The following is a 57,671-nucleotide window of genomic DNA, read 5'->3' on the forward strand; positions in this document are numbered from 1 at the left end:
GACTGCGACTGCGACTGCGACTGCGACTGCGACTGCGACTGCGACTGCGACTGCGACTGCGACTGCGACTGCGACTGAATACTAAACTACTGTGGCAAAACAGGTGGTCTCATTCTATAAGCTCCACTTGACAAACTCATGATAAAATCTTCTAAAGCGATTAGTTCTGATTGGCTTAAATCTAATTTTTTGATCAGTTTTGATGTTGTTGGAAACAAAGTGTCGTTTAGTTGATTTTCTTTTCTTTTCGGCTGAGGCATTCCAGCGTTGTAAATATTTAGGACGCCTCGCAAATTTGGAAATAAACCGTTGTGCATATAAGGTGCATTTTGAGAAACGCCTCGTAAAGATTGTGTTTTAAATTCGCCAACATTTTCGGCTTTTCCAGTAACATTGTATCTTCCTAAATCTTCATATTGTCTGCCGTAATAGGTTAAACCTACATTGTGAAATTTATTATCTGCAAAATTGGCTGTGTTATGACAATTAATGCAACGTGCTTTGGTACGAAATAAATGTAATCCCTGAACTTGTCTGTTGGTTAATTGAGTAGAATCTCCTTCAATGAATCTATCAAATTTACTTTTTGGACTAATTAATGTTCTTTCGAAAGTGGCAATCGCTTTTAAAATTTCTTCTTGTGTTAGTTTCTCTTTTCCGAAAGCCTTTTTAAAATACGGTTTATAGCCTTTTATTTTATTTAAACGTTTTGTTGCTAAATCGATATGAAAGTTCATTTCTTTAGCATCTTGAATTGGAAAACTTACTTGATCTTCTAAAGTTGCGGCTCTTCCATCCCAAAAGAAGACTTTAGAATAGGCAATGTTCATTAAACTTGGTGCATTTCGGTTCCCTTGTTGTCTGCCTTCTCCGTATGAAACTCTTCTGGCATCGCCCCAATTTAGTTCGGGATCATGGCAATTGGCACACGAAATCTGACCAGATTTGGATAATCTCGGATCAAAGAAGAGCACTTTACCCAATTCGGCTTTTTCTTCGCTATACGGATTGTCTTTGGGAAATTCAGGTTTGCCTAAAAGCCCGATGTCTTCAAAACCTTGGGTGTAAACTATAGAGTCAACTTCAGGCTTTGGCCATTTTTGATAATCGCCACTGCTGTAAAGTGCTTTTAATTCTGAAATTGAAAACTCAGGTTCAATTTTAGAATAGGATAAAAGTAATATTGAAAATAACATTGCTAAAACAGCAATCAATTTTGTTTTCATTTTAATAATTTAATTGTACACCCATTTGAATCCAATAGGTGGTATTCGTGTTAATGCTGACTGGATAATCAGTTTGTTTTTTAAGTGCGATTTTCTCTTTTAAATTGGTAAAGAAAACCACTGTTTTGTTGTTTTTTGTCGGATAGCTGTATTGTAAACGCAATGCTGGAGCAAAATAATTGGTGGTGTTTACGGCGTAATCGTAAATAATCACTTCATCAAAAAATCTAATATTGGTTCCGCCAGAAGTATCGTAATATTCCAGTTTTGATGGAAGTGGGAAGTACATATTGAAACTTGTAGTTACATTTAATTTACTTTTAGTGAAAGCAAAATCCTTACTTCCAAATATTCCCGTATTCAACGAATTTAATTCGATATGCGATGTGGCCAAAACATCCTCATATTCATTTTGCTGATAAAGTAAATCTAAACCAACTAAGTAATCGATTTTAGAACCTGTTTTTTTGGAAAGTGATGTTGTCCAGTTTATTTTATTTAATGAACTGGTATAGTTGTAACCATTGCTTTGTTTGTCAAAATTTTTTGCATCACTTTGATCGAATTTTAAAGTGGATTGTATTTCTTTTTTATTCCATTTATGAAAGGCAAACAATTCTGCGTGATTGCTTTTTGTTTTAATTTTCATTCTTTCACTTGCTGATAAATCAATATTGTTGGTATAAAAAATATTATTGGAATTCTTAGAGTAATATAGGGCAGTAAAAATTGAATTTTTGCTTTTAATCGTATAGCCTAACCCAATTTTATCTACAATATCTTGGTATAAATACCCAGCCCCAGAAGATTTAAAATAATTCAATATTCTGCCGTAGCCAGCATTAAAACGTAAAAAGGTTTCTGGATATGCTTCGTAGTTTAAACTGGTGTTATTGTAAGTGTAATTAAAATCTTTTTGGTTTTCGGCATAACTACCTAAAACAAATGCTTTGTGATTTTGTGAAATTTGATAACCAATTTGTATTTCTCCACCCAAATTTCTGTTGGTGATTTGAGATCTTGCGTCTAATGTTCTACTAAATTTTTCTGCACCATAATTGGCCTTCACAGCAACAGATAAATGATTGGTGATCTCTTTGGAGAAACCGCCGCTCAAGGCATAAACCTGATTGTCCCAATTGGCGTTTCTGGGAACATAAAAATAATGTGGACTAATAACTTCTTGTTCTTCGGAGCGATCATCAGTAAGCACCCATCCAAGATTTTTTTCTAATACTTTTTTAATGGCTAGATCACCAAATAATTTCCATTTGGATTTTGTTGTAAAATAGCCTTGTGCAGAAAATTGATACGTATTGACTTCGCTAGCAATCTGTTTTCTTGCGAATTCATTTTGCTGATGTTCATACGAAACTTCATTAAATGTAAAATCTTTAATGGTAGAATTTGTATAAGCAATAGGATATTTAAAAATTTGATTTTTGATCTGATTGTCAATAAGATGATTTTGCACTTTTATAGTATCTTGTGCATTCGTATTAAGAACGAAAAAAAACAACAAAAGAAGTAATGCCCAGGATTTCCAGGCATTACTTTTAATGTGATTTATTTTAATTTTATTGATTTTCATTAAAGAAAATTTTAGTTAAATCCTCTTGGATTTGCTGTTACTTCTACGAAATCATTTGTAGAATTGTTAGTGTCCTGAAGAATAATTCTTCCTGCAACTGTAGTTTTAGTTTTTCTCATTACCGATTTTGAAGAATACGCTCCAGAAGGAAGGTATGTATTTCCTCCATCAATTTGAGAAGGTAATTTTTTAGGAACTAGACTTGAGCCTAAGTCTTTTGTAGTATCAACACCATCAATAATAACACTAATTGGAATTTGAAGCGCTAGGTTGGCATCTCCTTTAGGGTTTTTATATTTTTTCAATGCTGCAAACTCAGCATTAGTCATTTTGAAAATAACGTAGCCATGTCTTCCGTTTGAGTCTAATATCATATCATTGTTGCTATTTCCCCAATAAGCGATATCTACATCTGGAACAGCAGGATTTTGAATATCATATTGGTAAAGATCACCAGAATAAGTTCCTAAAAAGGACTCGAAGTCAGCAGTACTTAAATCTACAGTTAATTCTGGGTTTAGAATACTAACAGATTTACCTTTATTGTCAACATAGTTTGCTTGATGATTAAGAGCATTTTGTGCTATCACAATGCTTTTACCAGGTTGTACTGGATATTCTGTGCCACTTCCTGGAATTTTGATAATGTTTAAGGCATAAACAAAATTTGTGTTGGCTTCGCTGCCCATTGTCATACCTTCAGATTTGCTCCAATCGAATTGTCCGTTTGGTAAAGAATAAGCTAAAACAGTAGTTGCAGTAGATCCAGTTAATAATGCCATATATAAACCATCTGCATACTGAACTGTGTTTGAGTTATTATAAATTTCGATAAACTGATCTCTAAAAATAGCTCCTTTTTTAGTGTCAGATCCGCCGTAGTAAATTTGTTTAATGACAAAGTCACCCACTTTAGAAGTTTTCATTTCTACATTTAGAGTAGTTGCAGTAGCATTTACAACAACACTACTTTCGGCACCATTAAAATTAATTTCAGTTTCTGTTGGAGTATATCCAAAAGTCTCAGTAAATTCAGCGGATTGAATCACTTTAGTAGCCGTAACAGAATAAGTCCCAGGCAAAATTTGTTTAAAAAGCGCAACACCATTTTCATCAGATTCTACAGTATATTTATTTGCTGTTTCTGTGTTAATAATAGTTACACTTGCTTTCTTTACAACCAGACTGTTGAAAGTAGCATCATATTTAAGTGAAATGCTGAAGTCGATTGGTTTTAATGCTTCACTTTCGTTATCATCATTGCTACAGGATTGAATTATTAATGCAAAAAGCAATATAAAAATAGAGAGTGTTTTTTTCATAGTATATAGATTTAAAATTGATAATTAAGTCGGGTTCCAAATGAGAAGTCTGCGATGTCATACATACTTCTAATATTGTCTTTGTAGTAATAAGGTTTTAGATTTAAAAAATTGGTAGAATAGAATGACACACTAAATCCGTTTAAGAAATCTTTTGAAAGACGCAGATGAAAATTATGCAGCATATCTTCAAGTTTAGTTTGCGTACCTGTGAGAGTTCGAATAATGTGACCGTATTTTTGCGAATCTGTACGATCTGCTTCTGGAATTTCATGATAAACCAATTGAGAATCTAAGTAACCATTCGGAAATTTACTCGTAGCACTATATGAAGTTCGTAATAGAGTATGCTCGCTTCTTAAAGACAATAACAAACCTACTTTCGGAATATGATAACTGAAGTTAAAGCTCGCAGTAAAATTTTCATTTGTTGTAGGCATTGAAGGATATACTCCATATTTTTCTACCATTAGCAAATTGGTAGAACCGTAATAATTTATGGTTTTACTATCATCTTTAGATTTCACATAAGATGCATTCATACTAATGTCAAGATTTAATGCCTTGATTTTTTGGAAATTGATCATAGTTTCAATACCCATATCACTAGAATTAGTTTTGTTTTGAATGCTGTTTGTTATATAATATAAATTTTCAGTCCCAACAACTTCATAAGTAGGCATTTCTGTTCCGTTTGTAATAATATTCACTTTTGGAATTTCTTTAGATACAGGAATCTGTTGGCCAAAAAAGCCATTAGTCAGTTTGTTGTAATATCCAGTTAAGTTTACATTGGCAAAAGGAAGATTGATATCTACACCACCTTCTGTTTTGTACGATTTGGAAGGTTTTAAATTCAAGTTATCTCCAGAAGTTACTACAGTTAAAATCCAAGCTTTTTGATAAACACCAGGATTTACATAAATTCCGTTGCCTAACAATCTGTCTAAGTAGCGGTCTCCTGTATATAATTGATTCAGAGAAGGCGCTTTAGATGATAATCCAAATCCACCTCTAACTCTAAAGGTTTTGTTGAAAGAATAAGACGAGTTGATACGCGGTTGTAATGATATGTTCCCAGATTGGTTTTCATATCGAACTCCATAATCAATATTTAAAATTTCGTCTTCTTTAAATTTTTTATATACGCGGTCTTCTAGATAAGCTGAAAACTGAGTTTCAGTTCTCGTTCTATTAAAGTCATAATCTCTATAGCCTAGTTTAGTGTCGCCTCCATCATCAAGGACATAATAATTTAATAAACCTACTGCGCTGCTTTTTCTTCCTTCTCCTTTGTTGGAACTTGATCTTCCAGATAATCCAAATGACAAACTGTGAATCCAATTGGCTTTACTGGTAATTGTTTTTGTGGTTTCGAGATTCACAAAAGTTGAAATCGGAATTCCCTCAACCGTACTGATACTAGTATATTGCGATGGTAGAATGAAAGCGTCATGTATTCCTTCTTCTCTAGAATCAGTAGCAGCGGTTAAAGATCTATTGACCCATCTTTCTCTTCTGGAGAATTGTCTGTCATAAGAGAAACCACTATTTATATTGATACCATCCAACCAAAGATTCGAAGGTTTCCACATCAAATTATTAGAAATAGAAATCCCTTGCTTTTCATTTTTTACGACGTCCGCAGAAATTTTATCAGGATCATGTTTTGCATCATCAAGATTAGATCTTAAAGATAGATTTAGTGTGTTTTTTATTTTAGAATGTTTATCTGTAGTTTTCCATGCCAAACTTCCGCTAACCCGTTGATAATTCAGTAAATTATCTCTTGGATCTGCTTTTGAATCCAGAAAATTGAATCCAAAATTCATAGAGTTATTTTCGTTTAGTTTAACTCCTTTTGTTAAATTCACTTCGCTTGTTGCATCTCTTATAGAAGCCGAAACTCTATACGGACTATTTCCAACTTTAGTAGTGATCAAGACAAGTCCTGAAGTCAAATCTCCATATTTTGCAGAAGGAATTCCTTGAATAACTTTTATCTCTTCAATGTTATTGGTTGAAATTTCCCTAAGATCCACACCCAAATTTGGATTGTTGAATCTGTTTCCATCTTTTCCAAAATCATTGGCTGCTCCAGAAGGTGTATTCGGACTTAAGGCCTGCATATTTTCATTGTTTGAAATCGGAATATCATTTATCATGAATGAAGTTCCAAAAGCCTTGGCATCTTTAAAGGTTGAGGCAGTTCTGAAAGTAATGTTTTTATACGCGTTTAGACTAAAATCTGCGGTAGTCTGCCCTGGAAGTTGTTGCAAAACATCATCTAAAGAAAAGGCCTGAACGTTATTAATAGCATTTATACCTAAAGTTAATTCAGAATATTTACGCTCTTTATTGGCTGTAACTGTTACTTCTTTAAGGTGCAGTGTGTTATCTTCCAAATAAACGGTAACGGTGTTCTGCCCGTTTTGTAAAGTTTGATTAATTTCTTTTTTACCAAGAATGGAAAAATTTAATTCAATATCCTGAAAATAGGGAATGGTTATGCTGAAATTCCCATCTTTATCAGAAATAGTCCAGTTTTCGGTTTTGGTGTCACGAACAAAAACACCTGACAATGAAGTACCTGTTTCCTTCGATAAAACCTTACCGGAAATTGTTTTTTGAGAAAAAATTACTTGAGTAAATAAGAGAAGAATTGTAATAAAACGCATCTGTATTTAATTAGAACGAATAAAAATAGTGATGCAAAAATATCAATAATTCTTTGTGAAGCAATACAAAATAAGGGATTTGTAAAATTGTGAAAGTACTCTTTTGTGAGAAAATCAAATGAAATGACTTTCTAAATTAGGAAGTTAGTCCTTTGAAAAGCAAGGGAATACTCTTTTTTTGTTTTTGTAAGAATAAAGAACAAGACTTTTTAACATGCGATGTAGGTTTGATGTATTGCAAAACAAACTATTTCTTGTTAATTTCGAAGCATTTTTTGGGTTTACGGTAGTTTTTCTGAGTTGTTTCCATAAAAAAAGAGCCAGAAAAATTTTCCAGCTCTTTAAAATATTTAAGATAAATCTATTCTCTTTATTCTATTTTCTATGCTCTAAAAAGAAATTAATCCAAAGATTCAGTCAATTTTCTGAAAACAGATTTCGCATCTTTTCCTTCGTATAAAACTGCATAAACCGCATCGATAATTGGCGTTTTGGCACCATAACCTTGATTTAATTTATAGGCACTTTTCGTGGCATAATAACCTTCAGCAACCATACTCATTTCCATCATAGCACTTTTTACAGTATATCCTTTTCCAATCATATTTCCGAACATTCTATTTCTTGAGAAAACAGAATATCCCGTAACCAATAAATCGCCTAAATAAGCCGAATCATTAATGTTACGTTTCATTTTATGTACTTTACGAATGAATTTCTTCATTTCGCGAATCGCATTACTCATCAAAACCGACTGGAAGTTGTCGCCATAACCTAAACCATGTGCAATTCCGGCAGCAATAGAATAGATGTTTTTCAACATGGCAGCATATTCTGTTCCGATAATATCATCTGAAATTTTGGCTTTGATGTAATTTCCAGAAAGTGATTTTGCGACCGTTTTCGCTTTATCAGGATCACCACAAGCAATCGTTAAGTACGAAAGTCTTTCTAAAGCTACTTCTTCGGCATGACAAGGACCTGTAATTACTCCGATGTTGTAGTATGGAATATCGTATTGAATATGAAAATGCTCACCAACAATCAAACTTGTTTCTGGAACAATTCCTTTAATGGCAGAAAAAATAATTTTATTAGATAAAGAAACCGTCATGTTTTGCAATTCGGCATCTAAGAAAGCAGAAGGAATAGCAAAAATGATATAATCTGCGTATTCGATTGCTTCGTTTATATTGCTGGTCAATTTAAGTTTGTTGATGTCAAATTCAACAGAGCTTAAATAATTCGGATTGTGTTTGTATTTCTGTATATGTTCGATTGCAGATTCATTACGCATGTACCACGCAATTTCGGAAAGATTAACGCATAACATTTTTGCAATTGCCGTTGCCCAGCTTCCTCCTCCAATTACTGCAAATTTTAACTTTTCGCTCATTATTTTATTAATTTGAAACAAAAGTACTTAATAATGTGCTAATAAAGCAAAATCTGTTTTAAGAAATTTGTCAAAGCCTCTCTGGATCGTTTTCTTTTAAAATAAATGCGGTTGAATTTCAGAATACATTTTAGCTTTAAAGTTAAAAAAATAGTATTTTTGAGAAATTTCGTTCAATTATGATGAGTAAATATTTGACCCTTATTTTAGTTTTTTCAACATTCTATTCTTCTTCCCAAACTATGGAACCACTTTATTTCGATGCCAATTGGAAAAATACCACCAAAGAAAATGCTTCTTTCTACAGAATGCAACCTTCAAAAAAATCAGATAATTTAGTTTTAATAGAAGATTTCTACAGCAATAAAAAACCTCAGTTTCAGGCATATGCTTTTCAGGATAATGAAGATGATTATGTAGGTGATGCGGTTTGGTTTGATGAGAATGGTTTCGATTCTTCTTCATATCAGTTTTATAACTTCTCTGCTGTTCCCAATTTGGTTTATTATTATCCGAATGGTAAAAAGTTTAAGTCTGTTCAATACAAAAACGGACGAAAAGATGGTGAAACTATTATTTACCATGAAGATGGAACCGTATTGATGAAGGGAAAATATGAAGCTGGAAAACCTATAAACGGCGATTTTGAAGAAGTTGTAAATTGGGATAATTATAAATTTAACAGAACAGATTCTAAAACAGAAAAAGAAGAACCTCTGAGAACTATCGAAGGCATAATTCTTCGTGAAGAAACTTCAGAAGAAAAAAGAAAAATTGTAAAAAAGAAGATATTTTGGATAAACTCCAAACAAATTGCGCAGGAAATTTGGTACGATATTGCAAACAGTTATACAGAATCTTTCAAGCAGATCAATTACGACAAGTCTGGAAAAATTTTGCAGATGATTGATGAGAAAGATTATGTACAATACAGTCGTGAGATTTCGAATGGGATTGTTTTCGATTATTATGTTCAGAATAAATTTGCTGTTGCGATCAAGTCGAAAACCAATTATAAAAACGGACAAAAAAACGGCGAAGTAATTCACTATTATCCAAATGGGAAAGTTCTGGAAGTTGGTCAATATTCTGAGGGAGAATTAGATGGAGATCAAATCGAATACAATGCTGACGGAAGTATAAGAGTCAAAAGAACTTATAAAAAAGGACAGCCTTTTGCAGGTAATTTTGATGAGAAATTTGCAAGCGATTTAAGTATTAATCAAAATTATGTGAATGGCGTAAAAGAAGGCGAATCGATTGTAAAAGACGAGTCTGGAAATGTTGTTGCAAAAGGAATTTATAAAGATGATAAACCGTTTAACGGAACATTTGTCATCAAAAATGAAAAGGAACAAAACGAATTAATCAATGTTTCTGACTACAAGAAAAATGGCGTACAGAAAATCTTTAATTACTATCTAGATGATCCTGTTAGAACCTACACTATGGTAAACGACATTAAAAATGGTGAAACTGTTTTTTACGATAATAGAGAAGTGATTGGAAAACTCGAATACAAAAATGATCTACCGTATGAAGGGAATTTAGTGGAAGCTAAACAGAATACCATCTACAAAAAAGGAAACGTTGTAGAAGAGATTTACTATAGAAGTGAATACGATAAAAAAGAAGAAAGTAATGTTGTAAAAACAATATATTTTGAAAACGGAAAAAGGTCAAAAATCGTCGATAAATCTTTTTTAATTACTTCAGATAAACAAGAATTCTACACTGGAATTTATAAAAATGACCAGCCTTTTTCAGGTTATTTTGCTACAGATTTTAATGAATTTAATTATGTTGATTATTATGAAAATGGAATTATCAAATACCAATATTCCAATAACTATTTAGAAAATCTTGAAAAGTATGAATATCCAAATTATAATATCAAATCGACTTATAAAGACGGAAAAATAATCGACGGTCCAGAATACATAAAACTAGACCGTCAGTTTATTACCAAAAATTGGAAAAATGGAGTACTGAAAAGTTTTGACTTTGATGTTTTTGCCGTGCATTATTTTAATCGATATCATTTTGAATTGAAAAATAATGCGATTGAATTGGAAGAATTTAGCAAAAAAATAAAAGGAAAAATTGTTTTAGAAAAAGTAAATAATAAAAACGTAGGCAAGTTTAGTATTAGTGGAAAATTACTTGCAACAAGCTCATCAGTAGAAGTTGACGAGACAATCCCATCAGAAACGGGAAGTATTTTGTACTATCAAACAGCAAATAAAATTGAAGCCAAGTTGTTTAAATCAACAGAAGAAAATGATGAACAAAGAAGATACGCCGAAATTTTTAGTACTGTATTTAGTTCGTACTTAGATCATAACAAAACAATTGAAGAAAACTTTTATTTGTTTGCTGCAAAAATGTCTTCAGAAAAAGATGTTGAATTATTATTTGGAAATGAACTCAAAGGAAATCTTATTGCAGGTTTAAGAATTGATGAAAACAAAAAAACAGAAATTGGAACTCTGATTCTTAAAAATAAAAGCAATTCGTATGATTTAAAACTGTTTTACAAAGAAAAAGTTTTAGAAGAAAAAAAGAATGTGGATTTGAAAAATGTCAAAAGAGAAATTGAAAATCTGAATGAAATATTGAATGCAAAAATGAACTAAAACTTTAAATAAAAAGCGGTTTTACGATTGCAATTTAAATCTTAAAAAATATTTTTATTTCCATACAATAAAACACAAAACAGAACGTTGTAAGTCTTTATAAATTAGAATTTTAATGAATTTAAAAAGATTTGAGTTAGTTAGTTTTGTTTTAGTATTTTAAAAAGGCGTTCCTATTTACATAAGAACGCCTTTTTTTAATTTTCAGTCGCAGTCACAGTTTTCAGTGATCTGCTAAACTGCAAACTGGCACTGAACACTGCGACTAGTAAGAAAGTTCTACAATAGATTTTACTTTATCTAAAGTCACTAATTGATTTTCTCCTAAACCTTTCCAACCTCTTTCATCAAAACGTTTTACGATGAAATCTGCTGTATTTGAATAGTCGTTTGTGTATTGAGAAAGTTTCGTATCCATCCCCATAGTATGGAAAAACTCAACGGTTTTGTTGATTGATTCTTTTGCTACTTCGTCATCAGAACCCGTTAAATTGAAGATTCTTCTTCCGTATTGGGCTAGTTTTGCTTTTTTAGTTTCAAACATTACGGTGTACAAACTCGGACCGATAATCGCCAAAGTTCTAGCATGATCAATTTCGTAAAGAGCAGTCAATTCGTGACCAATCATGTGCGTTGCCCAATCGCTTGGAACACCTTTCTGGATTAATCCGTTTAAAGCCATTGTACAGCTCCACATAAAGTTGGAAGCCAAAGTATAATCGGTTGGATTTTTTACTACGCCTGGACCAACTTCAATTAAAGTTTGCAAAATTCCTTCGGCAATTCTATCCTGAAGAAAAGCATCTGTAGGATAAGTCAAGTATTGCTCCATCACGTGCGTGAAGGCATCTACAACACCGTTTTCTAATTGTCTTTTCGGTAAAGAAGCAATTACAGTTGGATCACAAATAGAGAATTGAGGAAACAAAGCGCTTCCGCCAGAAGATAATTTTTCCTGAGTTGCTTCAATCGTTACGACATAACCAGAATTCATTTCGCTTCCGGTTGCAGGAAGGGTCAAAACAGTTCCGAAAGGCATGGCGTTTTCTTTAATTAAAATTCTCTTTTGTAGAATATCTAATGGATTTCCATCAAAATTAACGGCAGCCGAAATAAATTTCACACCATCAATTACAGATCCACCACCAACAGCCAGAATAAAATCGATTTTTTCTGCTTTAATCACATCAACCGCTTTCATCAAAGTTTCAAATCTCGGATTCGGCTCAATTCCGCCAAATTCTACAATTTCAAAACCTTTCAGATTGTTGATTACTTGGTCGTAAATTCCGTTTTTAAAGATACTTCCACCGCCATAAGCCAAAAGTATTTTAGCATTTTTTGGAACTAAAGTCGAAAGTTTTTCAATTTGTCCTTTTCCGAAAACTAAATTCGTCGGATTGTATAATTCAAAGTTTAGCATTTTTTTTTTAAGGTTCTAAGATGCTAAGCTACTAAGGAACTAAGTTTTCCTCTTTAACTTAGCATCATTAATTATTTAATTTTTTTATTAGTGAATAAGGTTTAGGTTTCAAGTTTCTAAGAGAAAACCTTAGAATCTTAGCGCCTAAGTTCCTCAGCACCTTGTTTTAATTCAATTTTTGTAATAATTTGCCAGCAACCAATTTAGACGATGCAGGATTTTGACCTGTAATTAAAAGTCCGTCAGCTACTGCGTAAGGTTGCCAGTTTGGTCCTTTAGAGAAAATTCCTCCGTTTGAAGCTAAAGCATCTTCCAATAAAAATGGAACTACTTTTGTTAAACCAACTGCTTCTTCTTCCTCGTTTGTAAAACCCGTTATTTTTTTACCTTTTACTAAATATTGTCCATCCACTTTTACGTTTTTCAAAACGGCTGGAGCGTGACAAACAAAAGCTACAGGTTTATCATTTTTATAAAAAGATTCAATCAAAGCAATCGAACTTCTGTCTTCCACTAAATCCCAAAGCGGACCATGACCACCTGGATAAAAAACAGCATCGTAATCTTTTTGGTTAATTGTTGAAAGTTTCAAAGTGGTTTTTAATTTTTCCTGTAAAACGGTATCAGCATCAAAACGTTTAGTGTCTTCTGTTGCCGAGGCTGGATCGGCACTTTTTGGATCAATTGGTGGTTGTCCTCCTTTTGGAGATGCAATTGTAATTTCAACTCCCTGATCTAATAATTCATAATATGGTGCAGCAAATTCTTCTGACCAGAATCCTGTTTTTTCTCCTGTATTGCCCAGTTTATCATTGCTGGTCACAACAAATAATACTTTTTTCATTTTCTTTTTATTTGATTTTTGAGCCTCAGCAGAAAAGCTTATGGCTGTAAATGCAGTTATTGCGAATAGTGCTATTTTCTTCATAAGATTAAATTTTCAACAAATTTACGGCTTATGTGATATCAGTAAAAATAAAATAAACTATGTTTGTTATAAAATAATTTATATCATGGTAAATCTAGAATGGTACAGAACATTTAAGGCGGTTTATAAAAATGGTAATTTTTCGGTCGCCGCAAAAGAGTTATTTATGAGTCAGCCGGCGGTGAGTCAGCAGATTTCTATGTTAGAAGCGCATGTTGGTAATAAATTGTTTAACCGAAAATCGAAAGGGGTTGAACCAACAGAATACGCTAAGTTACTGAATAATTTGATTATAGACGCGCTCGACAGGCTCGAAAGTGTTGAAACTAGTTTTAGATCCAAAGCCGAAGATGCGAATCGGTTAATTTCTGTTGGTATTTCAAAACATCTTTTTGGTTGTGTCGGCGATCTCCTCATTGCAAAGTTTGATTTAATTGATTTTACTTTTGCAGAAAACGATGAACTTTTCGCTTTGGTAGATGCTAAAAAACTGGATTTTGCCATTACCACCAAAAGATTTGACACTTTTGATACCACTTATGAAATCGTCGGAAAAATTAAACTGATATTGGTTGCACCGACTAGTTTAGATATAAGCGAATTTCGTCAGAAATTAAAATCAGATAATTTTACCGAAATAGAGCAATGGCTTAATGCACAGAAATGGTACAGCCATGATGCTCGTATTCCGCACATAAAGCTGTTTTGGTTGCATGCTTTTAATAAAAAGAGGCCATCAATGGTACCCAATTATATTATTCCTTCTGAATTTGAAATGTTAAGACTTTTATCTAAACATGATGGAATTGCTGCAACATGGAATTGTAATGCGAGAAATTTCATTAAAAAAAATAAGCTTCAATTAGTATGGAATAGTTTTCATGTCCCAGAAGAATTTGTGTACTTACTAACTCCAAAAAATAATAACGTAAACTCGTTTTTTGAGATTATTGCTAAAGAATTAAAACTGTTTTTCGGTAACAGATTATAGATTTTTACCCTTATTAAAACATCTGAAAATTCTTCTTTTTTTGCTTTGACCTTATTTTTTAAAAGAATATTTTTGAGTAATAAACCACTAAAATTTCCATTATGAAAAAGATTACAGCAGTTTTAATGTTTACAATGGCATTTTTCATCAGTATTTCTTGCAGTAAAAGTGAGGAAGAAAATATAGTAGATTGTTTTGGAGATTCTATTTTTACTGAATTAAAGCATCCTGCAGATGCTGCCAATTCAAAAAAGATTAATTTTTCAATTGAGTATTCTGGAGACGAAAGAACACTAAGCAATGTAAAATGGACTTTTGGAGATGGGCAAACTGCGACTGGTATAGCTGTATCACACACTTATAGTGCAGCAGGTTCTTATACAGTTAAAGCTGAAGTTACGACCAAGAAAGGAAATTCTTCAGAATGTTCACATGAGAAAAATAAAACGATAACGGTGAATTAGAAAACCGACAATATATTTTTTGAGAGTCAATTCTGTGATTTATGCTTGAGCATTCAATTACAGAATTGACTCTCATTCGTTATATTTGTTTGATATGATTTACGATTATGGAAAAATTACAAAATATTAGAATTGCGGTAGATGCTATTGTTTTTGGTTATAAAAACAACGGTTTATATGTGTTATTGATCGAACAAAAGTTTGGTTCTGCTGATAAATACTGGGCATTACCAGGAGGTTTGGTTCAGAATGAGGAATCGTTGAGCGATGCAGTAATTCGAGAATTGCATGAAGAAACCAATGTTCAGCTGAATTTCATGGAACAATTATACACTTTTGGAGATGATATTTTTAGAGATTCCAGAAATCGTGTAATTTCAGTAGCGTATTACGCTTTGGTCGATGCTTCAAACTTAGAAATTAAAGCCGATACCGATGCAGAAAGAGTACAATGGTTTAAAATTGATGAAATTCCGTCTTTGGCATTTGATCATAATTTAATTCTCAAAAAAGCCATTGCACGATTAAAATCAAAACTAACTTACGAGCCTATTGGTTTCGATTTGCTTCCAGATGAATTTTTATTTTCGGATTTGGAAAATCTTTATTGTACCATTTTAGAAAAGGAAATCGATCGAAGAAACTTCAGAAAAAAAATATTGAGTTACGGAATCTTGGAACAAACCGATAAAATTGCTCCTGTAAAAAACGGAAGGCCTGCCAAACTTTTTAAGTTTAATAAATTGAAATACAGTTCGTTAGTTAAAGAAGGCTTTCACTTCGAAATAAAGTTTGCGTAATTTTTACACAAAATATATTGTTTATTTAAAATTAAATTCTACATTTGCGTATAATTAACGCAAACTAAAAAGCTATGATACTAAATCTCGACCCAAAATTCGCTCCATTTCAAAATCAGGAAGAAATTAAATTTCAAAGTTTTACTTTCTCTGGAGGAGAACCACACATCAAAATCGTTCCAGATTTTGATGTAAATAGAAAAGTGACCATTACACATAGATTAAATTCATTCAACGATTTAGGTTTGTTGTGTATTACAGTAGATGCTTTGCGCAGAATGGACATTAAGATTATTGATCTTTTTATTCCGTATTTTCCAGCTGCGAGACAAGATCGTGTTATGATTCCTGGTGAGCCGTTATCTGTAAAAGTGTATGCAGGTATCATCAACGCCATGCAATTGAACAAAGTGTTTGTTTTTGATGCGCATTCTGAAGTTACGCCAGCTTTGTTGAATAATAGTACTGTAATTCCGAATTACAGTTTTATTCAAGAAGTGATAAAAAGAGTAGGCGAAAACGTAAAACTGATTTCTCCAGACGGAGGCGCTTTGAAAAAAATCTACAAAGTATCTGAATTTTTAGGTGGTGTTGAGGTTGTAGAATGCAGTAAAAGCCGTGATGTAAAAACTGGAAAATTATCTGGGTTTAAAGTTTACAATGATGATTTAGAAGGAATGGATTGTTTAATTGTAGATGATATCTGCGATGGAGGAGGAACTTTCGTAGGATTAGCAGAAGAATTAAAAAAGAAAAACGCAGGGAAATTATACTTGGCAGTAAGCCACGGAATTTTCAATAAAGGATTTGAAGTTTTAGATTGTTTCGACAAAATATTTACTACGAATTCTTTTAAAGACTTTGACGGCGAGAACGTTGAAGTCATAAAATTTGAATTATGAATAAAAATGCAAGAACAGAAATAGCAAATAAAACCTTAGAAATCATACAGAAAGGTTTTTATGATTATAAAGGGAAAAAGATTCCCGTAGAAAAAGAACTTAAAGAATCTATAAAAAATACGTTCACCATTGCACCAAACGATTGGGATGCAATTTTGAAAACACCAATTGAAAATAAGTTTGAAACAGAAATAATTACGAAAAACTGTTCGACAATTGAAGCAATTATTCAAGAAGAAAATGGTAAAATCTGTGTTCTGAATTTCGCTTCAGCGAAGAATCCAGGTGGTGGATTTCTAGGAGGCGCTTCGGCTCAGGAAGAAAGTTTGGCAAGATCATCCAATCTTTATGATACGCAGATTAAAGACAAAACGATGTATGATTTTAACAGAAATCAATCTTCGTTTTTGTATTCAGAATATATGATTTACAGTCCAAATGTTTTGTTTTGGAATGATGATAATGGGAATTATTTTGAAAAACCATTTGTTGCAGATGTAATCACGGCGCCGGCACCAAACAAAGGCGCGATGTTGCAGCACAACAGGAAAGATGAAATTGCTAAAACAGATGAAGTTTTCAAAAGGAGGATGGATAAAGTATTAGCAATTGCAGCAAAACAAAATATTGAAACATTGATTTTGGGAGCTTGGGGATGTGGTGTTTTTAGAAATGAACCTAAAGATGTAGCGCAATTATTTAAAGAAATTATTGCAGAAAAATATGCTGGTGCTTTCAAAAAGATAGTCTTTGCCATATTTAGCAATTCTGATAAAAAACCAACTCTTAAGATTTTTGAAGATACATTCAATTGATATGAAAGTCATTTATCCAGTAAACGAAATTGAGAATCAAGGAATTAAAATCTTTCTTGCCGGAACAATAGAAATGGGCAATTCGGAAGACTGGCAGCAAAAAGTAGTCAGCGATTTTCAAGATTTCTATAAAGAAAAAGAAGTCGTAATTTTTAATCCAAGACGTTTTGATTGGGATTCGAGCTGGGAACAATCAATCGAAAATAAACAATTCAGTGATCAGGTAAACTGGGAGTTAAATGCTTTAGAAGCATCAGATTTCATTATTATGTTTTTTGATAAAAACTCTAAATCTCCCATTTCAATGCTCGAATTAGGATTGTTTGCAGATTCAAAAAAGATGCTGGTATGTTGTGAAGAGGTTTTTTGGAGAAAAGGAAATATCGACATTGTTTGCAAACGCAAAGGAATTCCAACTTTTGAAAGCTTAGAAGATTTAATTAAAGCACTAAAGAGTTTGATCAAATTATAAAAAGATAATCTATTAACCGTTTCAAGTTTAATATTCCAAATTTCAAGTTAAATATACAACCTGAAACAAGAAAAACCTGAAACAAAAACAACCAATAAAGTTATGAGCGACGATTTAAAACCAAGATTTATTGAATCTTTAAAAAGAAACAATGATCAGATTAGAGAAGACAGAGCCAAAGTAATTGGTGAAGATTCTGAATTAATTTACAGACGAAGAGTCGAAGACATCGAATTAAAAATCAAAAGACTCGAAAGAGAGCAAGAAGGATTAATTGATATTAGTCCGCTGGATAAAAACAGTTTGACATTTGCTGATTTTCAGCCAGAAGCCTTTGTGCAGAAAGACATGGAACTTTCGTTGACCATCAGAAATTTAAACATACAGTTTGAGGTTACAAAAAAGAGATTTGAATATTTATTTGGTAAAAAATTCTAGTTATGGGAGGTACAAGATACGATATAGGCGCTCGTTTGAGCAGAGCAGAAGCAGCAGGTTACGGAAAGAAATCAGCTAGTGAGATATTTACACAGAACGCATTACATAAGGCTCATGAATCTATGAATCCGAATGGAGTGATTTTTAGAGAAGCAAGAGATTCTGATGTGCATCCAAACACCGTTCCAATCATTTTAGGATTGGACGTTACAGGAAGTATGGGACATATTCCACACGAATTGATTAAAGACGGACTTCCAAAATTAATGGGCGGAATTATTCAAGGAGGCGTTCCAGATCCAGCACTTTTATTCTTAGGAATTGGAGATCACGAATGCGACAGATATCCGCTTCAAGTTGGTCAGTTTGAATCTGGTGACGAAGAATTGGATATGTGGTTAACAAGAACCTACATCGAAGGCGGAGGCGGAGGAAACGCTGGAGAAAGTTATCTTTTAGCTTGGTATTTTGCAGCTTTTCACACCAAAACCGATGCTTTCGAAAAAAGAGGACAAAAAGGATTGTTGTTTACAGTAGGTGATGAACCAGGTTTAAAAACGCTTCCAGCTTCAGCAATTAAAGAAATAATGGGTCAGGGACAACAGACTTATACGCATCTTGAATTATTAGCAGAAGCGCAAAAAAGGTACGACGTATATCACATTAGTGTTTTGCATTCAGGACAAGCAATCAACGCTGATGTTGAATGGAAAGAATTGTTGGGACAAAACTGTTTGTCTATCGAAGATCACAGAGAAATTCCAAACGTAATCAAAAAAATAATCTGTGATAAACATAAAAGTTCAGGTTTAGGAACAACACCAGTTTCTGATACAATAAACACAGGTTTAGATAATATAGAAATGCTTTAAATCTTAGCGTCTCTGCGCCTTTGCGAGATTAAAATATAAAGTTTTTTTCTTAGCAATGAGAAATTTGCTCGCAAAGACGCGAAGTCGCAAAGATTTCTTAATTGAAAAGTTAGGTTTAAAAAACTTAGCGTCTCTGCGCCTTTGCGAGATTAAAAAATAAAAAAATGAAAACAGCGAAAATAGTTATAGGTTTAGGATTTGGTGATGAAGGGAAAGGCATAACAACAGATTTTCTGGCAAAACAAAACCCTGAATCTATAGTTATTCGCTTTTCGGGAGGACAGCAAGCCGCGCATACCGTTATGATAGGTGACAGAAAACACGTGCATTCAAGTTTTGCTAGCGGAGCACTTCGCGGACTTCCGTCTTATTATAGTGAGCATTGTACGATTCATCCACTTTTTCTTTATAACGAAAGAGAAGAATTAAAAGAAAAAAAAGCTAATCTGGATTTGTACATTCACCCTTTAGCAAAAGTTACCACTCCTTTTGATGTCTGGCACAACAGAGGAAATGTACGAAACATTGAAAACGGAACCTGCGGAAAAGGCATTGGTTCAACCATGAAAAGAAACGAAGGTCCGTACAAATTGTTTGCTATCGATTTGATTGCGCCTCGCGAAATGCTTTTAGAAAAACTAAACCAAATCGCCTATTATTATGGTTTTTCAAACGAAAGTGACATCGACGATGAAGTAGAGCGATATCTGGAAGCTATCGATAAAATACAATGGAATATTGTCGATTACACATTCCTTTCAAAATATGAAAATCTGATTTTTGAAGGTAGTCAGGGAATTCTGCTCGACATGGATCATGGGGTTTTCCCCAATGTAACGTATGCTAATACTACTTCAAAAAATGCCATTGAAATTTGTAATAAACTAAAGATTGAAGATGTAGTGGTTTATTACATAACCCGAAGTTATTCAACCCGCCACGGACACGGCTGGATGGCGAATGAAGGAGAAATTAAATTAAAAAACAACGAAGAAGAAACCTGTGTTTTTAACGAATACCAAAAACATTTACGTTTTGGAACTCTGAATTACGAACTTCTGAATTATGCTCTAAAACTCGATACAGCCTACAGCCCAATGGCAAAACGAAATTTGGTTGTAACCTGTATGGATCAGCTGGAGCAGGATTACGAGTTTGAAAATCTCACAACAGAATTCAATGAAATTTATGGATCATTTTCACCCGATTCAAAAGATTTCAAAAACATAACTTCTTTGTATCAATAAAATAGAAAAAATGAAATACAATATAGAAAACATAGATCCAGAAAGTAAATTTTTATTTTTCTGGGGACATCAGCCAAGTAAAGACGGAACGATTATTAAAACTTGTTTCAGTCAATGGTGGTTGAGTTCTTTTGAAGTGGAAGGAATAACGTATAAAACTGCCGAACACTGGATGATGGCTAAGAAAGCGGAATTATTTGAGGATCAGGAAATTTTAGAAAAAATCCTGGAATGCAAATCTCCAGCGGAAGCTAAAAAATTAGGTCGAAAGGTTAGAAATTATGATGATAAAATCTGGTTAGAAAACCGATATGAAATCGTAAAACAAGGAAACTTCCACAAATTCAGTCAAAATGCTGATTTGAAAACCTTCTTATTAAATACGAACGAACGAGTTATTGTCGAAGCAAGTCCAGTCGATCCAATTTGGGGAATCGGAATGGCGGAAGATCACAAAGATGCTTTAAATCCTGAAAAATGGAAAGGACTGAATCTTTTAGGTTTTGCTTTGATGGAAGTTAGAGATGAATTGAAATAATTATCATGAAAATTGAATTGCTAAAAGCAGACATAACAGAAATTCAGGTTGATGCAATAGTAAATGCCGCGAACACTTCTTTGCTTGGAGGCGGTGGTGTTGATGGAGCGATTCATCGAAAAGGAGGAAAAGCAATTTTAGATGAATGTGTCCACATTAGAAATAAGCAAGGAGGGTGCAAAACAGGTGAAGCTGTAATTACAACGGCTGGAAATCTTCCTTGTAAATATGTTATTCATACTGTTGGACCAGTTTGGAATGGTGATAAGGAAGAAAAATCAAGATTGCTGGCAAATTGTTACAATAACAGCTTAAATCTTGCTGTAGAAAACGGAATTAAAACGATTGCTTTTCCAAATATCAGTACGGGAATTTATCATTTTCCCAAAGATAAAGCTGCTGAAATCGCGGTAAAAGCTGTGAAAGATTTTAACAAGATTTCGGAAATAGACAAAGTACTCTTTGTTTGCTTTGATGATGAAAATTATCAGATTTATAAAAGCATTCTGTAGTTGTTCCGTTAGGAACATTTCGTTGGTAGAAAAAAATATCGATAAATTGAATTTACGTTCCGTAGGAACGTTTGATTAAAAACAGAAAAAATGGAAGATATTCAATATATAAAAGGCGATGCAACATCACCACAAGGACCAGAAAACAAAATAATCGTTCACGTTTGCAATGATATTGGCGGATGGGGAAAAGGATTTGTAATGGCAATTTCAAAAAGATGGAAAACGCCAGAAAAACAATATCGTGAATGGTTCAAATCTAAAAATGATTTCGAATTAGGGAAAGTACAGTTTGTTCAAGTTGAAGAAGATTTATGGGTGGCGAATTTAATAGGTCAGCACAAAATCAATAAAGATGAAAATGGTGGTGCTCCAATTCGATACAATGCTATTGAAGAAGGATTAAAAGCAGTTTCTGATTTTGCAAAAACAAACAATGCATCAGTTCATATGCCAAGAATTGGATGCGGATTAGCAGGAGGAAAATGGGAAATGATTGAACCTATCATTCTTAAAACGCTGTCTGATCAGGATATAAAAGTCGTGGTTTATGATTTTTAAATCCATAATAAAAAATATTAAAGATGAATGAAAAAATAGCAAAAAGCGTCAGCAAATTTTTGAGTCTGGTGCTTAGACATTCGCCTGAAACTATCGGATTAAAATTAGACGAAAATGGATGGGCAGATGTACAAGAATTAATTATAAAATGTAATAAAAAAGGACAACGTTTAGATGCGGAACTTTTAGATTACGTTGTAGAAAATAACGATAAAAAGCGTTTTGCTTACAATGAGGATAAAACCAAAATTCGTGCAAGTCAGGGACATTCGATTTCGGTTGAATTAAATCTGGCAGAAACAGAACCTTCAGAATATTTGTATCACGGAACAGTTGGCAAATTCATGGAAAACATTCGTAAAGAAGGTTTGAAAAAAATGAGCCGTCAGCACGTGCATTTAAGCAAAGACAAAGAAACAGCAACAAAAGTTGGAAGTAGAAGAGGAGTGCCGCAGATTTTAACCATTAGAAGTGGAGCCATGTACAGAGACGGATTTAAATTTTATTTATCTGAAAACAATGTTTGGTTGACTGATGAGGTTCCTGCAAAATACATTGAATTTTAAAAATGAAAAGAACACTAGTTTTTGGAGATATTCACGGAGGATTAAAAGCCTTGATTCAGTTATTGGAGCGAGTTACAATATCTGAAAATGACCGATTGATTTTCTTGGGAGATTATGTGGATGGTTGGAGCGAATCGGCGCAGGTTATTGATTTTCTGATTGATTTATCTCAAAAACACGAATGTATTTTTATAAAAGGAAATCACGATGCTTGGTGTCAGGAATGGTTAGAAAAAGATGTCATAAATGATATCTGGTTTTTGCATGGAGGAAAATCGACTATAGAAAGTTATCAAGATATTGATCTTTCGGAAAGGCAGAAGCATGTAAAATTCTTTGATCAAATGAAAGATTATTTCGTAGATGAAAATAACAATCTTTTCATTCACGCCGGATTCTCATCGATGCACGGACCAGAAAAAGAACATTACCAAACCAATTTTTCGTGGGATCGAACGTTATGGGAAATGGCAGTGACAATGGACAAACGAATCAAAAAAGATTCACTTTTATACCCAAAAAGGTTATTGCTTTTTAATGAAATTTATATCGGACACACGCCAACACTTCATTACGATGTAGACATTCCAATGCAAGGTTGTAATGTTTGGAATATTGATACGGGAGCATGTTTTTATGGAAAACTTTCCTGTCTAGATATTCAAACAAAAGAATTTTGGCAAAGCGATGTCGTACAGACATTTTATACCAACGAAAAAGGAAGAAATAAATAATGAAAAGTAAAATAGAAGCGGGTTTGTTTGGTGTTGCAGTTGGTGATGCGTTAGGTGTTCCGTTTGAATTTCTTTCGAGAAATCAGATGAAAGAATCTCCAGCTGTTGACATGATTGGATATGGAACACACAATCAACCTGCAGGTACTTGGAGTGATGACAGTTCATTGACTTTTTGCCTTGCAGAAACATTAGCAGAAGAATACAATTTGCAAAAACTAGCCAATTGCTTTGTAAACTGGAAAGAACACAGCTATTGGACACCGCATGGTGAAGTTTTCGATATCGGGATTGCAACATCAATTGCCATTCATGAATTGCATTGTGGAAAAGATCCTTTACTTGCAGGAGGCGATACAGAAGACAGCAATGGAAATGGTTCTTTAATGCGTATTCTTCCATTGCTTTTTTATATCAAAGATATGCCGATAGACCAGCGATTTCAGCATGTTAAAGAAGTTTCGTCACTTACGCATCGTCATATTCGTTCCGTAATGGCTTGTTTTATTTATCTTGAATATTCTCTACAGTTATTCAATGGCAAAAGTAAAGACGATGCCTTAAAAGAAATGCAGGAAATTGTAAAATTGTTTTTTGAGAATGCTAATATGCCTCAGTCAGAAATTGAATGTTTTCATCGAATACTTTCTATTAAAGTTGGTGATTATGATGTTCAGCCCATTGAATCTGTTTCCGAATCGGAAGTGTTTTCTTCTGGTTATGTATTGAATACATTGGAAGCTGCTATTTGGTGTTTTCTTCAAAGTGATAATTATAAAGACGCAGTATTGAAAGCTGTCAATCTAGGAAGTGATACGGATACAACTGCGGCAGTCGCAGGCGGATTGGCTGGAATTTATTACGGAATCGAAAATATACCAGCAAAATGGATCGATAGTTTGGCGAGATCTAATGATATAAAAGATTTAGCAAATAGATTGTCAAAGAAATTAGAAAAATAACTGAATTTAGGAATATTTGAATATGTCTTTGAAATTTGATAATTTGTACGAAAATTTAAAATAATACCATAAAATATATGAACCCACTACTATTAACCGACGGTTACAAAGTTGACCACAGAAGACAATATCCAGACGGAACCACAATTGTATATTCTAACTGGACACCAAGAAAATCAAGAATTGAAACGGTTGATGAAGTCATCTTTTTCGGATTGCAGTATTTCATCAAAAAATATATCATTCATGACTTTGAAGAGGAATTCTTCAAAAAGCCAAAAGAAGAAGTGATTAAAAAGTATTCTCGAAGAATCAATAATTATTTAGGCGAAAATCTTGTCGGAATTAAACATATTGAAGACCTACATGATTTAGGATATATTCCAATGGTTTTTAAAGCATTGCCAGAAGGAGCAAGCGTTCCGTTGCGAGTTCCAATGTTTACGATGTACAATACGATTCCAGAATTTTTCTGGCTGACGAATTATTTCGAAACGTTACTTTCTGCAGTAGTTTGGTTGCCTTGTAACTCAGCAACAATTGCAAAAGAGTATAGAAAAGTATTAGACAAATATGCAGCAGAAACCTCTTCTGTTCCAGAATTCGTAGATTGGCAAGCGCACGATTTCTCCATGAGAGGAATGGGAGGGATAGAAGCGGCATTAACTTCTGCAGCCGGACATTTATTAAGTTTCACAGGATCTGATACGATTCCAGCAATTGATTTCTTAGAAGAATATTACAAAGCTAATTCAGATCAGGAATTGGTTGCAGGTTCAGTTGCAGCGACAGAACATTCTGTGATGTGTATGGGAACAACTGAAGGCGAGTATGAAACTTTTAAAAGATTAATTACAGAAGTGTATCCAAAAGGAATTGTTTCTATCGTTTCTGATACTTGGGATTTATGGAAAGTTCTAACAGATTATCTTCCAAGATTAAAAGAAGAAATCGTTTCAAGAGAAGGCAAAGTCGTAATTCGTCCTGACAGCGGTGATCCAGTTGATATTATCTGCGGAAATTCAAATGGAAAAACAGAACAAGAGAAAAAAGGCGTTATCGAATTGCTTTGGGATGTTTTCGGTGGAACGACAAATGCTAAAGGATTCAAAGAATTGGTTCCACAAATCGGAGCGATTTATGGAGACAGTATTACCGTGGCAAGAGCAACTCAAATCTGCGAAAGATTAAAAGAAAAAGGATTTGCTTCTACAAATGTTGTTTTAGGAATCGGATCTTTTACATATCAATACAATACCAGAGATACTTTCGGGTTTGCAATGAAAGCAACTTACGGAGAAGTAAACGGAGAGGGAAGAGCCATCTTCAAAGATCCGATTACAGATGACGGAACTAAAAAATCAGCTAAAGGATTGATGAAAATCGATTTAATCGACGGTAAGTATCATTTAACGGATAATGTTTCTTGGGAAGAAGAAAAACAAGGCGAATTGAAGGAAGTTTTTAGAGATGGAAAACTTTTGATTGATCAATCGCTAAGTGAAATTAGAACAAGAGTAAAAAGTGAAGTGAACGTTGAAGCATAATATCAAAGTTTAGAACGCATTTATAATCAAGTCCCAGAGGGACGAAATATTTATAGCATCATTTTTAAAGTATCACAATAAAAGCCTTGTAGGGGTGATATATTTCGCTCCGCTGGAGCTTTGAATTGTGTGCCGCTGTTTTTGCTATAAATATTTAGCTCCGCTGGAGCTTTCAGAATAAGATATTAAATCACTAAGACCTTTGTCAAAGTTTCAAACTTTGACAAAGGTTTTTTCGTTGTTGTTGTTCAATTGCCTCCAGTTTTAACTGGGGGAAAAATATTGATGTTTTTAATTGGCTTTAGCCAAACATTGCAATTTTGGCTAAAGCCTTGTACTGTTGAAAATAAAAAAAACTCCAGTTAAAACTGGAGGCAATTCAGTGTTTATTAATTGCAATATTTTGTTTTAAATTCCTGAGCCTCTTTATTTGAATTAAATTTTATCAAGCGAAATCCTTCATTGAATTCAATTTTTTTCTCTGTAATCAATTTTCCAATCAAGAATTCGAAAAGAATATACGATCGATGTTCTTCATTGATGAAATTTAGATATTCTCTTTTAAAAGGAATTTTTTCTTCAGAAATAATGTGAATCAAAGTGTTCTGTAACTCATCTAGATGACGTTCTGAATTTAACTGAAAATGTTTTTCAATTTTAGTTTCGTTATGATTAAATGAAATTAGATTTTCGATTCCATTTCCATACATAGGACCATATCTGTAATTCTTCGTTTTTTCTCCAGAAAATGAATTTCCATAAACTACTAGATTTTCTAATTCTGCATATTTATATCCAATCTCATTGATGATTAAGGAATCTTCTTTAAATGAGATTGTTCCCTCAAAATGGCCATTTAAATTTTCAAATTCTTTTAATCTAATAGTAGCACTTATTATCTGTACTGCTAAAGGAATAGTTACAGGATAATAAAAATATTGGGGTAATTTATGATCTAACAAATGTTCTATTAAAAACAGTGCAAGTCCATATAATAATATTGCTCCAAAAGAAAAATAAGATAATTTTTCGGATCGAGTTAAATTGAAAAATTTAGGTTTTTCAGGAATAAAAATCGAAGCAGAAAAAAGCATTTACTTCTTATAAAAATTATTATGATCAATATATTCCCAAACTTTCGGAGGAAGCAACGGCTGAATATTTTTTCCTTCTTTAATATTATTTCGAATAAAAGTCGAAGAGATTTCTACAATCGGCGCATCGATAACATGAATTTTGGGATGCGATTTTAATTCCACATTTTCAGGTTCGTCAGAAATTCTTGGATATACATAAATATCATGATTTTCTAGAATCACTTCATAGTTTTTCCATTTATGAAGTGTTTTCAGATTGTCTTCACCCATAATTAACGAAAACTCATAATTTGGATATTTGTCTTGTAAATGTGCGAGTGTGATAACGGTATAACTCGGCTGAGGTAATTTAAACTCGATATCCGACGGTTTTATTTTTGGATAATCTTCTGTTGCCAGAAAAACCATTTGCAAGCGCTGTTGATCGTCTAATAAAGTCGCTTTCTTTTTTAACGGATTATGAGGTGTAACCACCATCCAAATCTGATCTAAATCGGCATATTCTGCCATATGATTGGCAATGATTAAATGGCCAACATGAATTGGGTTATATGTTCCGAAATAAAGACCTATTTTCATTTTGTATAGTTTCGCAGAGAGTCGCTAAGATAGCACAAAGATTCGCAAAGTCTAAAAAAAAGCTTTGCGAATCTCCGTGTTTTTTCTTGGTGTATCTCTGCGGAATAAAATTTATTTACTTACGAAATCTTTCACTAACTGATGTGCTTCTTCCAAAGCTACAGAAAGATCATAGTTTTTGATGATTACATCAAATTGTGGAGCGGTTGCCAATTCTACAGATGCTTTTGCAATACGCATATTGATTTTATCTTCGCTTTCTGTAGAACGTTCTTTCAACCTTCTTTTAAGTTCGTCAACACTTGGTGGTTTGACAAAAACGGCTAAAGTTTGTTCAGGAAATTTGTGTTTAATACGAAGTCCGCCAGCAACATCAATGTCAAAAATTACATTTTTTCCTAAAGCCCAGATTCTTTCAATTTCAGATTTTAAAGTTCCGTAAAAGTTATCGCGGTAAACCTCTTCCCATTCCAGGAAATCTTCAGCTTTAATGTGTTTTTTGAATTCCTCTAACGAAATAAAATAATAATCTTTTCCATTAACTTCTTCCCCGCGAGGATCACGAGATGCAGCCGAGATTGAAAATTCTAAATTTAAATCTTCCTGACCTAGTAAATGTTTTACGATAGTTGTTTTTCCTGACCCTGATGGCGCTGAAAAAACAATTAATTTTCCTTTGTTCATTGTGTGTTTATGTGTGATCTGTCTTTAAAAGCTAAATTCTTTTTCTAGAACAGATAGTAATTCATTATATGAAATTAATTCATCGACTTTTGGGTAATATTTTAAGTATGTTTTTGTATTATCGAAAGAAAAATTGTTTGTATTCTTTCCGTTTCTAACATACACTTTGTATCCAATTCCATCTAGAACATCTTTTTTTGTTCTAGAGATTACTCTTTCACCTCTATCTGAATCAATTTTTGGTTTGCCAAATTTATATCTTATGGCTTCCATGTTTGGAAGAAATTCGATATTTGTAATTAGTAAATTAAGCCAAATCAATTCCGCATCTTTTGGTTTTAATTTACCAATACTTTCTTTTGGAAAGTTGATTACGTTAATTTTTGTTACCTGAGGAACACTTTTAGCATAAGAATAAATAATGACTTTCCAATTATTTTTTCCCTCATCAAACATTCTGAGAATATCAATACTATTGGTGATCGAATAATCTTTGTAAATGCGAATTTCTTGTTTATGTTCTAAAGTGTCTGATATTTCTAAAATCTTATTTATTTCAGATACTTCTTGACTAAAACAATTGAATATTATGAAAAAGAAAAAGATGAAATAAAACCTCATGTTTAGAGAACATTCAAAACTTGCTCTTTAATCTTCTCCAATTCATCTTTCATCATTACGACCAATTTCTGCATTTGCGCATGATTTGATTTAGAACCCATTGTATTGATTTCACGTCCCATTTCTTGAGTAATAAAACCAAGTTTACGTCCGTTAGCTTCAGAACCATTTAAAGTTTCTAAAAAGTAATCCAAATGATTAGTCAAACGAACTTTTTCTTCTGTGATATCTAATTTCTCTAAATAATAGATTAATTCCTGCTCAAAACGGTTTTCGTCTACATTAACTTCCAATTCTGCAATTGCGTTTTGTAAACGATCCTTTATTGCCTGAATACGTTCTGGATCTAGCGCCAGCGTATCATTCATATATTGACGGATATTTCCGATTCTTAGCTTGAATTCTTTTTCAAGAGATTCGCCTTCATCTTTACGGAAATTTAGAATATTTTGAAGTGCCTCATTAATAATGATTTGAATCTGTTCCCAATCATTTTCGTCAATTTCTTCACGTTCTGTTTTTAATGTATCTGGCATACGAACAGCCATTTTCATTAATTCAGTCTCATCTGCATCGGGATTTACTTCCTTCAATTGTGAGATATAGCCTTTTACAACAGGTACGTTTACTTTAGTCGAAGTTTGTTCTGCAGTACTTTCTAAATAGATTGCAAAATCAATTTTTCCTCTTTCTAGTTTTGTTGAGATTTGAGTTCGTAATCCAAGTTCCATTTCGCGGTAAAGCGATGGCATTCTTACATTTAAATCTAAACCTTTACTGTTTAGGGATTTTACTTCAACGGTAATTTTTTTTGTAGGCAATTGCAAAGAAGCTTTGCCAAACCCTGTCATAGATTGTATCATATAATTGAGTATAAAGGCGCAAAGATAATTAAAAGTTTGCTGCTTTGTGTTGTAAATTGTAAATCAGTTTTGTATAGCTAATTTAGTACTATTCTTACGATAATGCTTTTATTACTTCGGCTACATTTTTTTGGCTGTTGCCGATGTAAATCTTGCCATCAATAATAAAAACAGGACGACTTAAGAAAGTGTAATGTTCTAAAATGTATTTTTTAAAATCGGCTTCAGTCAAAGATTTGTCTTTTAATCCCATTGACTTGTACAATTGTGCTTTTTTGCTGAATAAAGCTTCATAACTTCCTGAAAGTTTATACATTTCTTCCAGTTGCTCTTCTGTAATTGGGTCTTGTCTGATGTCTTGAAAAACCAAATCGTTTTCCGGTAAACTTTTAATAATTTTTCGACAAGTATCGCAAGATGCTAAATAATATATTTTGTTCATGATTTTTGAATTTTGTTAGACTACAAAGAAAATTCATTTGAAACTTAAAAATGCCTAATTTTAGAAAAAAAATAAAAATATGAGTTCAGTTTTTGAAGTACAGAAAACAATTAGAGAAATTCTATTAAAAATTTTAGATAATCATTCTTTAGAACAATTAAATAAAGTTCCAGAGGGATTCAACAACAATATCATCTGGAATGTTGGGCATTGCATTTCTTCGCAGCAAGTTTTAGTTTATAAATTATCTGGTTTGCCAACAATGGTTTCAGAAGAGTTTATTGCAAAATATAAAAAGGGAACAAAACCAGAAGGAGATGTTTCTCAGGATGAAGTTGATGAAATTAAAACTTTGCTTTTTACAACTTTAGAAAAAACAAAAAAGGACTTTGAAAGTGGTCTTTTTGTTGATTATAATGAATACACAACAAGCATGGGATTTACGCTTCGAAAAGTGCAAGACGCCTTAGATTTTAATAATTACCATGAAGGAATTCATTCTGGAATGGCAATGAATCTTAGAAAATTAGTTTAAAATAGAAAATCCCGCTTGAAGCGGGATTTTTTTATTCTACTATAGTTTCAAGTGTAACTTTCATAGCACCTGCACCTTTGTTTTTGGTGATATCCATAAAAGCTCTTTTGGATAAATCTATTTCGCGGGTCTTTACAAATGGACCTCTATCAGTAATTTTTACAATAACAAATTTTCCATTGGCTTCGTTGGTTACTTTCACTCTAGTTCCAAAAGGAAGTTTTTTATGAGCAGCAGTATATTTGTTGTTGTTGAATCTGCTTCCGTTAGCCGTTTTTCTTCCGTTAAACTTATCTGAATAATAAGAGGCGTGAGCGTTTTTCTTGTATGGTTTTAATTTTAAACCTTTGTCTGTAAATACAGAATCTACTGGTAATGCAATAAGATTTGGTCTTGCGTTTTTAACAGTGTCCTGAATGATTTTGGGTTCTGTTGTAGGTTTGGTTTGGCTTATAACATAAGTAAAGCCGCTAATTAAAGTTAGAGCGATTGTGGCGAATAAAATGTTTTTTTTATTTCTCATGGGTTATTTTTTTTCAGACCTGGGGGGAGTTTGTACAAATAATATGCCGAGATAAAAAAAGCCCTGATAAAGGGCTTTTAAATTGGTATTTTTTAGAACCAAAGGTTCCACGGAATTCTACTTAAAATAAGTAATAATCCTAATCCGTAAAAAATAGCAAAGGTTTTAAATTTAGCTTCGCTATTGATTAGTTTTTTATGTTTAGACCATCCAATTGTAATTAAAACGATGGCAATAAGATTGATTAGTGGATGCTCTAAAGATGTTAATCTTAATTCTGCATTAGACATTTGTCCAAAAGCTGCTTTTCCTAATGGAGAAACAAAATATAAAATCAGACCAATCAATAATTGAGTGTGAGTTCCGATTAAAGCAAATAAAGCGATTTTACGATCTTTAGCTGTAAACTCCTTTTTTGAAGTAACTCCGATGATGGCATTTACCACTGCAACCAGTAAAAGAAGCAATGCTAAGTATGCCCAGCCAGAGTGAAATTTTTGTAGAAAATTATACATAAACCTTGTTTTTTGTTTGAAACAAATATAGCAAAAATGAGTAAAAAAAAGGGCATTAAACTTAAAAGTCAATGCCCTTTTTATTATTTAGGATGGTTCTTTATTAGTTGAAAGAATATCTAGCTCCAACTTGCATTTGCCATCTTGATGATTGTAAACCTACGTCATCAATTTGGTTAACAGTATTTTTAACATTCGGGTTGAAGTTGAATGTTGGAGTAGTTCCATTTGGTAAGAAACCAACTTGTTGAAGTAATAATACTTGATCGTTTGTAGCGAAGTATCTTCTTCCCCAGTTTTTGTTTAACAAGTTTGTGAAGTTGAAAACATCAGCTGTAAACTCTAATTTGTGGCTTTTTTTACCAACATTAACTTTGAATTCTTGAGCTAATTTTAAATCAATAACGTGGCTCCAGTCTAAACGATCACCATTACGTTCTGCATATTTACCTCTTCTGCTGTTTAAGTATTTGTTGCTTGAGATGTAAGCATCGTAAGCTTCCCATTGTTGATCTGGTGTCATAGGGTTAGCTGTAGTACTTACTAAAACAACTTCACTTTTGTTAGTTGGAATATAAGCTAAAGCTGAGTTTTGATTTGTATCTCTCATGATTCTTCCGTTTGAATCATTGTAGATATAACTGATCGGAGTTCCTTGAGCACCTTCGTAGTAAAGACCAATAGTAGTTTTGATATTATTGTTCCATTTGAATTTGATAGATGAGTTAGCCATTACTCTTGATCCTTGATCAAAATCTGATCTAGATACTCCAGAGATAGCATTTGAACCGTTTACAGTTTCAATATATTGCCATTGAGAGCTGTTTTGAGAACTTGTAGCATCCATCCAAACATTAGATTCTCCGTAAGAGTATGTTGCAGAAATATTAGCATCAATAAAGTCAGATGTGAAGTATTTAGTTAACGTAAAGTTAGTATTCCAAGCACTTCCTGCTTTTTTGTTAGATCCTAAGTAGATACCAGAATATTTTGTATCAACAAGAACGTTGTTGTAAATAGGTCTTACGTCTCCACCAGTTGTGTAAGTTTGTGGTCCAGCAAGGTTTAAATTTTGGTACTGAATTGAATTCAAGTTTTCGTTGAAGATTGCTTCAGCAGATAAAACTAATCCACCTGGAAGTTTACGGTCAAAACCAATACTTGTTTTTAATACTTGTGGTAATTTGAAATCTTTAGCAAATAAATCAACGTTTCCACCTACTGCACCAGTTCCAGGAATTGGTCCTACAGGAGTACCGTTAGAGTACATTTGGCTAGGAATATCTGTATTAGGATTGAAAAGAGGTTTAGGACCTGTTGTAACAATACTTGTATCGTAAAAATATTGTCCCATACCATAGTTGTTATAAGCTCCACCTGGCCATACTAAAGGTACTCTTGATGTAAATACACCAATACCTCCACGTACTTGAGTTTCTTTATCTCCGTTTACGTCATAGTTGAATCCAACTCTAGGAGAGAAATGAACAGTGCTTTTAATTGGCTGACCAACTCTTGCACCTTTAAGGTCTTTTCCTGCAGCTTCTAATAATGGAATAGTTCTGTCGTTGAAATCGCTATTTGTTACTCCGCTTTCCCATACTGGCATGTCAGCACGTACACCTACAGAAACTCTGAAGTTGTCAGAAACTCTAATGTTATCTTGAAGGTATAATCCAAACTGATTCATGTTGAATTCAGCTGCTCCAAGAGAATTATCACCTGAACCTCCGATTAAGGAGTATCCTAAACGGTATCTTGTAGGTGCAGCATTATTCATGAAGCTATCGTAGCTAGCAAATTGGTATCTACCAAAGTTACTGCTGATGAATAAGTTTTTAGCGTAAGTTAATTCGTTGTGTGTACCAATTAAAATATTGTGTTTACCAACGTTAATCTCAAAGTTATCAGTAATTGTTAATGTTCTTTGTTTTAGCAAGTTAGCTGTTGAGCTAGCTTCTGCACCAAAGTAAATTGTTCCTGCACCATCTCTAATTTCAACTGTAGGGAATGGGTTTCCAGATGCATTTCTATCATCGTTTACATTTGTAAAACCAACAACAAGGTTGTTTGAGAATTTGTTGTTAAATCTAGTGTTTAATTCTAACGATGTAGAGTTTGTGATAGATTCGAAATCTTGAGCACCATTAACAAAGTTCAAAGAAGTAGCTGTTGAACGGTATGGTGAGAAGTTTGTAGCTTTAACATAACTGTTCTTTACAGAAAGTTTGTTATTGTCATTAATGTTCCAGTCAACTTTAGCGATTAATTTATCAGAAACTAAAGTTTGAGTGTTGTTGTTGTAAACTCCAGGATTGTATCCGTAAAGTGTTTGTAGACGATTTGTTAAAGCGTCAATTCTTTGTTGAGCTAAAGCTCCACTGTAAGGATTTGTACCAGTAATTCCGATAGCACCTGTATAGTTGTTAATGTCAAATGGTGCTGGTGTTTCGTTATCTTGTCTTTCGTAGTTGATGAAATAGAATAATTTATCTTTTACGATTGCTCCTCCAGCTCTTACACCGTAAGTTTGAGCAGTAAAGTCAGATAATCTTTTTCTTTCAGCAGTAGCGCTTGCTTTTTGTGGAGTTTTTCCAGCTAAAGATTGGTCTCTGTATAAGAAATAAGCAGATCCATCAAAGTTATTTGTTCCAGAACGTGTAATAGCACTAATTGCTCCTCCAGCGAATCCTGATAATTTAACATCGTAAGGAGAAACACTCACTTGGAATTGCTCAATTGCATCTAATGAAATTGGAGAAACTCCTGTTTGTCCACCGTTTGTTCCGTTTGCAGCTAAACCGAAAACGTCATTGTTTACAGCTCCGTCAATGTAGATTGCGTTGAATCTGTTATTTTGTCCGCCGATTGAGATTACATCATCCCCACGTAATTGTGCTTGTGGTGTAAGTCTTGCAAAGTCAGCAATGTTTCTTGATAAAGATGGTAATTCATTGATCTTGTCGTGATCAATAATAGTTTGAGCTCCAGTCTTTTTAGAGTTAAAAGTTGGATCTTTTTTACCAACAACTACAACTTCACTAAGTTGATTTGTTTCGTCTTTTAAGACAGCTTTTACACTTTTTGCATCACCAAGTTGTAAATAAACTCCTGATTCTGTGTAGGTTGTGTAACCAATGAAAGTCACTTCAATTTTGTAAGGACCACCAACACGCATGTTAGAGATTCTAAAGTGACCATCAAAATCCGTTGTTGTTGAGTAACGGCTACCTGAAGCCTCGTGAACTGCAAGAATCGTTGCTCCTGGAAGGGACTTGTTTTGCGAATCGTAAACAACCCCATTGATAGAAGAAGTTGTATTACCTTGCGCATAAATATCTCCTGCATAAATAAACGCTAAAAGCAGTAAGAGAAACTTTGACAATTTTTTCATCTGTTTTGTTATTTGTTTTTGGCAAAATTATAACAATTAACTTAGATAATGTTATCGAAATGTTAAGAAAAATTAGTTTTGTCTTTTCTATTGCGCATTAAAATGAATTTTTCCGTTTTACATAAAAAAAATATCGATTTCTTAAATTTTTATTGCAATATTTTGTTAATTATGTAATAATTTCAATTATGTTGTAAGCGAAAACGTGCAAATAGACGACTTTTTTACTCTTTTTATCGGTCTTTTATGCGAAAAAACGCCTTAATTTAGGTTAAATTAAGACGTTTCAAAGTGTTATGAAATTTTTAAATTTTAGCTTTTACTTGTTTTTTAAGAAGTGAGTCAGCAAAAATGAAGTCGAGCTGTCGTGAGTTTTAACAGTCTTAGAATTGATTTCATCTAAAATAGAATTGGCTAATTGCTTGCCTAATTCAACTCCCCATTGATCAAAACTAAAAATATTCCAGATAATTCCTTGTACAAAAATCTTGTGTTCGTACAATGCAATTAATGACCCTAAGCTTTTTGGGGTTAGTTTCTGAATTAAAATTGTATTGGTTGGTTTGTTTCCAGTGAATACTTTAAAAGGTCTTAAATAAGAAGCTTTTTCAGCTGAAAGTCCTTGTTTGTCGAATTCTGCCTGAACCTGAGCTTCGGTTTTTCCGTTCATTAAAGCTTCAGTCTGAGCAAAGAAATTAGACATCAGTTTGTCATGGTGATCTTCGTTTCCGTAAAGTGGTTTTACAAATCCAATGAAATCTGTTGGGATTCTTTTTGTTCCTTGGTGAATTAATTGGAAGAAAGCGTGTTGCGAATTTGTTCCAGGTTCTCCCCAAATAATTGTTCCCGTTTGGTAGTTAACCGGTTTTCCGTCACGTCCAACACTTTTTCCGTTACTTTCCATAAAAGCTTGTTGTAAGTAAGGAGCAAGTTTGTGTAAATATTGTGTGTATGGAATCAAAGCTTCACTTTCGGCACCATAAAAATTATTATACCAAACGCTTAATAAAGCTAAAATAACTGGAATGTTTTCGTCAAATTCTGCCGATTTGAAATGTTCGTCCATTTCATATGCGCCAGCTAATAAATCATTATAATTATCAAATCCAACAGCTAAAGCAATGCTTAAACCAACAGCGCTCCAAAGAGAAAATCTTCCTCCAACCCAGTCCCACATTGGGAAAACGTTGTCCGGATTAATTCCGAATTCTGTTACTTTTTGAATATTTGTAGAAACCGCTACGAAGTGTTTTGCAATGTCTTCTTGAGAAGCCGATTTCAAAAACCATTCTTTAATAGTTTCTGAATTTGAAAGTGTTTCCTGAGTAGTGAAAGTTTTAGAAACAATTACGAAAAGTGTCGTTTCAGGATTTAGTTTTTTAATAACTTCATTTACATGGTCGCCGTCAACGTTTGAAACGAAATGTGTATTTAGGTGATTTTTGTAAAATTGTAAAGCTTCAACGGCCATAACAGGTCCAAGATCCGAGCCTCCAATTCCAATATTTACAATATCTGTAAAAGCTTTTCCGGTAAAACCTTTTCTTTCTCCAGAGATTACTTCCTGAGTAAAACTCTTAATCTTGTTTTTTACTTCGTAAACTTCTGGAATTACATTTTCTCCGTCAACCTTAATTACTGCCAATTCTGGAGCACGTAAAGCAGTGTGAAGAACTGCACGGTTTTCTGTTTTATTGATTAATTCACCACCAAAATAATCTGCGATTGCATTTTTTAATCCGATTGAATTTGCCAGTTCTAATAAAAGAGAAATTGTTTCCTGACTAATATTGTTTTTCGAATAATCTACAAGGAAGTCGTTCCATTGTAAGTTGAATTTTTCGGCACGTGCACTATCTTGTTGAAACAATTCTTGTATTGTGGTTTCGTGAATTGCGTTATAGTGGTTTTGCAGATTTTTCCACGCTTCAGTCCCAGTTGGGTTTGTTGTGTTTAAAGCCATTTTTATCTATAATTGAGTTTGTTTCTTGAAACACAAAAATACTGAAATAACTTTTAAAAGGGGAATGGTTGGCGATTATATAACAATTAGTTACGAAAACGTTTTATGGATTCTGAGTTTGAATTTTGCAGGTTATAATTATTGCTCCATCATTTTCTTTTTCATTGTATATTATTCGACTGCTGTTTTTGTTTACGAAATCTAAACTAAATATATCTGATTTTTTAAGAGGTAATAGTATAGTGTCTTTGCTTTTGTTGTATTTAAATGGGATTCCGTTAATTACAATTAAAGGAGAACTTTCAATTAGATCTTTTTCAAAAACGGTATTTACAAATTCTGAGACATAGTATTTGTTCTTCTCGTTATCATTTAAGAGAAAAGTTTTTGGTTTAGAGCAACCAATTGCGATTAAGGCGAACAATATTAATAGAATGTGTTTCATTGGTTTTTACCAAATTTTCCACCAAGGTTTTTTATCAATAGCTATAACTTTCCTCGCGACATCAACATCAATTCTTTTTGTGGATTCTGTTTTAATTTTAGAATCATCAAAAAACAATTCTCCATTTTCATTCATTCCGAGAGGAAGCTTGGTTCTTTCTTTCCATTCTTCGGTTTGTAATTCTGGAATTAAGGCAGCATCTATTTTTTCGCGAAAGCGTTTTTGAGCTTTTTCTATAATTTCTTCTTCTAAATTGGAAGAAGAATTTTTGAAAAGTGAAATCGAAATATCTGGAATATTTAAAAGAAAAACTTGTGTTTTATTACCAATTTTTTGAATATCTAATACTTTAAAATAAGCAATTGAGTCTAAAAGAAAATGACCATTTTTTGCTGAATCGGGATTGAATTTTGATAAATCTTTTGCATGAGCACTAGCAATCAAATATCTAAAATTACCAGAAAGTCCTCCGCCAATTGAACTCATATCGGTAAAGCCTTTTTCTTGGATTATTTGTCCTGTCTTATAATTTGAAATTAAATTTTCAGAAAGATTAGTATCTCTGTAAAACAATTTTAAACCAGAAAAAGTTTCATTGTACATCGTTTTCAATCGAGTGCTTTTCATGCTTAAGGGAGATTTGAATTAGATTGTTTAACAGTGTCGCGAAAAATATTAGCTTGACAATACTCTAATAATTATAGATAAAGGAAATATAATAAGACCAATTAAAAATATCGTTTTGCCACTTTTTCTGTCTTCAGTAGTGTAGGAGTAGATTCGTTCTCCATTTGGAAGTGTTTTCTTTGATTTCCATAGAGAATACCCAATAATAATTCCAAGTCCTCCTCCTAAAAGTGAAAAAATATATCCAGCAATAATCCAGGGTTTTTGATTTTCTTCGGGTTTAGCTAAAATTTTTAGACGTTCTTTCTTTAAAGAAACCAGCATTTCGGGATCGATAGTTTTGCCTCGATCCGTTAAAAGTTTTTGGGCTAGTTTATAATCAAAAATGTTCCATTCGTCAGAGTTCAGGAGTATTTCATACAATTCTTCATTTGTAAAACTCAAGAGATAATAATCCTTACCTATGTTCTCAAGAAGATTTTCTGTTTCTTTTTCAAGAATGGTTTCTGCTTTTTCAAAATCAGCCGGATTGATTTTTACTTCATACTTATTTTGTAAGGTACTTCCAGAAAAAGTGATGTCAACTGGTGGAATGTTGTCTGCTAAAGCGGCGACAATATTGTTTTTGTTTAACAATGCTTCAAGTTCTTTGGCTTGATCCAATGTTGGAAAACTTCGAAAAGCAATAAAATTTTCAATCATAATAAAACAGTTGATTTTTATGCTAAAATAAAGTTTTCTTACAAATTCCCAATACTATCCAATTCTCTTTTCAAAGATTCCATTTGTTTCATGAAACGTGTTTTGTCATTTCCAGTTAAAGATTCTCCTGTTGGAAGATTCAATCGAAGTGCATCAACTTGTACTCCGTTTTTCCAGAAACGATAACAAACATGAGGTCCCGAAGCCAAACCTGTACTTCCAACTAAACCAATTGTCTGACCTTGAGTAACGCGCTGTCCACGACGAACCAAAATTTTAGACATATGTAAATATTGAGTAGAGTAGGTTCCGTTGTGTTTTACTTTTACAAAGTTTCCGTTTCCTGCCGTGTATCCTGTTACTTCTACAACTCCCGAAGCTGTTGTTGAAATTGGCGTTCCTGTTGGGGCAGCATAATCGGTTCCTTTGTGTGCTTTCCAAGTATGTTGTACCGGGTGGTATCTATTCATCGTGAATCTAGAAGTGATTCTGCTGAATTTGATTGGAGTTTTTAGAAAGAAATTTTTAAGTGTTTTTCCTTCATCATCGTAATATTCAATTTTTCCAGAAGTAGTGTCTCTTTCAAAAGGGAAAGCATAAATGATTTTTCCTTTATATTCAAAAAATGCTGCTTCAAGATCTTCGACACCATCATAAGTTTTTCCGTTGATAAATCTTTCTGTGAAAATTAATCCGTAACGATCTCCTTTCTTAAGTTTGAAAAAGTCAATAGACCATGAAAATACTTTGGTGATTCTGCTTGCTAAAGCTGTTTCGACGCTTTCGTTTCCTAAAGTTTCAGATAGTGAGCTTTTTAAAACGCCACCGATCATTTTTCTTTTTAAAGTAACCGGTTTTACTTTTTTATAAGCTTTTGCGATACTGTCTCGTAAGTCAATAACATAATAACTTAAAGCGTCTGGCTGATAAATAAAAACCTGTAAATTGTTGGTTTTGTTTTTTGAACGAAGTAAAGTAAAAGGTTTGCCGTAACGCATACTTCTTACGTTGAAAGAATCTTTAACTTGTTCTACAATGTCAAAAACTTTTTTATCTCCAATGTTTTGACCTTGAAGGATTGAGCCGAAAGAGTCTCCTTTTGAGATTGTATCGTTAACAACATTGAAATCTGCGTAATTAAAACCGAATTCTATTTTTTTGGTTGCTGGTTTAGTAATTTTTGTTTCTACTTTTTTCTCTTCTGTTTTTTTACATGAAAAAATAGAAAACAAGACAATTAAAATTACGACTGCTTTTTTCAAACTTTTTTGATTTTTGTGGCGAAATTATTATTCGTTTTCATTTCCCCAATTGGACAATTCTTCTTCGGTCCACAATTTAGGAAAAAAGATGCGTTTTTGGTATTTTGGATGCATATATTTTTGCCAGTCACTTCCGCCTGTAGCTTCTCCATTGCCTTTTCCGCTTTCCAAAATGTATTTTCTTGCAGTGTTTAGATGTTGCATAACCCAAGTGATATTCACTGTTTTATCGTAGTGGCGCATAGCAGAAATTAATTCCGGATTTTGCTGATCTTTTTCTGGAAGTTGCGAAAATTTTTGCCAGATATTTTTAGTCTTAAAAGTTGACATTTGTCGTAAAAACTGACCTTTGTATTTATTTTCGAATTCCTGAAGTAAATATGATTTTTCGCCTGTTTGATAATCTTTTCCTGCAGCCTGCCAATATAAATGTTCGAAACTGGTTTCAAGATCTGTATTTTCATCGAAGTTTGATTTGTATCTGCGATCTGTTAAATTGATAACATCAGTAGAAGCAAATTCGATCATTCTATATTGTGCACTTTGAAAACCACTTGCAGGAGTAAGTGTGTTTCTGAATTTCATATATTGATCGACTTCCATTCCGTTTTCCATAATACTGAAAGAATTGGTAAGCATATCAAAATATCTGGTAATTCTTGACAATCTTTCGCTGAAAAAATCAACCTGAATGTTTTCTGTGGCAGCAATTTGATCAATTTCCCACAAAATCATTTTAAAGATTAATTCGTTTACCTGGTGGTACATGATAAAAACCATTTCATCAGGAAGTGTGGTGCGCTGAATTTGTAAATTTAATAGAGCATCGGTTTGAATGTAATCCCAATAAGTGATTGGTTTAGCCCAAAGCAATCCTTCTAACTGAACATCAGTTTTTTGATTTATGGCTTGAAATTTAAGATCAATTTCTTTTAAAATTGCTTCTGAATTATCAGTTAAATTCATTTCTTTTTTACTTTAAGCGGACTTTTCAGTCCTTTATATTCATCGAGATCTGCTTTGAGGGATCCAACAGCCAGATCTGCTTTAATTCTAATAGGAACTTTATTGTCATCATCAGTGATCCAAAGTGTTAAACTTTCTTTTTCTTTAAAGACTCTTCCTGTTTGTACCAATGGTTTGAACATCATTGTAGAAACCGTCCCAAATTTAGTTGTAATATCTTGACGGCCTACAAATTTTAACTTAAATTTTGTGATTTCATCATCAAAAAACATATCAATTGTAATTGCTTCTCCAGATTTTAATTTGTCAATGTTGGGATGGTTTCTCAGAAAGTAAAATGATGAAACAATATCTTGCACATTATCAGTAATTACAATTGTTTTTTCCGATTTACGTTTGTAATCTTTTACCAAAACTCTGTTTTCGGTTTGATTGAAAAATCCTTCTTGATTTTTGGTGTATCCACCTTCATCAATTTTTCGAACATATCGGTAAGGACTTCCAGATTCTTTATCAAAATAACTTTCGTATAAGTCTTCAACTTTAAAAAAGAATTTTGACATTCCGGTTGTGTAGCCTTTTCCAACAGCATGATATACTTTTTTGTTGCTGATGGTTGCGTCTTTTAATTCGAGAGTTGCGTAACCTGCGTTTACAATTCCGTAATGAATTCTGAATTTGAAGTATTCTCCCGTGTCAAATGCATTCTCTTTTTGAGAATCGAAGGCAAAGCAAGTGAGGACTAATATAGTGAGAATGAATTTTTTCATAGTACATTTTTTACATCTATATATAAAGGTAGAGAAATGCAAATTCTATTCCAAATGTACCAAAACAAAAAAACTCAGTCAAGGATGACTGAGTTTTTATGCTATTAACTAACCAAAAAACTATAAATTATGAAATTTATATCAATTCGGAAGGAAACCACCCCTTCCTGATTTGCGAGTGCAAAGATAGATAGAAAGTTCAAAAATCAAATAGCCAAAGTCAAGTTTAACATAACATTTGCAAAAAAAGCATCGTTTTTTCGAGAATTATGCGGTTTTATCTATGAAAATTAACAATTTACAATGTTCCTCTCAATTCTTGCTCTCTTTCAATTGACTCAAAAAGAGCTTTAAAGTTACCTGCGCCGAATCCTTTTGCACCCATTCTTTGAATAATTTCGAAGAAAAGTGTTGGTCTGTCTTGAACTGGTTTTGTGAAAATTTGTAATAAATAACCATCTTCATCGGCATCAACCATGATGGCTAATTTTTCGATTTCATTAATATCTTCTTTCATCATATCCATGTGAACTCCTAATCTTTCTGGAATTGCTTGATAATAAGTATGAGGAGGAGCTGATAAAAATTCAACACCGCGAGCTCTTAACTGTGATACCGTTTTAATAATATCATCTGTTGCAATGGCAATATGCTGAATTCCAGGACCGCCATAGAAATCTAAATACTCTTCAATTTGAGATTTTTTCTTTCCTTCAGCTGGTTCGTTGATTGGGAATTTAATTCTTCCGTTTCCATTTGACATTACTTTACTCATCAATGCAGAATATTCTGTAGTGATTTGTTTGTCATCAAAAGATAGGAAATTTACAAATCCCATTACGTCTTCGTAGAATTTTACCCAAGTATTCATCTCGTTCCAACCCACATTTCCAACCATATGATCGATATATTTTAATCCTGTTGGTTCTGGATTGTAGTCTGATTTCCACTCTTTATAACCTGGCAAGAAAACACCGTTGTAATTTTTTCTTTCTACAAAAATGTGAACCGTTTCTCCGTAAGTGTAAATTCCAGAACGAATCACTTGACCAAATTCATCTTCTTCAACAGTTGGTTCCATGAAAGAACGCGCGCCACGTTTCATAGTTTCTTCGTAAGATTTTGTCGCGTCTTCAACCCAAAGCGCTGCAACTTTTACGCCGTCTCCATGTTTTTTCAAATGTTCGTTGATTGGAGAATCTGCCGTTAAAGGCGTTGTCAAAACAATTCTGATTTTGTCTTGCTTCAAAACATAAGATGCTTTGTCTTTTACTCCAGTTTCTAATCCGGCGTAAGCCAAAGATTGGTAACCGAAAGCTGTTTTATAATAATGTGCAGATTGTTTTGCATTCCCAACATAGAATTCTACATAATCTGTTCCTAATAATGGAAGGAAATCTTGTGCTCCTTCAAATATTTTCTCTAATCCGTATTCTACTGATTTTACTTCTTTTGACATGATGTTTATTTGTTTAATCGGTTAATCGTTTAATTGATTGAAGCCCGAAGTGTTAATGTTGTATTTGATTTTTTTAACCGCAAAGAGCGCAAAGGCAATCGCAAAGTTCGCAAGTTTTTATTCTTTAGGTTTTTTGATTTAGCAGATAAACACAAAGCTCTGTGAACTTGTTTGATAAAACTTCCTCAAAAAATCTTTGCGATCTCTGCGAAAATCCTCTGCGAACTCTGCGTTACATCGCTTAACTACTCAGTCCACGACTTATAGTACTGACCATCATCCAATCCCATAGCTTTTTCAGTAACCATAAGTGGACGGAAAGTATCTACCATAACCGCTAGTTCCTGAGTTTCTTTGTGACCAATGCTGCGTTCCATTGCTCCAGGCGCTGGTCCGTGTGGAATACCTTTTGGGTGTAAAGTAATATGACCTTGCTCAATATTATTACGACTCATAAAATCGCCATCGACATAATATAGTACTTCGTCAGAATCTATATTGCTGTGATTATATGGCGCCGGAATTGCTTTCGGATGATAATCGTAAAGTCTTGGGCAGAATGAGCAAACGACAAAAGTAGCCGTTTCAAAAGTTTGGTGTACTGGAGGCGGTTGGTGAACACGACCAGTTATAGGTTCGAAATTGTGAATGGAGAATCCGTACGGAAAATTATATCCGTCCCAGCCCACAACATCAAACGGATGTGTGGCGTAAACCACTTCGTGCATCATTCCTTCTTTTTTGATTTTAATTAAAAAATCGCCTTTTTCGTCATGCGTTTCCAATTCGTTTGGCAAAATAAAATCACGTTCGCAAAATGGCGAATGCTCTAAATGCTGACCAGATTGGTTTTTATAACGTTTTGGCGTATAAAAAGGAGAATAAGATTCTACGTAAAAAAGTCTATTGTCTTCTGTTTCGAAATCAATCTGATAAATAATGCCACGAGGAATGATTAAATAATCGCCATATTCAAAGGGAATATTTCCCAACATGGTTCTTAATTTCCCTTTTCCTCTGTGAATGAAAAGCATTTCATCGGCATCGGCATTTTTGTAGAAATAATTTCGAAGCGATTCTTTCGGTGCAGCCAAACCAATAATGCAGTCTTTATTGACCAACATTGCTTTTCGGCTGTCCAAAAAGTCATTTTCTGGTTTTAATTCAAAACCTTTAAAAAGAAGTGATTTTATATTTTTTCCGATTGCAATTTTTGGTTCAACCGAATAAGAGTTTAAAATTTCTTTAACCTGCGTAGGTCTGTGAACATGATAAGACAATGACGAATGTCCGTGAAAACCTTCGGTTCCAAACAATTGTTCGTAGTAAAAACCTCCGTTTGGTTTTTCAAATTGGGTGTGTCGCTTTTGCGGAAAATCTCCGAGTTTGTGATATAATGGCATGGCTTTTCAATTAGATAATTTGTAAATTAGATAATTCGAAAATTAGAATTGTCTGAACAGATAATTCAATCATTCCTTTTTTTTGAATGACCTAATTATCTCAATTCGATAGCTTACTCAGGATTTCTCTTGATGAGGAATTGAAGATACTCTAATAAACCTGTCCATTTTGTTTTCATTATAACAAATGTCGTAATTTTTTCGAAGTAAAAATAAAAATTATATTAATTATAACTAAAATAATTTAAAGTTTTTTGATATAATTTTTACATAGCAAAAAAATAGTACGATTTTATTGAAGTATTCTTTGTGAAAATACTAAAACAAGAATCCGATGCTGAACCAAGTAAAACCTCTAGACATTTCTGGCGACCAAGATTGTTTGATTTCGATTGGTCCAATAATAGTCTCTAATCCGTAACCGATAGCATAACCCGTATATTTTGGCATCGAAATCCAATCAACACCACTGAAAATATCATTGCCTAAATTGGCAAAATTGGCAGAAAGGTTAATATGGTTTTTTCTAAGGATTTCATAATCTAAAGTAATTCCTGTTTTTATAAAACTATTTCCAGCAATGCTTAAAAAATCATATCCATAAAAATAATTGAAGTTGTTGATTTTGCTGTAGCCATAACCTCCTAAAATAAAGTCAAAAAACGGAACGCTGCTGTTTCCAAAAGTAAAACCAGCTTCGGCATCGATCTTAAAAGTAGCTCTTCTAAACAAAGGATTCACAAAAGAAACTTCGGCTTTTGCCATTGAAAAAGGTTTGAAAGTATTCGTGTAATCTGAAGATGCGAGATAAGTTTGCAAGTCAGTAGAAAAATACAATCCGGAACTTGGATAATATTTATCATCAAACGAATCATATTTTAAATAAGCAAATGCACTAAAATAACTGCTTTTGTCAATAATATTATCTTCGTTGGCCAATGTTGGCGAATTAATTTTTAGATATTTATATTCTAAACCACCGCCCATTAAGAACTTCTGAACAAAAATAGTCTGAAAATAAGCTTGATTATTGACATCCATGAAGTCAACATTAATTAAGTTGACATTTGGATTTTGATTAATCACGTTACTTAAACTCGTGGTTACGTTTCGGTTGAATTGACTTAATCGGGAACGGAAACCAAAACTGATATTGAAACCATTTTCCACATAATAATTGAAATCGTATCTAAAATTGTCTCCTAAAATAATGTCTAATGAAGTCACATCATTTTTAAGAAATGTCTTTTTATGAGTCAAATTCAATAAAATACCACTTTTGTAAAGTCCATCGTAATGAAGTCCAAGCTTCAAATAAGTTTGTGTTGGGTTTTCTTTTAAAACCAAATCCAAATCATCTTTTTCGCCATCTGGCTGAAGACAATACGAAATGGTGCTAAAATTTTGAGTCGCATTTAGGTTGTTAATTCCAGTTTTCAGACCATTATAAGTAATAGTGCTTCCTGGTTTGAAACGAAGTTTACCACGAATGTATTCTTTAGTATAATTGTCTAAAAGTTCAGTATTTATTTTCTGAATGTGAATAGTGTCTGTTGCGACTTTTAACTTTGGTTTTTTGTAGAAAGTAGTTTCGTCTGATAATGCCTTAATTTTTTCGTAAACTGCAAAAGCTGCTTCTTCACCTTTTCGAATGATTTCTTCTCCTTTGTCAAATGAAATTACACCATAATCACGAATGTCTGGTTTTATATAAACATCAGTGTTTTTTATTTTGTTTTTCATTTTATCAATGGACTGAAGATTGGTAATTTGAACCAAAATTCTAGTCGCATTTTTTAGGTTTTTCCTTTTCATTAAATCGTCCTGAACGTCAACACCAATAATAATATCAGCACCAAGATTACGAACTTCCTGAATTGGGTAATTGTTTACAACACCACCATCAACCAATAAATTTCCATCAATTTCAACAGGAGTAAAAAGAGAAGGAAATGCCGCACTTGCCATCATGGCCTGAACAAGATTTCCTTTGTTCAATAAAACTTCTTCGCCCGTTTCGATATTGGTTCCAATACATAAAAATGGAGTGGGAAGTTGATTGAAATCACGAATATGTCTAACGTTTCGAGTTAAACTGCTCAACAAATTATAATTGTACATTCCTTTTGAAAGTGCTTCGGGAATGCCGACTCTAAAATTACTGAATGGTAAAACTATCGCATACAATTCATCATTCTTTTTTCCGTAGAAATTCTTTGAAGAACGCGGAATATAATCGTTTATTAATTCGTCAAAATTGGTCTTTTTGAAAATAGAATCGATTTGTGAAGCATTGTAACCAGAAGCATAAAGTCCGCCAATGACAGATCCCATACTGGTTCCGCCAATATAATCGATTTTGATTCCGGCTTCTTCCAAAACTTTCAAAACACCAATATGGGCAAAACCTTTTGCACCGCCACCACTTAAAACCAAACCAATTTTTGGCCTTTTTTTTATGCTGTCTTTTTTTACTTCCTGAGAGATTGCTTTTTGCGAAAACAAAAATGCCAATAGAAAAGTAATTAAAAATACGCCCCAAGAAATTCCTTTTTTTAATTTAAAAAAAGTTCCTTTCAACTTAGTATTTGAAATGTACAGCTGGAATGGACGCATAGATTCTTTAGTTGGTTTTGTAAAAGTCGACAATTTTTTTTGCTTTGGAAACACCTATAACGTCTGAAATTTCTTTTTCTGAAGCCAATTTCAATCTTTTAACACTTTTAAAATGCTGGATTAAAGCAAGCATCGTCTTTTCGCCAATTCCAGGAATGCTTTCTACCGAAGAATTTAACGCCGCTTTGCTTCGTTTGTCACGGTGAAAAGTGATTCCGAATCGGTGTGCTTCGTTTCGCAATTGTTGAATTACCTTTAAAGTTTCTGATTTTTTATCTAGATATAACGGAATAGAATCGCCCGGATAAAAAAGTTCTTCCAAGCGTTTTGCGATTCCGATTATGGCAATTTTTCCTCTTAAACCTAATTCATCTATACTTTTTAAAGCAGCCGAAAGTTGTCCTTTTCCACCGTCAATAATAATCAGCTGCGGCAAAGGTTCGTTTTCTTCCAATAATCTTTTATAGCGTCGGCCAACAATTTCGGTCATCGAAGCAAAATCGTCAGGACCTTCAACCGTTTTTACATTAAAATGGCGATAATCTTTTTTACTTGGTTTTCCATCTTTAAAAACGACACAAGCCGCAACAGGATTGGTTCCCTGAATATTCGAGTTATCAAAACATTCTATATGTCGAGGCTCAACAGGAAGTCGTAAATCTTTCTGCATTTGCGCCATAATTCGATTTACGTGACGATCAGGATCTACAATTTGCAATTGTTTCAATTGTTCAATTCGGTAGAACTTTGCATTTCGAATTGATAAATCGAGAATCTGTTTTTTGTCACCAAGTTGTGGAACGGTTACTTTGATGTTTTCACCTAAATCCAATTCAAAAGGAACAATGATTTCTTTTGACAATAATTGAAAACGTTCACGCAATTCTACAATCGCCAATTCTAATAATTCTTCATCCGATTCGTCCAGCTTTTTCTTAATGTCTAAAGTGTGAGAACGAATAATCGAACCATGAGAAATTTGCAGGAAATTGACATAAGCTGCACTTTCATCAGAAACAATCGAGAAAACATCAATGTTGGTAATCTTCGGATTGATGATAGTCGACCGAGATTGATAATTCTCCAGAACTTCAATCTTTTCTTTGATTTTCTGCGCTTCTTCAAATTGTAAATTCTGCGCATACGTATTCATCAATTTCTTGAAATCTTTTAAACTTTCTTTAAAATTTCCTTTCAAGATTTCGCGAATTGCATTGACTTGTCTTTGGTATTCTTCCAAAGGTTCCAAACCTTCGCACGGACCTTTGCAATTGCCGATATGATATTCCAGACAAACTTTAAATTTTCCAGAATCGATATTAGATTTACTCAAATCATAATTACAAGTTCGAAGCGGATATAATTCTTTAATCAAATCCAAAATAGTATGTACCATTTTGAAATTTGTATACGGACCAAAATATTCTGAGCCGTCTTTGACCATTCTTCTCGTTAAAAATATTCTAGAAAAAGGTTCTTTTTTAATACAAATCCACGGATAACTTTTGTCATCACGAAGTAAGACATTGTATCTCGGTTGGAGTGTTTTAATTAAATTATTTTCTAATAAAAGCGCATCAGTTTCTGTCGGAACGACAATGTGTTTTATGGTTACGATTTTTTTTACCAAGACATTGGTTTTGGCTGTATCGTGAATTTTGTTGAAATATGAGGAAACCCTTTTTTTTAAATTTTTGGCTTTGCCGACATACAAGATTTTTCCGTCTTTATCATAATATTGATAAACACCCGGATTGTCTGGCAAAGTTAAAATTTGAAGATCTAAGGCTGGTTTTTGCATTCTTTTTTGTTTCTGAAGATACTCGAAAAACTTTTTTCAAAAACCATTCCGATTTCTAAAAGAAGCTTAACATTGAATTAGTTTCAAATTTACGAAATCAAAAGAATAATTTCTATATTTAGATTTTATAATTCTACATGAAAAATAGTACTCCATTGGTTATTTTTGGCGAATCGATTTTGCCGGGAGAACACAGAACCATAAATGTCGAAATTGCACGACTGCATACTACAACAAAACTGAATATTCCTGTTATTGTCCGTCGTTCCAAGCATGAAGGGCCAACCGTTTTATTCTCGGCTGGAATTCACGGTGACGAAATAAACGGTGTAGAAGTCGTTCGTCAGATCATCAGTAAAAAAATAAATCGTCCTTCGCGTGGCACTATAATTTGCATTCCGGTAATCAATATGTATGGTTTTGTCAACAAATCTCGAGAGTTTCCAGATGGTCGTGACTTGAATCGTGTTTTTCCAGGAAGCAAAAAAGGTTCACTTGCCAGTAGATTTGCGTATCATATTGTCGAAGAAATTCTACCGATTTTAGATTACGCAGTAGACTTTCATGCGGGTGGAGCAAGTCGTTTTAATGCGCCACAAATTAGAATTACCGAAAATAATCCCGAATTGAAGGTTTTGGCAGATATTTTTAATGCGCCTTTTACTCTTTATTCTAAAAATATAAATGGTTCTTTTAGAAAAACTTCTGAAAGTGCCAATGTAAAAATGTTGCTTTTTGAAGGCGGAAAATCATTAGATATCAATAATGAAATTGCCAATCAAGGCGTATTGGGAACAAAACGTTTGCTTCATCATTTAGGAATGCTCGATTCGAAACAAATTGTTGAAAAAGCTTTAACACCTTCCATTTATATTAAACATTCGGTTTGGCTTCGTGCAAAATGTTCAGGACTTTTACATGATTTTAATTTGATTGGGAAATTTGTAACCAAAGGCACTATCTTAGCCATTATTACAGATCCGTTTGGAAAATTTGAACAAAAAATCAAAGCACCACATGACGGTTATGTGATTAATGCCAACCATTCGCCAATTGTTTATGAAGGCGATGCTATTTATCATTTATCTAAAAGTAATCCCGAAAATGCCGACGAGTAAAAAAGAACTTCGAATCGAATATAAAAATTTCCGTAAAGCACTTTCTTTTGATGAAGTAGAAGAGAAGAGTCTGGCGATTGCCAACCAATTAATTCAAATGCCTATTTGGGATAAAATATATTATCACGTTTTTCTGCCTATCGAAGAACATAAAGAAGTGAATACCGAATTTGTACTGCATTTACTTTCTGGAAAAGATAAAGAAATCCTGATTTCAAAAAGTGATTTCGAAACCAGAAAAATGACTCATTTTCTGTTAACGGATAACACTAAAATCAAAAAAAACGAATACAATATTCCAGAACCCGTTGACGGAATTGAAGTGCCTTCGTCTAAAGTGGAAGTGGTTTTTGTACCGCTTTTGGCTTTTGATGTTTTTGGAAACCGAATTGGCTACGGAAAAGGTTTTTACGATAAATTCCTTGCCGAATGCAAACCTGAAACCATCAAAATCGGACTTTCTTTTTTTGAAGCTGTAAATCAAATAGATGATGTTTTTGAATCAGACATCAAATTGGATTATTGCGTGACGCCGGATAAAATCTATCAGTTTGTTTAAAATCACAATCTCTACAATTCTGCATGAAATTTTGCCACAGATTAAAATGATTAGAAAGGATTAATCATTTTAAATCCTCTAATCTGTGGCAAAAGAAAAATACATTTTACTTCTCATTTTTTTCATTTTCACAAAAAAATAAAAAATATTTTCCATCAAATAATTCCTTTAAAAATCAGGGTTTTCAATTTTATTTTCATTTAATAAAAATAATTGAGAAAATTTTGGCACGATTTTGCTTACTCGAAAAATGCAAATAATCGTCTCTAGTACATCCGGAATGCTAGTCCTTATTTGAAGCCAATAACCTATTTATTAATTTTAAAAATTTACTTTATGAGAAATTTTAATTTCTTTATGATGGCATTCCTCGTACTTACTATTTTCAGCTGCAAGAAAGCTGATTACGCTACGGAGCAGAATGCAGATGCTACCGAAATTGCAGTCACTACTACTGATGCACTTGATGAAGATTACGCTCTTCCTGAACCAAACACGGAAAGCTACGCAGGATTGGAAGAAAATCCGTTTGAATCGCCGCTTAAAACACCACTTTCTACTTTTTCTATTGATGTTGATAATGCATCGTATACCAATATTCGACGCTTTATAAATGAAGGACAAAAAGTTCCTAAAGACGCGGTTCGTGTTGAAGAAATGATTAATTTCTTTAAATACAAATATCCACAGCCAGACGGGCAGCATCCTTTTTCTATCAATACCGAATACAGCGATTGTCCGTGGAATAAAAACAGTCAGCTTTTAAAGATTGGTTTGCAGGGAAAAAATATTCCAATGGCAAATTTGCCGGCTACTAATCTGGTTTTTTTAGTGGATGTTTCAGGTTCGATGGATGAACAAAACAAATTACCATTATTAAAAGAATCAATGAAGATTCTAGTAAAAGAACTTCGCAGTATTGACAAAGTTTCCATTGTGGTTTATGCAGGATCTGCTGGAGTAGTTTTAGAACCAACTCCTGGAGATAACAAAGACGAAATTATGGATGCTTTTGATGATTTACACGCAGGTGGAAACACAGCTGGAGGAGAAGGAATCGAATTGGCTTATAAACTTGCACAAGAGAATTTTATCAAAGAAGGAAACAATAGAGTAGTGATAGCTACTGATGGTGATTTTAATGTTGGCGCGTCAACAGATGATGATATGTTGAAATTGATTGAACAAAAAAGAGAATCTGGAGTTTTCTTAACCGTTTTAGGTTTTGGAATGGGGAATTATAAAGATTCTAAAATGGAAATTCTAGCCGATAAAGGAAACGGAAATTACGCTTACATCGATAACATTCAAGAAGCAAATCGTTTTCTTGGAAAAGAATTTAAAGGTTCCATGTTTGCTATCGCGAAAGATGTAAAAATCCAAATTGAATTCAATCCAAAACATGTTCAGGCGTATCGATTGATTGGTTATGAAAACCGAAAACTAAATGCTGAAGATTTTAAAAATGACAAAATTGATGCAGGTGAATTAGGAAGTGGACATTCGGTTACAGCTTTGTATGAAATTATTCCAGCAGGTGTAGAAAGTGATTATGTTCCGTCTGATTTAAAATATACAAAGACGCAGAAAACCGATGGAAATTACAGCGATGAATTGGCAACAGTAAAATTTAGATATAAAAAACCTGATGGCAATAAAAGTATAGAGATCGTAAATGTAATAGCAGATAAGAAAACGAATCTGGAAAACAGTTCTGCTGATTTCAAATTTACAACTGCCGTTTCTTGGTTCGGATTAAAATTGCGTGAATCAAAATACATTGCAAACAGTTCAAGTTCTGATATTAAAAAATTAGCGAAATCTGGATTGCAAAATGATGAAGAAGGTTACAGATCTGAATTTGTAAGATTGGTTGATGCGGTGAATTAATCATTAAATTCCAAAAAATAAAAATCCCAAATTCCAATTGTCTTTTGGAATTTGGGATTTTTTATTTGAAAAAATAAGTTATTGTAATTTAAAATATTTTAATTGTTTATTACCGCAGATCAATTCTGATATTCCATTTTCATTTTCTTCTCCGATATAACTACTAATTAAATTTCCTGAAATTTGATCGATATAATAACTCCAAACTTCTTTATTCGAATAGGCTATAAAAAGAGGATTGGAAGTCATATTTTCTTTATCTGAAAAAATAAGTTTTTCGGTTTGAACTAAATTCCACTTTTTCGCTTTAGGATAAAGTTCGTAAAACAATATTTGATTGGGCTCGATTGTAATCATTTTGCCTACCACACTATCAGAAGGTTCCCTCATTGCCCAAGACTCGGTGGTAATCATTTTCCAATTGCCAGTAATTTCATGTATGTTTTTTTCTCTTAGAATGATTTTTAGTGAATCTGCCTTTTTTATGGATTTGTCTTTTAATGCTACATCTGCACCCATTTGAGCGAGAGTGAAAAGACCGTAAGCACGATAAAAATTCTGATTTTTAAGAGCCTTTTGTGCTTCCTCAAAAGAATGTTTCTGATGGTTTTCAGCACTTAATTTTTCTTGTTGAGCAAATAGTGAAAAAGAGAAATTAATTAATACAACTAAAAATAGTTTTTTAATCATCTGAATGTCATTTAAATGATTTTAATTTGCATCCTAAGAAAACTATTTCACTTCTTTAATGGTTGAAGAATCAATCCAACCTTGAGTTCCGTCTGTTAATTCTACTTTTTTCCAACCAGCAACACTTTCTAAAACATATACTTTTGCTCCTTCGTGTAAAAGAATAATTCCGTTGGCAGATTTTTCAGGTTTTGCACGAACTTGGCTCAATTCAGAAAAAACAATGGCAACGCGATCATTATCAAAATGACTTTTTTCAGACATTGCAGCCGAAATACTTAGAGCAAATGCAATTAAGAAAATGAACATACCAACAAAATAAATTCTTTTGGCAAGTGTAGCTTTTGAAAAATAATAACCAATAAAACTTAGTAAAAAGATAAATCCAATTGCTACAGCAATTTTTGCCCATTCATTATAATCAAAAATCGAAGTAAAGTTCTGAATCAGTTTGGCAAAACCCACTTTTGGAACTTCTTTTATTTCATCAATGGTAAGCTTTTTAGCAAACTTTAAATTGTTTAACGTTTCGGGATCGTTCGGTTTTAAAACCAAAGCCTTTTCATAATTGTAAATCGAAGGCGCAACCTGATTTAGTTTATAATAACAGTTTCCAAGATTAAAGTACAATTCAGCCGAATGTAATTTATCTTCTTTAATGATGTTTTCGTAAACCTGAACCGCTTCTTTATACTGCCCTTTTTGATAAAGCGCATTTGCCGATTCAAAGCGCCCTTGCGCAAAGAAAACCTGCGAGATTAATAAAAAGAGATATAGTATGTTTTTCATTTTATTTTATAATAAGATTTTCAACTTTGCGAACTTAAATTCGACTCAATCTAAATCAATTTTCTATTGCTCCCGATAGCTATCGGGATTGCGGTAAAAAAATTAAACAATTTGTTTTTCCAATTCAGAGATAATCAAAACAGCTTTGTTATAATCCTGTTGAATCGAAGCGCTTGAAGCTGGTGCATAACGTGCAAATTCGCAGTTTTCTGTCAAATCAATAAAATTCTGAACTGTTTCTGCATTTGCATTTCTTGACAATAACAATTCTCTAATATTGTCTTTACTCATTTCTGAGGTTTCGATATGCAGTTTGGCTTTCAAGAAATTATGCATTGCTTTTTCTAAGGCGATATAGAACGGCTCTTTATTATTAAGATGTTTCTTCGCTTGCGATAAATATTTCTTCGCCAATTTATTGTTCATTCTGATTCTGTTTCCAGTAACATCAGCATCACTAGCTTCTTTTCGTTTCTTCGCTAAAATGATTAACGGAATAATTAAGAAAGGCGCATACAATAACGCTAAATATAGATTTGAGCCATAAAATTCTTTTTTAGCAATAGGAAGTAAAGCTGTTTTAGATTTTATGTTGCTGAAATGATCCACATTAGCAGTTGCATTTTTAGCAGCGGCTCCTGTATTTGCTTCGGCAGGAGTCGGACCGTCTAAAACATCAACCGTAATTTCTTTCGAAGTAATGGTTTTGTACGTACCTGAACTCAAATCAAAATAAGAGAACTGCATTGGTTTAATTGTATACTTTCCTCTGTATTGTGGAACGATTGTATATTTATCTGTAATTCTTCCCGACATTCCAGATAGTGAAGTGGTTACACTTTCGTCATGAACAGGATCGTACATTTCCAATGCATTCGGAACAACAGGTTTCGGAAGTGTAAATAACTTCAAGTTTCCGCTTCCCTGTGCACTTACAATTAAATCAAGACCTTCACCATTTTTAAGAGTTGTTTTTGAAGGCGTAACCGTAAAATTCAATTTTCCGACAGCGCCAGTAAAACTTTCTGGTTTTCCAGTTTCAGGAAGAGGTCTTACATTTATTGTTTTAGCGCCAGCAGAAACTACTTTGTTGTCTTCTATAATCTGCATTTGACCAAACATATCACGACGATTTGTTGGTAATTGTACACCAATATCAAGCGAAAGAGGTTCAATTGTTAGTTTTCCAGATTTTTGAGGATATAAAATGGTTTTCTTTAAAACTACATAATAACATCTTTCACCTTGATAAGATCCTTCTTCAACAGCCAATTGTTTAATATCAATATTTTGATTCCAGAAATCATTGTATTTTGGTTTTGCCAGTTCTTTAAAGCCAGTTACACCAATATTGTTGAAATACAGTTTGTAAACTACTGTAATCGGCTCATTTAAATAAGGATTCGTTTTTGAAATTTCAGCAACCAGATTCAATAACTCGTTTCCAGATCCTGGAGGTCTGTCGTTTGGATCTCTTTCTTGAGCTACAGCATTGGTAACGGTAACTTTTATTGGAGAAGTTTTATATACTTGTCCATTGTATTCTATTGCAGCTTGTTTAATAAGAAGCGCTCCCTTTCTTTCTGGTTGTAAAATATAGGAGTAGATTTTTTGAAAAGAGCTTCGTCCGTTGATCCAGGATTGGCTAATTTGTTGACTTGGTCCTGCAACCATTCTAAACCCTTCAAAAGAAGGTTGTTCGAAATTGTCTCCATCGACATTCATAATAAAGTCGACACGAAGTCTTTCGTTTACTCCAAGCGAGTTTTTGCTGACTTTGGCTTCAAATTGTACCTGAGCCATAAGTCCTTGAAAAGTGAGTAGAAATAGAATTAAATACCTTTTCATTTAATCGTTTATCGTTGTTTAATGTTTAATCGTTTAATCGTCATTTTGTTGCATCGTATTGTTTGGATTAGATCAACAAATTAACGGTTAAACGATTAACCAAATTTTACCAGTCTTTTTCTGTTTTCTTAGGATTACCTTTTACTTTTTGAGCGTTGACTTTGTCCTGAATTTTCTTTTCTTCGTTGTTCACCGCATCTAATAAATTCTGAACACGTTCTTTGGATATTCCTCCAGGCTGCGGTTTAGGTTCTCCTTTATTGTCAGATTTGTCGTCTTTCTTAGGATCATTTTTGCCGTCTTTTTTGTCTTTGTCCTTATCGCCTTTGTCGTCTTTTTTATCCTTGTCTTTGTTCTGATCTTTATTTTTGTCCTTGTCTTTATCTTTGTTTTTATCCTTGTCTTTGTCCTTATCCTTATTCTTGTCTTTGTTGTCGTTTTTAGGAGGATTCTCTTTTAGCTTTTGTTTGGCATAAGCATAATTGTAACGTGTTTCCTCATCTGTCGGATCATTACGTAAGGCTTGTTTATATGCTTCAACTGCCTGCGTATAATCTTTCTCTTTCATGAAAACGTTTCCAAGATTGTGATAAGCTTTGTGTTTTTCAGGTCTCGTTTTAGCGTTTTTTATCGCTTTTGCGTAAGCATATTTGGCTTCAGAAACTTGATTTTGTCTGTAAATAGCATTTCCTAAATTATATGGAGCTGTAGATTTTTTAGAAAATTTAGATTCCGAAATTCTATAGTTTGCTTCAGCATCAACAAATTTATTCTGTTTATATTCTTCATTGGCAACAGGCAATGATTTGTCTTTCTCTTGGGCAGAAACTGCGAAAGAAACCGTTAGTAAAATATAAAGAAGTAAATTTTTCATTCTTAATTTTTATTTTTTTGTTTGCCACAAATTCGATTCATTAATGGCGAACTTTTTTATTTCTTTTCGTTAAATAAATCCAATTCTTTAATCCAGTTTGTTTTTCTTTCTAACAAGAAAATATCAAGGAATAACAATAAAAATGCAAACCCGATAAACCATTGAAATTGTGATTGAAATTCGGCCATTTGTGTAGCTTCAAATTCAGTTTTTTGAATGTTGTTTAAAGCGTTTTTTACATATTCTAAAACTTCTTTAGTACTTCCGCCGTAAACATAACCTCCTTTTGTTGCTTTTGCAATTGTTTTTAAACCTTCCTGATTTAATTTTGTCGTTACTGTTTCACCATTTTGATCTTTTTGATAACCGCGAACAACGCCATTTTCTTTTAACGGAATTGTTCCTCCTTTTTCGGTACCAACACCAATCGTAATGATTTTCATTCCTATTTTATTGGCTTCTTCTGCAGCAGAAGTAGCGCCTTCAGAATGGTCTTCACCATCAGAAATTAGGATTAATAATTTGCTGGTTTTGCTTTTTTCATCAAAATAAGTTGTCGATAATCTAATTGCTTCATCCAAAGAAGTTCCTTGAGAAGAAACCATATCTGGACTCATGCTCTGAAGAAACATTTTGGCAACACTGTAATCTGATGTTATAGGTAAAACGGGAAAAGCGCTTCCAGCGTATGCCACAATTCCGATTCGGTCACTTCCTAATTGGTTGATAATCTGAGAAACCAATTGTTTGCTTTTAGCCAAACGACTTGGAGCAACGTCTTCTGCCAGCATACTTTTAGAAACGTCGACAGCAAAAACAATATCAATACCTTCTCTTTTTACGGTCTCCATTTTGGTTCCAATTTTTGGATTTACCAAACCGATAATTAAGCAGGTAAGTGCCAAAAGAATTACTACAATTTTTAAAACAGGTTTAAAAACTGATTTCTCAGGACTTAATCTTTTTACCATTTCCAAATCACCAAATTCTTGTTGTTTTCTTCTTTTCCAATACA

General features: G+C 33.2%; 53 protein-coding genes (1 of these 53 running past the window's edge). 21 read left to right on the forward strand and 32 right to left on the reverse strand.

The features are described 5' to 3' along the window. Positions 1 to 86 precede the first annotated feature (86 nt). The 5 genes from NQQ59_RS18150 to NQQ59_RS18170 form a co-directional block, all read right to left on the reverse strand. Positions 87 to 1,226, reverse strand: a complete 1,140-nt coding sequence (locus tag NQQ59_RS18150; protein WP_144216875.1) for a cytochrome-c peroxidase — start codon at positions 1,224 to 1,226, stop codon at positions 87 to 89. Position 1,227: 1 nt separating this feature from the next. Then, positions 1,228 to 2,817, reverse strand: coding sequence for a DUF6850 family outer membrane beta-barrel protein (locus tag NQQ59_RS18155; RefSeq protein ID WP_144216877.1), 1,590 nt, complete (start codon positions 2,815 to 2,817; stop codon positions 1,228 to 1,230). Between the two features lie 11 nt (positions 2,818 to 2,828). Continuing rightward, entirely contained in the window at positions 2,829 to 4,139 is a 1,311-nt protein-coding gene (locus NQQ59_RS18160) for a DUF4876 domain-containing protein (protein WP_144216879.1), read from the reverse strand. 11 nt (positions 4,140 to 4,150) lie between these two features. After that, a complete protein-coding gene (locus NQQ59_RS18165) occupies positions 4,151 to 6,817 on the reverse strand; it encodes a TonB-dependent receptor (protein WP_144216881.1) in 2,667 nt (888 codons plus the stop codon). 400 nt (positions 6,818 to 7,217) lie between these two features. Continuing rightward, positions 7,218 to 8,213 (reverse strand): NAD(P)H-dependent glycerol-3-phosphate dehydrogenase, encoded by a 996-nt coding sequence (locus tag NQQ59_RS18170; RefSeq protein ID WP_144216883.1) that lies wholly within the window; start codon positions 8,211 to 8,213, stop codon positions 7,218 to 7,220. A gap of 242 nt (positions 8,214 to 8,455) precedes the next feature. Between NQQ59_RS18170 and NQQ59_RS18175 the strand changes: the two genes are divergently transcribed. Continuing rightward, positions 8,456 to 10,849, forward strand: a complete 2,394-nt coding sequence (locus NQQ59_RS18175; RefSeq protein ID WP_186296608.1) for a toxin-antitoxin system YwqK family antitoxin — start codon at positions 8,456 to 8,458, stop codon at positions 10,847 to 10,849. Positions 10,850 to 11,114: 265 nt separating this feature from the next. Here NQQ59_RS18175 and NQQ59_RS18180 read toward each other — a convergent pair whose 3' ends face one another. After that, positions 11,115 to 12,272 (reverse strand): iron-containing alcohol dehydrogenase, encoded by a 1,158-nt coding sequence (locus NQQ59_RS18180; protein ID WP_144216887.1) that lies wholly within the window; start codon positions 12,270 to 12,272, stop codon positions 11,115 to 11,117. A gap of 166 nt (positions 12,273 to 12,438) precedes the next feature. Next, positions 12,439 to 13,200: a type 1 glutamine amidotransferase domain-containing protein gene (locus tag NQQ59_RS18185; RefSeq protein WP_186296609.1), complete on the reverse strand. Its 762-nt coding sequence runs from the start codon at positions 13,198 to 13,200 to the stop codon at positions 12,439 to 12,441. A gap of 85 nt (positions 13,201 to 13,285) precedes the next feature. Here NQQ59_RS18185 and NQQ59_RS18190 point away from each other — a divergent pair, with 85 nt between their 5' ends. From NQQ59_RS18190 to NQQ59_RS18265, 16 genes are all read left to right on the forward strand, one after another. Next, positions 13,286 to 14,191 (forward strand): LysR family transcriptional regulator, encoded by a 906-nt coding sequence (locus NQQ59_RS18190; protein WP_144216889.1) that lies wholly within the window; start codon positions 13,286 to 13,288, stop codon positions 14,189 to 14,191. 101 nt (positions 14,192 to 14,292) lie between these two features. Then, complete coding sequence (locus NQQ59_RS18195; protein WP_144216890.1) at positions 14,293 to 14,655, forward strand: PKD domain-containing protein; 363 nt, start codon at positions 14,293 to 14,295, stop codon at positions 14,653 to 14,655. Positions 14,656 to 14,762: 107 nt separating this feature from the next. Next, complete coding sequence (locus NQQ59_RS18200) at positions 14,763 to 15,455, forward strand: NUDIX hydrolase (protein WP_144216892.1); 693 nt, start codon at positions 14,763 to 14,765, stop codon at positions 15,453 to 15,455. 74 nt (positions 15,456 to 15,529) lie between these two features. Beyond that, a complete protein-coding gene (gene prs / locus NQQ59_RS18205; RefSeq protein WP_144216894.1) occupies positions 15,530 to 16,357 on the forward strand; it encodes a ribose-phosphate diphosphokinase in 828 nt (275 codons plus the stop codon). Beyond that, the gene (locus NQQ59_RS18210; protein WP_144216896.1) at positions 16,354 to 17,172 is read left to right on the forward strand and encodes a TIGR02452 family protein; all 819 of its coding nucleotides are present in this window, start codon (positions 16,354 to 16,356) and stop codon (positions 17,170 to 17,172) included. Before prs ends, NQQ59_RS18210 begins: the two co-directional genes overlap by 4 nt. A gap of 1 nt (position 17,173) precedes the next feature. Beyond that, entirely contained in the window at positions 17,174 to 17,644 is a 471-nt protein-coding gene (locus NQQ59_RS18215) for a nucleoside 2-deoxyribosyltransferase domain-containing protein (protein ID WP_144219800.1), read from the forward strand. A 102-nt stretch (positions 17,645 to 17,746) separates the two neighbouring features. Then, entirely contained in the window at positions 17,747 to 18,082 is a 336-nt protein-coding gene (locus tag NQQ59_RS18220; RefSeq protein ID WP_144216898.1) for a hypothetical protein, read from the forward strand. Positions 18,083 to 18,084: 2 nt separating this feature from the next. After that, positions 18,085 to 18,954 (forward strand): hypothetical protein, encoded by an 870-nt coding sequence (locus NQQ59_RS18225; protein WP_144216900.1) that lies wholly within the window; start codon positions 18,085 to 18,087, stop codon positions 18,952 to 18,954. A gap of 164 nt (positions 18,955 to 19,118) precedes the next feature. Further along, positions 19,119 to 20,201 carry an adenylosuccinate synthetase gene (locus NQQ59_RS18230; protein WP_144216902.1) on the forward strand — a complete coding sequence of 361 codons (1,083 nt, stop codon included), beginning with the start codon at positions 19,119 to 19,121 and terminating at the stop codon, positions 20,199 to 20,201. Positions 20,202 to 20,211: 10 nt separating this feature from the next. Beyond that, positions 20,212 to 20,739, forward strand: a complete 528-nt coding sequence (locus NQQ59_RS18235; protein ID WP_144216904.1) for an NADAR family protein — start codon at positions 20,212 to 20,214, stop codon at positions 20,737 to 20,739. Positions 20,740 to 20,744: 5 nt separating this feature from the next. After that, positions 20,745 to 21,251: an O-acetyl-ADP-ribose deacetylase gene (locus NQQ59_RS18240; RefSeq protein ID WP_144216906.1), complete on the forward strand. Its 507-nt coding sequence runs from the start codon at positions 20,745 to 20,747 to the stop codon at positions 21,249 to 21,251. Positions 21,252 to 21,341: 90 nt separating this feature from the next. After that, positions 21,342 to 21,812 (forward strand): macro domain-containing protein, encoded by a 471-nt coding sequence (locus NQQ59_RS18245; protein WP_144216908.1) that lies wholly within the window; start codon positions 21,342 to 21,344, stop codon positions 21,810 to 21,812. Between the two features lie 23 nt (positions 21,813 to 21,835). Further along, positions 21,836 to 22,378: an RNA 2'-phosphotransferase gene (locus NQQ59_RS18250; RefSeq protein ID WP_144216910.1), complete on the forward strand. Its 543-nt coding sequence runs from the start codon at positions 21,836 to 21,838 to the stop codon at positions 22,376 to 22,378. Positions 22,379 to 22,380: 2 nt separating this feature from the next. Then, positions 22,381 to 23,112: a metallophosphoesterase family protein gene (locus tag NQQ59_RS18255; protein WP_144216912.1), complete on the forward strand. Its 732-nt coding sequence runs from the start codon at positions 22,381 to 22,383 to the stop codon at positions 23,110 to 23,112. Further along, entirely contained in the window at positions 23,112 to 24,074 is a 963-nt protein-coding gene (locus NQQ59_RS18260; RefSeq protein ID WP_144216913.1) for an ADP-ribosylglycohydrolase family protein, read from the forward strand. Before NQQ59_RS18255 ends, NQQ59_RS18260 begins: the two co-directional genes overlap by 1 nt. A gap of 77 nt (positions 24,075 to 24,151) precedes the next feature. Further along, the gene (locus NQQ59_RS18265) at positions 24,152 to 25,621 is read left to right on the forward strand and encodes a nicotinate phosphoribosyltransferase (RefSeq protein ID WP_144216915.1); all 1,470 of its coding nucleotides are present in this window, start codon (positions 24,152 to 24,154) and stop codon (positions 25,619 to 25,621) included. Between the two features lie 389 nt (positions 25,622 to 26,010). On the opposite strand, the gene NQQ59_RS18270 is transcribed toward NQQ59_RS18265, so the two are convergent. From NQQ59_RS18270 to NQQ59_RS18295, 6 genes are all read right to left on the reverse strand, one after another. Continuing rightward, the gene (locus tag NQQ59_RS18270) at positions 26,011 to 26,715 is read right to left on the reverse strand and encodes a hypothetical protein (RefSeq protein WP_144216922.1); all 705 of its coding nucleotides are present in this window, start codon (positions 26,713 to 26,715) and stop codon (positions 26,011 to 26,013) included. Then, positions 26,716 to 27,297: a nicotinate (nicotinamide) nucleotide adenylyltransferase gene (gene nadD, locus NQQ59_RS18275; RefSeq protein ID WP_144216924.1), complete on the reverse strand. Its 582-nt coding sequence runs from the start codon at positions 27,295 to 27,297 to the stop codon at positions 26,716 to 26,718. Between the two features lie 111 nt (positions 27,298 to 27,408). After that, positions 27,409 to 27,981: a guanylate kinase gene (gene gmk, locus NQQ59_RS18280; RefSeq protein WP_144216926.1), complete on the reverse strand. Its 573-nt coding sequence runs from the start codon at positions 27,979 to 27,981 to the stop codon at positions 27,409 to 27,411. Between the two features lie 24 nt (positions 27,982 to 28,005). Then, positions 28,006 to 28,602, reverse strand: a complete 597-nt coding sequence (locus NQQ59_RS18285; protein ID WP_144216928.1) for a hypothetical protein — start codon at positions 28,600 to 28,602, stop codon at positions 28,006 to 28,008. 2 nt (positions 28,603 to 28,604) lie between these two features. After that, positions 28,605 to 29,465 (reverse strand): YicC/YloC family endoribonuclease, encoded by an 861-nt coding sequence (locus NQQ59_RS18290; RefSeq protein WP_144216930.1) that lies wholly within the window; start codon positions 29,463 to 29,465, stop codon positions 28,605 to 28,607. Between the two features lie 94 nt (positions 29,466 to 29,559). Further along, positions 29,560 to 29,907 (reverse strand): arsenate reductase family protein, encoded by a 348-nt coding sequence (locus NQQ59_RS18295; RefSeq protein ID WP_144216931.1) that lies wholly within the window; start codon positions 29,905 to 29,907, stop codon positions 29,560 to 29,562. A 79-nt stretch (positions 29,908 to 29,986) separates the two neighbouring features. Between NQQ59_RS18295 and NQQ59_RS18300 the strand changes: the two genes are divergently transcribed. Further along, positions 29,987 to 30,442, forward strand: coding sequence for a DinB family protein (locus NQQ59_RS18300; RefSeq protein WP_144216933.1), 456 nt, complete (start codon positions 29,987 to 29,989; stop codon positions 30,440 to 30,442). A 31-nt stretch (positions 30,443 to 30,473) separates the two neighbouring features. Here NQQ59_RS18300 and NQQ59_RS18305 read toward each other — a convergent pair whose 3' ends face one another. From NQQ59_RS18305 to uvrC, 14 genes are all read right to left on the reverse strand, one after another. Next, a complete protein-coding gene (locus NQQ59_RS18305) occupies positions 30,474 to 30,965 on the reverse strand; it encodes a septal ring lytic transglycosylase RlpA family protein (protein WP_144216935.1) in 492 nt (163 codons plus the stop codon). A 92-nt stretch (positions 30,966 to 31,057) separates the two neighbouring features. After that, positions 31,058 to 31,480, reverse strand: a complete 423-nt coding sequence (locus NQQ59_RS18310) for a hypothetical protein (RefSeq protein WP_095953867.1) — start codon at positions 31,478 to 31,480, stop codon at positions 31,058 to 31,060. A gap of 103 nt (positions 31,481 to 31,583) precedes the next feature. Further along, on the reverse strand, positions 31,584 to 34,874 hold the full coding sequence (locus tag NQQ59_RS18315) for a TonB-dependent receptor (RefSeq protein WP_144221551.1): 3,291 nt from the start codon (positions 34,872 to 34,874) through the stop codon (positions 31,584 to 31,586). Between the two features lie 319 nt (positions 34,875 to 35,193). Then, positions 35,194 to 36,837 carry a glucose-6-phosphate isomerase gene (gene pgi, locus NQQ59_RS18320; RefSeq protein ID WP_144216937.1) on the reverse strand — a complete coding sequence of 548 codons (1,644 nt, stop codon included), beginning with the start codon at positions 36,835 to 36,837 and terminating at the stop codon, positions 35,194 to 35,196. Between the two features lie 103 nt (positions 36,838 to 36,940). Further along, the gene (locus NQQ59_RS18325) at positions 36,941 to 37,282 is read right to left on the reverse strand and encodes a hypothetical protein (RefSeq protein ID WP_144216939.1); all 342 of its coding nucleotides are present in this window, start codon (positions 37,280 to 37,282) and stop codon (positions 36,941 to 36,943) included. 6 nt (positions 37,283 to 37,288) lie between these two features. Then, on the reverse strand, positions 37,289 to 37,909 hold the full coding sequence (locus NQQ59_RS18330; RefSeq protein ID WP_144216942.1) for a hypothetical protein: 621 nt from the start codon (positions 37,907 to 37,909) through the stop codon (positions 37,289 to 37,291). Positions 37,910 to 37,957: 48 nt separating this feature from the next. Beyond that, on the reverse strand, positions 37,958 to 38,611 hold the full coding sequence (locus tag NQQ59_RS18335) for a hypothetical protein (RefSeq protein WP_144216944.1): 654 nt from the start codon (positions 38,609 to 38,611) through the stop codon (positions 37,958 to 37,960). A gap of 38 nt (positions 38,612 to 38,649) precedes the next feature. Then, positions 38,650 to 39,873, reverse strand: coding sequence for a peptidoglycan DD-metalloendopeptidase family protein (locus NQQ59_RS18340; RefSeq protein ID WP_144216946.1), 1,224 nt, complete (start codon positions 39,871 to 39,873; stop codon positions 38,650 to 38,652). 27 nt (positions 39,874 to 39,900) lie between these two features. Continuing rightward, positions 39,901 to 40,839, reverse strand: a complete 939-nt coding sequence (locus NQQ59_RS18345) for a tryptophan 2,3-dioxygenase family protein (protein WP_144216948.1) — start codon at positions 40,837 to 40,839, stop codon at positions 39,901 to 39,903. Further along, positions 40,836 to 41,609: a DUF3108 domain-containing protein gene (locus NQQ59_RS18350; RefSeq protein WP_144216951.1), complete on the reverse strand. Its 774-nt coding sequence runs from the start codon at positions 41,607 to 41,609 to the stop codon at positions 40,836 to 40,838. Before NQQ59_RS18350 ends, NQQ59_RS18345 begins: the two co-directional genes overlap by 4 nt. Positions 41,610 to 41,907: 298 nt before the next feature. Beyond that, on the reverse strand, positions 41,908 to 43,068 hold the full coding sequence (gene hppD / locus NQQ59_RS18355; RefSeq protein WP_071635490.1) for a 4-hydroxyphenylpyruvate dioxygenase: 1,161 nt from the start codon (positions 43,066 to 43,068) through the stop codon (positions 41,908 to 41,910). Between the two features lie 245 nt (positions 43,069 to 43,313). Then, a complete protein-coding gene (locus NQQ59_RS18360; protein WP_144216953.1) occupies positions 43,314 to 44,471 on the reverse strand; it encodes a homogentisate 1,2-dioxygenase in 1,158 nt (385 codons plus the stop codon). A gap of 318 nt (positions 44,472 to 44,789) precedes the next feature. After that, entirely contained in the window at positions 44,790 to 47,087 is a 2,298-nt protein-coding gene (locus NQQ59_RS18365) for a patatin-like phospholipase family protein (protein WP_144219801.1), read from the reverse strand. Positions 47,088 to 47,094: 7 nt separating this feature from the next. Beyond that, on the reverse strand, positions 47,095 to 48,888 hold the full coding sequence (gene uvrC / locus NQQ59_RS18370; RefSeq protein WP_144216955.1) for an excinuclease ABC subunit UvrC: 1,794 nt from the start codon (positions 48,886 to 48,888) through the stop codon (positions 47,095 to 47,097). Between the two features lie 137 nt (positions 48,889 to 49,025). Between uvrC and NQQ59_RS18375 the strand changes: the two genes are divergently transcribed. The 3 genes from NQQ59_RS18375 (at position 49,026) to NQQ59_RS18385 (ending at position 52,455) form a co-directional block, all read left to right on the forward strand. Further along, entirely contained in the window at positions 49,026 to 50,006 is a 981-nt protein-coding gene (locus NQQ59_RS18375; RefSeq protein ID WP_144216958.1) for a succinylglutamate desuccinylase/aspartoacylase family protein, read from the forward strand. Further along, positions 49,993 to 50,565: a 5-formyltetrahydrofolate cyclo-ligase gene (locus NQQ59_RS18380; protein ID WP_144216961.1), complete on the forward strand. Its 573-nt coding sequence runs from the start codon at positions 49,993 to 49,995 to the stop codon at positions 50,563 to 50,565. Before NQQ59_RS18375 ends, NQQ59_RS18380 begins: the two co-directional genes overlap by 14 nt. Before the next feature lie 336 nt (positions 50,566 to 50,901). After that, complete coding sequence (locus NQQ59_RS18385) at positions 50,902 to 52,455, forward strand: vWA domain-containing protein (protein WP_144216964.1); 1,554 nt, start codon at positions 50,902 to 50,904, stop codon at positions 52,453 to 52,455. 78 nt (positions 52,456 to 52,533) lie between these two features. Here NQQ59_RS18385 and NQQ59_RS18390 read toward each other — a convergent pair whose 3' ends face one another. The 5 genes from NQQ59_RS18390 to NQQ59_RS18410 form a co-directional block, all read right to left on the reverse strand. Then, the gene (locus NQQ59_RS18390; protein ID WP_144216966.1) at positions 52,534 to 53,145 is read right to left on the reverse strand and encodes a hypothetical protein; all 612 of its coding nucleotides are present in this window, start codon (positions 53,143 to 53,145) and stop codon (positions 52,534 to 52,536) included. Positions 53,146 to 53,187: 42 nt separating this feature from the next. Continuing rightward, on the reverse strand, positions 53,188 to 53,934 hold the full coding sequence (locus NQQ59_RS18395) for a tetratricopeptide repeat protein (RefSeq protein WP_144216968.1): 747 nt from the start codon (positions 53,932 to 53,934) through the stop codon (positions 53,188 to 53,190). Positions 53,935 to 54,036: 102 nt separating this feature from the next. Next, positions 54,037 to 55,782 (reverse strand): BatD family protein, encoded by a 1,746-nt coding sequence (locus NQQ59_RS18400; protein ID WP_144216970.1) that lies wholly within the window; start codon positions 55,780 to 55,782, stop codon positions 54,037 to 54,039. A gap of 106 nt (positions 55,783 to 55,888) precedes the next feature. Beyond that, positions 55,889 to 56,656 carry a tetratricopeptide repeat protein gene (locus NQQ59_RS18405; RefSeq protein ID WP_144216972.1) on the reverse strand — a complete coding sequence of 256 codons (768 nt, stop codon included), beginning with the start codon at positions 56,654 to 56,656 and terminating at the stop codon, positions 55,889 to 55,891. 56 nt (positions 56,657 to 56,712) lie between these two features. Next, positions 56,713 to 57,671, reverse strand: partial view of a vWA domain-containing protein gene (locus NQQ59_RS18410; RefSeq protein WP_144216974.1) — the 3' portion only. It continues 76 nt past the right edge of the window; 959 of the gene's 1,035 nt are visible here — the last part of the coding sequence; the start codon falls outside the window, past its right edge; the stop codon is at positions 56,713 to 56,715.

The organism is Flavobacterium panacis (assembly GCF_024649945.1).
Classification (GTDB): domain Bacteria; phylum Bacteroidota; class Bacteroidia; order Flavobacteriales; family Flavobacteriaceae; genus Flavobacterium; species Flavobacterium panacis.

Coding starts and splice junctions, on each gene's coding strand:
- NQQ59_RS18150 (WP_144216875.1), bottom strand. CDS start 1,226: ATGAAAACAAAATTGATTGCTGTTTTAGCAATGTTATTTTCAATATTA.
- NQQ59_RS18155 (WP_144216877.1), bottom strand. CDS start 2,817: ATGAAAATCAATAAAATTAAAATAAATCACATTAAAAGTAATGCCTGG.
- NQQ59_RS18160 (WP_144216879.1), bottom strand. CDS start 4,139: ATGAAAAAAACACTCTCTATTTTTATATTGCTTTTTGCATTAATAATT.
- NQQ59_RS18165 (WP_144216881.1), bottom strand. CDS start 6,817: ATGCGTTTTATTACAATTCTTCTCTTATTTACTCAAGTAATTTTTTCT.
- NQQ59_RS18170 (WP_144216883.1), bottom strand. CDS start 8,213: ATGAGCGAAAAGTTAAAATTTGCAGTAATTGGAGGAGGAAGCTGGGCA.
- NQQ59_RS18175 (WP_186296608.1), top strand. CDS start 8,456: ATGGAACCACTTTATTTCGATGCCAATTGGAAAAATACCACCAAAGAA.
- NQQ59_RS18180 (WP_144216887.1), bottom strand. CDS start 12,272: ATGCTAAACTTTGAATTATACAATCCGACGAATTTAGTTTTCGGAAAA.
- NQQ59_RS18185 (WP_186296609.1), bottom strand. CDS start 13,200: ATGAAGAAAATAGCACTATTCGCAATAACTGCATTTACAGCCATAAGC.
- NQQ59_RS18190 (WP_144216889.1), top strand. CDS start 13,286: ATGGTAAATCTAGAATGGTACAGAACATTTAAGGCGGTTTATAAAAAT.
- NQQ59_RS18195 (WP_144216890.1), top strand. CDS start 14,293: ATGAAAAAGATTACAGCAGTTTTAATGTTTACAATGGCATTTTTCATC.
- NQQ59_RS18200 (WP_144216892.1), top strand. CDS start 14,763: ATGGAAAAATTACAAAATATTAGAATTGCGGTAGATGCTATTGTTTTT.
- prs (WP_144216894.1), top strand. CDS start 15,530: ATGATACTAAATCTCGACCCAAAATTCGCTCCATTTCAAAATCAGGAA.
- NQQ59_RS18210 (WP_144216896.1), top strand. CDS start 16,354: ATGAATAAAAATGCAAGAACAGAAATAGCAAATAAAACCTTAGAAATC.
- NQQ59_RS18215 (WP_144219800.1), top strand. CDS start 17,174: ATGAAAGTCATTTATCCAGTAAACGAAATTGAGAATCAAGGAATTAAA.
- NQQ59_RS18220 (WP_144216898.1), top strand. CDS start 17,747: ATGAGCGACGATTTAAAACCAAGATTTATTGAATCTTTAAAAAGAAAC.
- NQQ59_RS18225 (WP_144216900.1), top strand. CDS start 18,085: ATGGGAGGTACAAGATACGATATAGGCGCTCGTTTGAGCAGAGCAGAA.
- NQQ59_RS18230 (WP_144216902.1), top strand. CDS start 19,119: ATGAAAACAGCGAAAATAGTTATAGGTTTAGGATTTGGTGATGAAGGG.
- NQQ59_RS18235 (WP_144216904.1), top strand. CDS start 20,212: ATGAAATACAATATAGAAAACATAGATCCAGAAAGTAAATTTTTATTT.
- NQQ59_RS18240 (WP_144216906.1), top strand. CDS start 20,745: ATGAAAATTGAATTGCTAAAAGCAGACATAACAGAAATTCAGGTTGAT.
- NQQ59_RS18245 (WP_144216908.1), top strand. CDS start 21,342: ATGGAAGATATTCAATATATAAAAGGCGATGCAACATCACCACAAGGA.
- NQQ59_RS18250 (WP_144216910.1), top strand. CDS start 21,836: ATGAATGAAAAAATAGCAAAAAGCGTCAGCAAATTTTTGAGTCTGGTG.
- NQQ59_RS18255 (WP_144216912.1), top strand. CDS start 22,381: ATGAAAAGAACACTAGTTTTTGGAGATATTCACGGAGGATTAAAAGCC.
- NQQ59_RS18260 (WP_144216913.1), top strand. CDS start 23,112: ATGAAAAGTAAAATAGAAGCGGGTTTGTTTGGTGTTGCAGTTGGTGAT.
- NQQ59_RS18265 (WP_144216915.1), top strand. CDS start 24,152: ATGAACCCACTACTATTAACCGACGGTTACAAAGTTGACCACAGAAGA.
- NQQ59_RS18270 (WP_144216922.1), bottom strand. CDS start 26,715: ATGCTTTTTTCTGCTTCGATTTTTATTCCTGAAAAACCTAAATTTTTC.
- nadD (WP_144216924.1), bottom strand. CDS start 27,297: ATGAAAATAGGTCTTTATTTCGGAACATATAACCCAATTCATGTTGGC.
- gmk (WP_144216926.1), bottom strand. CDS start 27,981: ATGAACAAAGGAAAATTAATTGTTTTTTCAGCGCCATCAGGGTCAGGA.
- NQQ59_RS18285 (WP_144216928.1), bottom strand. CDS start 28,602: ATGAGGTTTTATTTCATCTTTTTCTTTTTCATAATATTCAATTGTTTT.
- NQQ59_RS18290 (WP_144216930.1), bottom strand. CDS start 29,465: ATGATACAATCTATGACAGGGTTTGGCAAAGCTTCTTTGCAATTGCCT.
- NQQ59_RS18295 (WP_144216931.1), bottom strand. CDS start 29,907: ATGAACAAAATATATTATTTAGCATCTTGCGATACTTGTCGAAAAATT.
- NQQ59_RS18300 (WP_144216933.1), top strand. CDS start 29,987: ATGAGTTCAGTTTTTGAAGTACAGAAAACAATTAGAGAAATTCTATTA.
- NQQ59_RS18305 (WP_144216935.1), bottom strand. CDS start 30,965: ATGAGAAATAAAAAAAACATTTTATTCGCCACAATCGCTCTAACTTTA.
- NQQ59_RS18310 (WP_095953867.1), bottom strand. CDS start 31,480: ATGTATAATTTTCTACAAAAATTTCACTCTGGCTGGGCATACTTAGCA.
- NQQ59_RS18315 (WP_144221551.1), bottom strand. CDS start 34,874: ATGAAAAAATTGTCAAAGTTTCTCTTACTGCTTTTAGCGTTTATTTAT.
- pgi (WP_144216937.1), bottom strand. CDS start 36,837: ATGGCTTTAAACACAACAAACCCAACTGGGACTGAAGCGTGGAAAAAT.
- NQQ59_RS18325 (WP_144216939.1), bottom strand. CDS start 37,282: ATGAAACACATTCTATTAATATTGTTCGCCTTAATCGCAATTGGTTGC.
- NQQ59_RS18330 (WP_144216942.1), bottom strand. CDS start 37,909: ATGAAAAGCACTCGATTGAAAACGATGTACAATGAAACTTTTTCTGGT.
- NQQ59_RS18335 (WP_144216944.1), bottom strand. CDS start 38,611: ATGATTGAAAATTTTATTGCTTTTCGAAGTTTTCCAACATTGGATCAA.
- NQQ59_RS18345 (WP_144216948.1), bottom strand. CDS start 40,839: ATGAATTTAACTGATAATTCAGAAGCAATTTTAAAAGAAATTGATCTT.
- NQQ59_RS18350 (WP_144216951.1), bottom strand. CDS start 41,609: ATGAAAAAATTCATTCTCACTATATTAGTCCTCACTTGCTTTGCCTTC.
- hppD (WP_071635490.1), bottom strand. CDS start 43,068: ATGTCAAAAGAAGTAAAATCAGTAGAATACGGATTAGAGAAAATATTT.
- NQQ59_RS18360 (WP_144216953.1), bottom strand. CDS start 44,471: ATGCCATTATATCACAAACTCGGAGATTTTCCGCAAAAGCGACACACC.
- NQQ59_RS18365 (WP_144219801.1), bottom strand. CDS start 47,087: ATGCGTCCATTCCAGCTGTACATTTCAAATACTAAGTTGAAAGGAACT.
- uvrC (WP_144216955.1), bottom strand. CDS start 48,888: ATGCAAAAACCAGCCTTAGATCTTCAAATTTTAACTTTGCCAGACAAT.
- NQQ59_RS18375 (WP_144216958.1), top strand. CDS start 49,026: ATGAAAAATAGTACTCCATTGGTTATTTTTGGCGAATCGATTTTGCCG.
- NQQ59_RS18380 (WP_144216961.1), top strand. CDS start 49,993: ATGCCGACGAGTAAAAAAGAACTTCGAATCGAATATAAAAATTTCCGT.
- NQQ59_RS18385 (WP_144216964.1), top strand. CDS start 50,902: ATGAGAAATTTTAATTTCTTTATGATGGCATTCCTCGTACTTACTATT.
- NQQ59_RS18390 (WP_144216966.1), bottom strand. CDS start 53,145: ATGATTAAAAAACTATTTTTAGTTGTATTAATTAATTTCTCTTTTTCA.
- NQQ59_RS18395 (WP_144216968.1), bottom strand. CDS start 53,934: ATGAAAAACATACTATATCTCTTTTTATTAATCTCGCAGGTTTTCTTT.
- NQQ59_RS18400 (WP_144216970.1), bottom strand. CDS start 55,782: ATGAAAAGGTATTTAATTCTATTTCTACTCACTTTTCAAGGACTTATG.
- NQQ59_RS18405 (WP_144216972.1), bottom strand. CDS start 56,656: ATGAAAAATTTACTTCTTTATATTTTACTAACGGTTTCTTTCGCAGTT.